Origin of the sequence: Micromonospora sp. MA102 (genome assembly GCF_025460765.1) — a bacterium.
Taxonomy (GTDB): Bacteria; Actinomycetota; Actinomycetes; order Mycobacteriales; family Micromonosporaceae; genus Micromonospora; species Micromonospora halotolerans.
Genome location: NZ_JAMWEG010000002.1, coordinates 508,378 through 564,666, shown reverse-complemented (window position 1 = coordinate 564,666; position 56,289 = coordinate 508,378). Strand labels below are relative to the sequence as shown.

Sequence of the window (56,289 nt, the reverse complement as noted above, 5' to 3'; positions counted from 1 at the left end):
ACCCCGGACGCGGTCCGCGCCGCCACCGGGGTGGACGACCTGGAAGAGGCGTTCCTCCGGTTGATCAAGGCGAGCGAGCAGGAGGCCGACTCGTGAACCCGCACATCCTGGCCGCGACCACCGGGCGGATCCTGCGCCAGCTCCGGCACGACCGGCGGACCGTGGCGCTGCTCGTCGTGGTCCCCATCGTGCTGCTCACGCTCGTCTACTTCATGTACGTCGACCAGCCCACCCCGCCGGGGCAGCCGACGGTCTTCGACCGGGTGGCACTGATCATGCTGGGCTTCTTCCCGTTCATCATCATGTTCCTGGTGACCAGCATCGCCATGCTGCGGGAGCGCACCACCGGCACCCTGGAACGGCTGCTCACCACCCCGCTGGCCAAGCTCGACCTGCTCTTCGGGTACGGCATCGCTTTCGGCCTGGCCGGCGTGGTCCAGGCCACCGTCGCCTCGGCCGTGGCGTACTGGGTGTTCGACCTGACGACCGCCGGCAGCATCGGGTTCGTGATCATGATTGCGGCGATCAACGCCGTGCTGGCGGTCGCGCTCGGCCTGTTCTGCAGCGCCTTCGCCCGCACGGAGTTCCAGGCCGTGCAGTTCATGCCGGTGGTGGTCGCCCCCCAGCTGCTGCTCTGCGGGCTGTTCGTGCCGCGCGGCGAGATGGCCGGCTGGCTCCAGGCGATCAGCGACGTGCTGCCCCTGTCGTACGCCGTCGAGGCGCTCCAGGAGGTCGGCGCGCACGCCGACCCGACCGGGACGATGTGGCGGGACGTGGCGATCGTGGCCGGCGCGGCCGTGGCGGCGCTCGTGCTGGCCGCCGCCACGCTGCGGCGGCGCAGCGGGTGATGGCCCGGCGCACCGGCCGGCGGCCCGGCAACCCGGACACCCGGGAGGCCATCCTCGCGGCGGCCCGGGCGGCGTTCGCCGAGCGCGGCTTCGACGCCGCCTCGATCCGGTCGATCGCGGCCGCCGCGGGGGTCGACCCGGCGCTGGTGCACCACTACTTCGGCACCAAGGAGGAGCTGTTCCGGGCCGCCATGGCCATGCCGATCGACCCGGCGCGGTTGCTGCCGGAGGTCCTGGCCGGCGGACCGGCGGGGGCCGGCGAGCGCCTGGTCCGGACCTTCCTCGGGGTCTGGGACTCGCCCACCGGCACCCCGGCGGTCGCCCTGCTCCGCTCCGCGGTCAGCAACGAGTGGATGGCCCGGCTCATGCGCGAGTTCCTGGTGACACAGGTGCTGCGGCGGGTGCTCGACCACCTCGACATCGACCCGGCCGAGCTGCCGCTGCGCGGCTCGCTGGTGGCGAGCCAACTGATCGGCCTGGCCATGATGCGCTACGTGATCCGTCTCGAACCGGCCGCGTCCGCCGACCCGGAGACCCTGGTCGCCGCGATCGGCCCGACCGTCCAGCGCTATCTCATGGGCGACCTGACCTGACTCAGGCCCGCCCCGCGGCACGCGGGCAGAGCATCGGGTGCAGCAGCGGGCAGGTGGTGGTGGAGTTCCACTCCCGCCGAGCCGCGCGGCTCAGCGGGTCTGCTCCAGCCCAGGTGGACCCGCGAAGATCAGCGGGTCTGCTCCAGCCAGGAGGCGTAGAGCAGGGCGTAGACCGACTCCGGGTCCCGCACCAGCTCGTCGTGCGGGCCGCGCTGCACGATCCTCCCCCGGTCCACGACGATCACCTCGTCGGCGGCCTGGGCGGTGGACAGCCGGTGGGCGATGGCCAGCGTCGTCCGGCCCCGGGTGACCGCGTCGAGGGTGCGCTGCAGGCGTACCTCGGTGGCCGGGTCGACGGCGCTGGTCGCCTCGTCCAGCACGAGCAGGTCGGGATCGGCCACGTACGCCCGGGCCAGCGCGACGAGCTGCCGCTCCCCGACGCTCAGCGCCTCGCCGCGCTCGCCCACCGGGGTGTCCAGCCCGGCCGGCAGCCCGTCCAGCCAGTCGGCCAGGCCCAGCTCGGAGAAGGCGGCGGTGAGCTGCCCGTCGGTCAGCTCCGGGCGGGCGAAGCGGACGTTCTCCCCGACGGTCGCGTCGAAGAGGAAGCCGTCCTGCGGCACCATCACCACCCGCGACCGCAGCGAGTCGAAGCGCACCTCGGCCAGCGAGACGCCGGAGAGCAGCACCTCGCCCTCCGTGGGGTCCATGAGCCGGGTGAGCAGCTTCGCGAAGGTCGTCTTGCCGCTGCCGGTCTCGCCGACCACGGCCACCCGGCTCTTCGCCGGGATCTCCAGCGTCACGTCGTGCAGCACGGGCGGCCCGCCCGGGTAGGCGAAGGTCACCCCGGCGAAACGGATGTCCAGCGGGCCGTCCGGCAGCTCGCGGCCCTGCGCACCCGGGTCGGCCACGTCCGGCGCGACGTCCAGCACGTCGAGCACCCGCCGCCAGCCCGCGATCGCGTTCTGCGCCTCGTTGAGCACCTCGGTGGCGATCTGCACCGGCTGGATGAAGAGCGTCACCAGGAACAGGAACGCGGTGAGCTGGCCGACGGACAGGGTGCGGTCGACGCCGAGGTTGACACCGACCACCACCACGCCCGCGAGGGCCAGGCCGGCGGCCAGCTCACCCACCGAGCTGCCCACGATGCTGATCCGGATGGCCCGCTGCTGGGCCTGGCGCTGCCCCTCGATGGCCGCGTCCAGCCGCCGGGCGGTGCGCCCGGAGATCCCGTACGCCCGGATCACCGGAGCGCCCACCACGCTCTCACCGATGGTGCCGAGCAGGGCGCCCATCCGCTGCCGGACCAGCCCGTAGGCGCCCGCGAGCCGGCGCTGGAGCAGCCGGATCACCAGCACCGCCGGCGCGAACGCGACGAGCACCACCAGGGTCAGCTGCCAGGAGTAGGCCAGCATGACCGCCGTGGTCACCACGAGCTGGCCCAGGTTGACGATCAGGATCACGCCGCCCCACTGGAGGAACTGGGTGATCTGGTCGACGTCGCTGGTGACCCGGGAGACCAGCGAGCCGCGCCGCTCGGACTGCTGGTGCAGCATGGACAGGTCGTGCACGTGCCGGAACGCGCGCGTGCGCACCCCGGCCAGCGCGGTCTCGCTGACCGTGAACAGCCGGCGCATCATCAGGTAGCCGCAGGTGGTGGTGACCACCAGCACGGCCGCGGTGATCACCACGGTCACCGTTACCACGTCCAGGTCGAGGCCGCCGACGATGCCGTGGTCGATGCCGCGCTGCACGGCCACCGGCACGGCGACCCGGCCGACCATGTAGATCAGGGCCAGCGCCACGGTGCCGGCCAGCCCCGTCTTCAGCTCCGGCGAGAGCGCCAACCCGCGCCGCAGCGTCCGCCAGGTCGACTCGGCCGGCCGCTCGGTCTCAACAGTCGCGCTCACCGGGCCGACCTCTCGTTCGCGACTGCGGGGCTCCGCTCCGCTGCACTCCTCGCGCTCACCGGTCAACCTCGACTTCCAGGCCGGAGGTCAGCGGGGTGACCTCGTCGTACGTGCGGGTCTGCTCGCGTTCGTGCTCGGCCTGTTCGTAGGCGGTGACCAGGTCGGCGTAGCCCGGGACGGTGGCGAGCAGGTCGGTGTGCGTGCCCCGGGCCACCACCCGGCCGTGCTCGACGTAGATCACCTCGTCGGCGAGCGCGATGGTGGCCCGCCGGTAGGCGACCACCAGGATCGAGGCGGGCGCGCCGCCCTCCGCCGGGGCGCGCAGCCCGGCCAGGATGGCGGCCTCCACCCGCGGGTCGACGGCGCTCGTGGCGTCGTCGAGCACCAGCAGTCGGGGCCGGCCGGCGATCGCCCGGGCCAGGGTGAGCCGCTGCCGCTGCCCGCCGGAGAGCGAGGTGCCCCGCTCGCCGACCATGGTGTCCAGCCCGTCGGGCAGCCCGGCCACGAAGCCGTCCGCCTCGGCCAGCCGCAGCGCCGCCCAGACCTCGTCGTCGCCGATGCCGGCACGGTCCAGGGTGATGTTGGCCCGCACGGTGTCGTCGAAGACGAACGGCACCTGGGCGACCAGGGCCACCGTCGAGGCCAGCGAGGCGGCGGTCAGGTCCCGCACGTCGACGCCGTCCAGGGTGACACTGCCCGAGCGCGGGTCGACCAGCCGCACGGCCAGCGAGGTGATGGTGGACTTGCCGGCGCCGGTCGGCCCGACCAGCGCCACCGTCTTCCCGGCCGGCACGGTGAAGGTGACCTCGCCCAGCACCTCGGTGCCGGGCAGGTGGGCCTCGGCCGGCTCGTACCCGAAGTGCACGTCGTGGAACGAGAGGGTGGCCGGCGTCGGCGTGGCCGGGTCGAGCGTCACGTCGCCGTACGGCATCTCGCCGGTGGCGTCGAGGACCCGGCTGACCCGGTCCCAGCCGGCGACGCTGCGCGGCAGCTCGGCCAGCACCCAGCCGATGGCGCGGACCGGGAAGGCCAGCACGGTGAAGAGGAAGGCCACGCTGACCAGCTCGGTCACGGTGATCCCGCCCTGGCGGAGCCGGACCGCGCCGACCACCAGCACGGCGAGCGTGCCCAGGCTGGGCAGCGTCTCCAGCATCGGGTCGAAGACACCGCGCAGCTTGCCGACGGAGATCAGCGCGTCCCGCAGCTCCCCGGCCCGGGCGGCGAACCGGGCGGTCTCCTGGGCCTCGCGGCCCATCGTCTTGACCACCAGGGCGCCGTCGAAGCTCTCGTGGGCGATGCCGCTGACCTCGGCGCGCAGTCGCTGCGCGCGGGCCTGGCGGGGCGCCATCCGGCGGGAGTAGACCACGTTGAGCGCGAACAGGGCCGGGAAGACGGCGAGGCCGACCAGCGCGAGGGCCCAGTCGGTGAGGAAGAGCGAGACCACCGCGCCGACGAGCATCACCAGGGTGCCGACGGCGAAGGGCAGCGGCGCGATCGGATACCAGGCGGCCTCGACGTCGGAGTTGGCGTTGGACAGCAGGGTGCCGGTGGCGTTGCGGTGGTGCCAGGCCAGCGGCAGGTCGAGGTAGCGGCGGGTGACCCGGCGGCGGTAGGCGGCCTGGAGCCGGTACTGCATGTAGCCGGCGCCGAGCCGGCGGCCGAAGATGCCGACCACCCGCAGCACGCTGATCCCGAACAGCGCGGTGGCGGCGAGCGCCAGGGCGCCGCCGGTGACCGAGCCGCGGGCCACCGCCGGGACCACCACCTTGCCGACCACCGCGCCGACCACGTACGCGCTGGCGATCACCATGAGGCCGAAGAGCACGCTGCCGGCCACCGCGACCGCGAAGATGCGCGGCTGCTCCCGGATGGCCCGGCCGAGTACCCGTAGCCCTCTGCCGAGGACGTCCCGACTTGTCCCGCTCGCCACGCTCTCCCCCGCCGTAAGCCGCAGTTTTCTCCCTCATCCTTACCGGTCGGGGCCCGCTCCGCCGACCCGGCCCCGATATGTCGGCCGTCACTCGGTCCCGCCGGACCCCGCCCAGCAGGGCGGATGCCCCCCGCGTCGCGCCGCCCGTCGGACGGGGGGACGCCGGCGCCGGGCCGTGCCGGAAGCGCGAACCGGCCCACGGGCCTACGATCGGGCCATGCCGCGGTACGCCCGAACGGAGCGCGAGGCGCTCGCCGACCTGATGCTGGAGCTGGGACCGGACGCGCCGACGGTCAACGAGGGATGGACCACCCGGGACCTGGCGGCGCACCTGCTGGTGCGGGAACGCCGGCCGGACGCGGCGGGCGGCATCCTGCTGCCGCCACTGCGCGGCTACGGCGAGGCGGTCCGCCGGCGGATGGCCGCCGGTCCCTACGCGGAGCTGGTCGAGCGGGTGCGCCGCCCGCCACGGTGGAGCCCGCTGAGCAACCCGCTCACCGACGAGCTGGTCAACGGCATGGAGTTCTTCATTCACCACGAGGACGTCCGCCGGGCCCAGGCGGGCTGGCTCCCCCGCGACCTGCCGGCCCGGCAGCACGCCGCGCTCTGGAAGCGGGCCACCGTGCTGGCCCGGATGGCGTTGCGGCGCTTCCCGGCGGACCTGCTGATCCAGGCGCCCGGCTACGGCGAGCGCGCCGTCGGCCGCGGCGGCGAGCGGCTGCGGGTGGTGGGCGCGCCGGGCGAGCTGGTGCTGTTCATCTCCGGCCGGCAGCGGGTGGCCCGGGTCCAGGTGGACGGCCCGACCGCACCGGCGGAGCGGTTGCGCGCGGCCAACCTGGGTTTCTGACGGGGCGTGCCAGGCCGGTCACCGGACCGCGTGGGAACGGCTCCGGCCCAGCGACGACGGCCGATCCGCGCTGCCGTACGCTCCTGACCCGCCGCCCAACCCCCGGGGTGGCGGGACAAGGTGGAGACGGATGCGAGGCTTCGCGCTCTCGGCACTGCACGAACCCCCCTTCCCGGCGCGCCGACACGCCGCCGTCGAGCTAGTCGCCGGGGAGAGCGCCGGGTGGGTCGTCGACCTGGGCCTGATCGACACCCCGGCCGGGCTGCGCCGGCTGGCCGGCGCCCACCCGGCCGAGCTGGCCGGCCGGGCCTGCCCGGACGCGTCGGTCGCCGACCTGCGGCTGCTCGCCGACCTGATCAGCTGGCTGTTCGTGATGGACGACGCGTGCGACGAGGACGGCCTCGGCGCCAGCCCGACCCGGCTCGCGCCGACCGTGGCGGCCCTGCTGGAGGTGCTCGACCGGCACGGCGACCCGGACGCGTCGGCCCCGACCGTGGCCGGCCCGCTGGCCGTGGCGCTGGACGACCTGTGCCGGCGGGCCCGCGACCGGGGGCGGCCGGCGCTGCTGCTGCGCCTGGTCAGCCAGTTGCGCGAGTATCTGCTGGCCCTGCTCTGGGAGGCGGCCAACCGGGAGCACCACCGGGTGCCCGGGGTGGCCGAGTACGTGCAGATGCGCCGGCACACCGGGGGCGCCCGGCCCAGCTTCACGCTGACCGACCTGGCCCACCCGGACGTGCCCGGCCCGGACCGGCGGGCCGACCCGGCGCTGGCCGCACTGGACGCGCTCGCCGCCGACCTGGTCTGCTGGTGCAACGACCTCTTCTCCTACGACAAGGAGCGGGCCACCGGCCCGGACGCGCACAACCTGGTCACCACGATGGCCTCCGAGGCCGGGCGGGGCGAGGAGGCGGCGCTGCGCGCCGCGGCCACCCGGTTCAACGAGAGCCTGGCGGCGTACGCGGAGCGGGACAGGGCGCTGGCCGCGACGGGGGACGAGGGGGTGTGCGCCTTCCTCACCACCCGGCGCAATTGGATCCGGGCCACCTACGACTGGTCGCGCGCCGCCACCCGGTACGCCTGAGCCGCGCGTTCCACCTCCCGGGACGGGGGTCGTCCCAGGCCACGGGGGCTAGCCGCTGCCTGGGTCCAGGCAATACTCTTCGGTAACCGCAGACTGGCGTGACCCCCGTCACGTCCCTCCACCCCTGAAGGCGGCTACAGCGATGGCTCTCGATGTACCGTACCGTTCCGTACCCGACATGTTCCTCAAGCGTGTGGCGGACTCCCCCGACCGCCATGCGTTCGCCCATCCCGCCCCGGACGACTCGGGCCCGGTCTGGCTGACGTGGGAGCAGGTCGGGCAGCGTGCCAAGGCGATCGCCGCCGGGTTGCACGGGCTCGGCGTCGGCCTGGAGGACCCGGTGGCGATCCTCGCCAACACGCGGTTGGAGTGGGTGCTCGCCGACTTCGGGATCATGTGTGCCGGCGGGGCCACCACCACGGTCTACCCGACCACCGAGCCGGAGGACGCGACGTACATCGTCGCCGACTCCGGGTCGAAGGTGCTCTTCGCCGAGAACCCGACCCAGGCGGCGAAGATCGCCGGCACGGCGGTCCCGGCGCTGACCCACGTGGTGCTCTTCGACGGGACGCCCGACCCGGCCGCCACCGTCCCGCAGCTCACCCTGGCCGAGCTGGAGGAGCGGGGCGCCCGGGCGCTGGCCAACGAGCCCGACCTGATCGACATGCTGGTCGCCGGCATCGGCCCGGACCACCTGGCCACCCTGATCTACACCTCGGGCACGACGGGCCGGCCCAAGGGCGTGGAGCTGCTGCACGGCGGCTGGTGCTGGGAGGGCGTGGCGCAGGCCGAGCTGGGCCTGTTGCACGTCGACGACCTGCAGTACCTGTGGCTGCCGCTGTCCCACTCGTTCGGCAAGACGCTGCTCTGCGGCGCCACCCACGTCGGCCTGCCCACCTACGTGGACGGCCGGGTGGACAAGCTGGTCGAGCTGCTCGGGGTGATCCGGCCGACGCTCATGTGCGGCGCGCCGCGGGTCTTCGAGAAGGTCTACAACAAGGCGGTCACCACGGCCCAGAGCGCCGGCGGCGCGAAGGCGAAGATCTTCGCCTGGGGCGTCGCCGTCGGCAAGGAGAAGGTCGCGCTGGAGCAGGCCGGCAAGCCGGTCCCGGCCGGGCTGAAGCTGAAGTACGCGCTGGCCGAGAAGCTCGTGTTCAGCAAGCTCCAGGCCCGGCTCGGTGGCCGGATGCGGGTGCTGGTCTCCGGCGCGGCGCCGCTCAGCAAGGAGATCGCCACCTTCTTCGCGGCGGCCAACCTGCCGATCTCCGAGGGGTACGGGCTCACCGAGACCAGCGCCGGCGCGTTCGTGAACCCGCCCGACGGGCTGAAGATCGGCAGCGTGGGCCGGGCCATGGGCGACCTGGAGTGCCGGATCGACAGCGACGGCGAGATCCTGGTGCGGGGCAAGCCGGTCATGCGCGGCTACCACAACCTCCCCGAGGAGACCGCGGCCGCGTTCACCGAGGACGGCTTCTTCCGCACCGGCGACATCGGCACTCTCGACGACGACGGCTACCTGCGCATCACCGACCGGAAGAAGGACCTGGTCAAGACCTCCGGCGGCAAGTACGTCGCGCCGTCGCACATCGAGGGCATGTTCAAGGCCGTCTGCCCGTACACCTCGCAGGCCGTGGTGATCGGGCAGGCGCGCAACTACTGCACGATGCTCGTCACGCTCGACCCGGACGCGATCCAGGGCTGGGCGGCCGGCACACCGCTGGAGGGCCGCGACTACACCGCGATCGTCACCTCGCCGGAGGCGCAGGCCATGGTCGAGGGCTACGTGGCCGAGCTGAACGGCAGGCTCAACCGCTGGGAGACGATCAAGAAGGTGACCATCCTCCCCCGGGACCTCACCATCGAGGACGGCGAGGTCACCCCGTCGCTGAAGATCAAGCGCCGGAGCGTGGAGACCAACTTCGCCGACGAGATCGACAAGATGTACGCGGGCAGTCTCGCCGAGCTGTAGCGATTCCGCAGCGGCCGGCGGCCGTGCCCCTCCGTCCCGGGGCACGGCCGCCGGGCCGCTCACAGGTGCTCCTGGCGCCAGTGGCTCTGCTCGGCCTCCGCGGCGAGCTGCTCCTCCAGCGCGAGCTGCCGCACCTGGCGCCGCTGGCCGTCCTCGCTGAACGTCTCCACGGCCACCCCGGCGGTGACGAGCACCGCCAGCACGGTGAGCGACGCCAGCTCCGGGATCGGGGCGACGACGGGGGCGACGACGGCGAGCGCCACGACCGTGACCACCAGCGGCCAGTGCACCTCCCGCAGCGCCACCAGCGCGCAGCCGACGAGGCTCACCAGGTAGAGGCCCACCCCGCCGAACAGGATCGTGACCCAGAAGCCGCCCAGCGGCGGGCCCCAGGTGGGGGTCTCCGGGCTGGCCGCGTCGGCCAGCAGGTCCTTGAGGCCGAGGGCGAAGAGGATGGTCCCGGCGATCAGCGGCAGGTGCAGGAACGTGTAGACGTCCCGGCAGAGCCGGAGCCGGGTGGCCGGGTCGCGGGCGTGGTGCAGCGACTGCTCCAGCGCGTACGCCAGGGTGTCGAAGTACGCCCACCAGAGCACCGCCACGATCAGGACGCCGAGCAGCGCGGCCACCGCCACCGGTCCGGTGAGCGGCAGCCCGGTCTTCGGGCCGAGCCCCAGCGCGATGATGGACTCGCCGAGCGCGATCAGCACCATGAGGGCGTGCCGTTCCGCCCAGTGGCCGGCGGAGAGCACCACCCACCGCCGCGCGGCCAGGGTCACCCCGCCGACGTACTCGACGAGCAGCGCCACGGTCCAGAGGCCCAGTTGCAGCAGCACGGCGGCCGGCCGGTCGCCGAGCCGCGGGGGAACCGTGCCGGCGACCACCAGCAGGACGGTGGCCACCAGTGGCAACATGGCGCGCAGCAGCACCCGGCGGCGCTGGACCGGGGCCGACCGGTCCACCCAGCCGAAGATCGCGATCTGGGCCATCCGGATCGTGAAGTAGCAACCCGCGAAGACCAGCGGACCGTTCAGCCCGCCGGGACGGTCGGCGAACGCGCTCGGCACGCTGAGCACCAGCAGGAAGGTCGCGGCCACCGTGACCACGCCGATCACGGGCAGCACCCCCTGATCGGCGCGGACCGCGTTGCCGAGCCGGGCGAAGCCGGTCCAACACCACCAGAGCAGCGCCAGCACCAGCACGCAGCGGTAGAGGTTGGCCGGGCTGAGCAGGGTGGCGGTCAGCGTGGTGACGTTGATGAACGCGAAGACGAAGACCAGGTCGTAGAAGAGTTCCAGCCGGGTGGTCCGGGAGCCGGGCGCGCCGGGCCACACGAGGCGCGACCACCGGGCACCACCGCCGTTCCCCACCCCGGCAGTCTGCGCAGGTCCCGTCCGGCACCCGTGCCGATCGGAAGATCTTTACCGGAACGGGGCCTACCGGCCGGGTTCGCCGCCGACGCCGTGCTCCTGGAGGAACTCGTCGCGCAGCGCGCGGCGGGCCTCGCCGAACAGCGCCATCTCGGTCACCACCATTCCGGCGCAGACCGTGGCGAGCAGCCCCAGCGCGGCCAGCGCCGGCAGGTGGTCGGCCACCGGCAGGAGCAGCACCAGCAGCACGGTGGTCGCGACCCGGGGCCAGTTGACCGAGCGCATGTTGCGCAGCCGGAAACCCACGTGCCCGAGCAGGTAGATGATCACGCCGCCGTAGAGGGCGAGCAGGCCCAGCCCGTGCAGCGGGTCGGTGAGCCGGTGGTGGGTGCCGTCGCCGACGTACGCCAGGACCTTCTTGAAGCCGAGGGCGAGCAGGATGATCCCGGTGACCATCGGCAGGTGCAGGTAGGTGTAGGAGTCCCGGCCCAGCGCGGCCCGCTCGGCGCCCCGGGCCCGGGCCAGCACCCGCTCGGCGGCGATCGACACCACGTCGAAGTACGCCCACCACAGCGCCGCCGCCACCGTGACGCCGAGGAACGAGGCCACGATGATGGGCCAGGAGATCGGCAGCGCGGTGATGCCGACGCCGATGGCGACAAGGGACTCCCCGAGCGCCACGATGATGATCAGGCCGTGCCGCTCGGTCCAGTGCGCGGCGGAGAAGATCTGCCAGCCCGCCGCCCCGATGGCCATGATGCCGCCGTAGTCGACGGCCAGGGCGAGCACCCACAGCAGGGTGCGCAGCGACAGGACCCGCGCCGGGTCGTCGGTGAGGTACGGCGGCAGCAGCGCGGCGGTGAAGAGCAGCACCGCCCCGCCCAGCATCGGCAGGGCGGCCCGCACCAACTGCCGGCGCAGGCCGGCGTCGCCGCGGGCGGCGTACCAGTAGAGGACCAGGTGCAGGACCCTCACGGCCAGGTAGCAGGCGGCGAACACGACCGGGCCGGAGAGGCCGCCGGGCAGGTCGACGAAGGCCTCCGGGATGGTCGCGGCGACCACGAACATGGTGGCCACCACGGCGAAGAGGACCACCCGGACCACGCCCTCGTCGGCGCGGACGGTGTTGCCGAGCCAGGCGTAGCAGCACCAGCACCACCAGAGCAGCGCCAGCAGCAGCAGGCCCCGGCCCATGCCGGGCCAGGTCAGGTCGGTCGCCATGAGCGCGGTCACCTGGGTGAGCGCGTAGACGAAGACCAGGTCGAAGAAGAGCTCCAACGGGGTGACCGAGGCGCCCTCGGTCATCACCCGCATCCGCGGCCCCCGCCGCGTCCCGTCCGTCACGGCGGACAGTCTCGCAGCCGGCCGGCGGAGGCGCTGCCCCCGGACCACCCCGGCGCGCCGTCCGGATCAGGCGATGACGGAGGGCTCCCGCCATTGCGGACGGCCGGCCCGGTCCAGGTCGTAGCGGACCGCGGCGAGCCGGCCGACGGCCTCCACCAGGTCCGCGGCGGGCAGGGTGAAGGGCAGCCGCAGGAACCGCTCCAGGGTGCCGTCCAGGCCGAACCGGGGTCCGGGCGCCAGGCGTACGCCGACCTCCTCGGCGGCCCGGGCCAGCGCGCTGGAGATCGGGCCGTCCAGCTCGACCCAGAGCGTCACGCCGCCGCGCGGCACGGTGACCCGCCAGTCGGGCAGGCGGTCGGCCATCGCCTTGACCAGGGCGTCCCGCTGGGCGGCGAGCTGGATCCGCCGGTCGGCCACGATGCCCGGCCCCTGGGCCAGCAGGTGCACCGCGACGAGCTGGTCGAGCACGGGGCTGGCCATGTCGACGCCGACGCGGGCGGCGGCCAGCCGCTGCACCTGCGGCGCGGACGCCCGGACCCAGCCGATCCGCAGGCCACCCCAGTACGGCTTGCTCATGCCGCCGATGCTGATCACCCGGGAGTGCCGGTCGAAGGTGGCCACCGGCGGCGGCAGCGGGGTGCCGTCCAGCGGCAGGTCCACGAAGGACTCGTCCACGACCAGGTCGGTCCCGGCGGCGTGCGCCGCGCCGACCAGCCGCTCCCGCAGGTCGGTCGCCATGAGGTGGCCGGTCGGGTTGTGGAACTCGGGGATCACGTACGCCAGCCTGGGCCGGGTCTGCCGGATGCTGCCCAGCAGCAGGTCGGCGTCCCAGCCGTCGCCGTCGGCGGCGAGCCCGTGGGTGGTGATCCGGGCCCGGCGGGCCGACAGCGCGGCGAGGGCGTTCGGGTAGGTCGGCGACTCCACCAGCACGCCGCCGCCGGGCGACAGGGCGAGCCGCAGCACGAGGTCCAGCGCGTGCTGGGTGCCGCTGGTCACCATGATCTGTTCCGGGCTGGTCGGCAGCCCCCGCTCGGTGTACCCGCGGGCCACCGCCTCGCGCAGCTCGATGATGCCGGTCGGGTGGTAGCCGGCCCCGCCGAGGTAGCGCGGCAGGTCCTCGGCGGCGGCCCGGGCCGCCGGCACGAGCTGCGCCGGGGCGGAGAGGGCGGCCACCCCCAGGTCGATCATGTCCCGGTCGTCCAGCGGGGTCCAGAGCCCGGTGCTGGCCACCCGGTGGGTGCCCGGGAGCATGGTCCAGCTCCCGGCGCCCCGCCGGCTGGCCAGGTGGCCGGTCTCCCGCAGCTCCCGGTAGGCGGCGGTGACCGTGGTCCGGCTGATCCGCAGCGCCTCGGCCAGATCCCGCTCGGCCGGCAGGCGTACCCCGAGGGGGAGCCGGCCGTCGGCGAGCAGCCCGCGGACCGCGGCGGCGAGCGCCGCGTAGTCGGGGCTGCGCCGACGGCCCGGCAGGGCATGCCACTGCCCGAGGAGCCGAGCCAATTGGACGCCACGTACCTGACTGGTCATGGCCACCCTCCCGAAATTGGCTCTGTCCTGGCCAAGATTGGCCCCTAGGGTGGCATGCATGGCACAGATTGGCAATCTCCGGTACCGGCCGGCCCGGCGGCTCGTCCAGCTCTACGTCGGGCTCGCCCTCTACGGGATCAGCATGGCGCTGATGATCCGGTCCGGCCTCGGGCTCGACCCCTGGGACGTGTTCCACCAGGGGATCGCCCGGCAGACCCACCTCTCGTTCGGCACGGTCACCATCGCGGTGGGCGCCGTGGTGCTGCTGCTGTGGATCCCGCTGCGGCAGCGCCCCGGCCTCGGCACCGTCAGCAACGTCGTGGTGATCGGGCTGGTCGTCGACGCCACCCTGGCCGTGCTGCCGCCCGGCGAGGGCCTGCCGCTCCGTGCCACCCTGCTGGTCGTCGGGATCGTCGCCAACGGCGCCGCCACCGGCCTCTACCTGGGCGCCGGGCTCGGCCCCGGCCCGCGCGACGGCCTGATGACCGGCTTCACCGCCCGCCGGCCCCGCTACTCCATCCGGCTGGTCCGCACCGTCATCGAGGTGACCGTGCTGAGCCTCGGCTGGCTGCTCGGCGGCACCGTGGGTCTCGGCACCGTGGCGTACGCGCTGGCGATCGGGCCGCTCGCCCAGCTGTTCATCCCGATCTTCGCGGTGCCGGCCCCGCCGGCCGACGAGCCCGCCGCCCAGCCGGCGGTCCCCTGCGCGCCGCGCCCGGCCGGCGAGGCCGCGTGATCGGCCTCACGGTCACGCAGCGTCACCTTCACCGCGCCGACCGCCACCTCCTGGGACACCCCGCACGCCGCTGAGCTGCGACGACGTCCGGCAGCGAAACCGGGTGTTTTCTCCGCCGTCGCGGCCGGGCATCATTCGTCCATGGGGGAGAACGGTTGGCGTTGGAGCGACGCCTGGATCTTCGTCTCACTGGTCATCGCGAGCGGCGCCGGTCGGCACCGCCGGGCCGCCGCCACCCGGCGCCCGGAGGGCGTACGCCTCGCCGACGTGCTCTCCACCGCCGACCACCTCAACCAGGCCATCCCCGAGCGGGACGAGGTCGAGGGGGCGGTCCGCCGGCTGGTGAGCGCGGGCCTGGTGAGCGTCACCGACGGCTGGTTCCGGGTCACCCCGGACGGCGAGCGGCTCTGGCGCACCCGGCCGAGCGCCGGGCTGGGCACCACGGTGGACACGGTGCAGGGCGTGCTGAGCCGCCGCCCCGCCCCGGACGAGTTCGACTGGCAACTGGACGAGGACGACCACGCCGCCGCCGTGCAGGAGTACGTGGTCCGCTCGATCCCCATGCCGCGCCGCTCCCCCGAGGGCCACCCCGGCCGCCCCTGACCTCCGCCGCCGAGCCCCGGGATGGTGCGCGGGGTCAGCGCACCGGGTGGCCGGCGCCGCGCAGGGCGTTCTTGACCTCGCCGACGGTCAGCTCGCCGAAGTGGAAGACGCTGGCCGCGAGCACCGCGTCGGCGCCCGCGCCGATGGCCGGCGGGAAGTCGGCCACCCGGCCGGCCCCGCCGCTGGCGATCACCGGCACCTCGACGACCGCGCGGACCGCCTCGATCAGCGGCAGGTCGAAGCCGGCCTTGGTGCCGTCGGCGTCCATCGAGTTGAGCAGGATCTCCCCGGCGCCCAGTTCCGCGCCGCGCGCCGCCCACTCGGCCGCGTCGAGGCCGGTGCCCCGCCGCCCGCCGTGGGTGGTCACCTCGAACCCGCTGGGCGTGGTCCCGGCCGGCGCCCGGCGGACGTCGAGGGAGAGCACGAGCACCTGACGGCCGAAGCGGTCGGCGATCTCGGCGATCAACTCGGGGCGGGCGATGGCCGCGGTGTTCACCCCGACCTTGTCCGCGCCGGCGCGCAGCAGCGTGTCGACGTCGGCCACCTGGCGGACGCCCCCGCCGACGGTGAGCGGGATGAAGACCGACTCGGCGGTGCGCCGCACCACGTCGAGCATGGTGCCGCGGTCGCTGCTGGAGGCGGTGACGTCAAGGAAGGTCAACTCGTCGGCGCCGGCCCGGTCGTACGCGGCCGCCAGCTCGACCGGGTCGCCGGCGTCACGCAGGTCGAGGAAGTTGACCCCCTTGACCACCCGCCCGGCGTCCACGTCCAGACACGGGATCACCCGCACCGCCACCGTCATGCCGCGAGCCTATCCAACCGGCACGCCACGGCGGCCGGCCCGACCGGGCCGGCCGCCGCGAACGAGTGCCGGGTCACACCCGGACGAGCATCTTGCCTAGGTTCTCGCCGCGCAGCAGGCCGAGGAAGGCCTCCGGGGCCCGCTCGATGCCGTCGACCACCGTCTCGTCGTAGGAGATCCGGCCGTCCCGCAGCCAGCCGGCCATCTCCTGGACGAACTGCTCGCGCAGGTGCCCGTGGTCGCCGACCAGGAAGCCGCGCAGGGTGAGCCGCTTGCCGATGAGCAGCGCCAGGTTGCGCGGGGCGGCGGGCGGCTCGGTGGCGTTGTACTGCGAGATCATGCCGCAGATGGCGGCCCGGCCGTGCAGGTTCATCGCCCCGATGGCGGCCTCCAGGTGCTCGCCGCCGACGTTGTCGAAGTAGACGTCGACGCCGTCCGGCGCGGCGGCCCGGAGCTGGTCGCGGACCGGCCCGTCGTGGTAGTCGAACGCGGCGTCGAAGCCGAGCGCCCGTAACCGCTCGACCTTGGCCGGCGAGCCGGCGCTGCCGACCACCCGGCCCGCGCCGCGCAGCTTGGCGATCTGCCCCACCATGCTGCCGACCGCGCCGGCCGCGCCGGAGACGAAGACCGTCTCGCCCGGCTTCATGGCCGCCACGTCGAGCAGGCCCGCGTACGCGGTCAGCCCGGTCATGCCGAGCACGCCCAGGTAGGCGGTGACCGGGGCCAGCCCGGGGTCGACCTTCCGCGCGCCCTTGGCGTCGACCAGCGCGTACTCCCGCCAGCCCAGCCCGTGGAGCACGACGTCGCCGGGCGCGAAGCCCTCGGCCTCGCTGGCCACCACCTCGCCGACCGCGCCGCCGTCGAGCGGGGCGTCGAGCCGGAACGGCGGCACGTACGACTTGACGTCGTTCATCCGCCCGCGCATGTACGGGTCGACCGACATGAACTGGTTGCGGACCACGAGCTGGCCCGGCCCCGGGGTGGGCACCTCGGTGGTGACCAGCCGGAAGTTGTCGGCGGTCGGCCAGCCCTGCGGACGGGACGCCAGGTGGATCTCCCGGTTGGCCGTCATGCGGCGTCCCGGACGGTCAGGGTGACGTCGATGTTGCCCCGGGTCGCGTTGGAGTACGGGCAGACCTGGTGGGCGGCCTCGACGAGCTGCTGCGCGGCGGACCGCTCGACGCCGGGCAGGTCGACGACCAGGGTGACGGCGAGACCGAAGCCGCCGCTGCCGTTCGGGCCGATGCCCACCTCGGCCTCGACGACCGAGTTCGAGACGTCCGCCCGGGCCTTGCGGGCGACCAGGCGCAGCGCCGAGTGGAAGCAGGCCGCGTAGCCGGCCGCGAAGAGCTGCTCCGGGTTGGCCGCGCCGCCGGCGCCGCCCATCTCCTTCGGGATGGCCAGGTCCAGGTCGAGGCCGCCGTCGGAGGTGCGGACGTGGCCGTCCCGGCCGTCGCCGGTGGCCTGCGCGGACGCGGTGTAGAGCACCTGCATGGTGGTCACTGCTCCTTCTGTCGGTGGATCGTCTCGGTGACCCGGGTGAGGGTGTCGCGCAGGGCGACCAGCTCGGCCTCGGCGAGGCCGGTGGCGCGGGCGACCCGCCGCGGCACCTCGTCCATCCGCTCCCGCAGGGCCCGGCCCTGGGTGGTGAGGCCGACCTCGACCCGGCGCTCGTCGGCCGCCGAACGGGTGCGCACCACCAGACCGGCCGCCTCCAGCCGCTTGAGCAGCGGGGAGAGCGTGCCGGAGTCGAGCCGGAGGCGCGCGCCGAGTTCGGAGACGGTGGGGGCGTCGTCGCCGCGCTCCCAGAGCACCAGCAGCACGAGGTACTGCGGGTAGGTCAGGCCGTGCTCGTCGAGGATGGGCCGGTAGACGTCGGTGAGGGCGCGCGACGCCGCGTAGAGGGCGAAGCACACCTGCCGGCGCAGCACCAGATCATCGGTCACGCCCCGAACAGTAGTCCGCAATTAGGTTGTGCACAATTCAATCGGCCGTGTGAACGCCGCCACAGCGACGGTCGGCCGCGCCCGGATCAGCCCCCGGCGACCCACGCCTCCAGCTCGATCTCCACCAGCAGGTCGGGATTGATCAGGCCGGCCACCACCACCATCGTGGCGACCGGCCGGACCGCACCGAACACGGCGTTGTGCGCGCGCCCCACCTCGTCGGCGTACGTCCGGTCGGTCACGTACATCCGGGTGCGCACCACGTCGGCCGGCCCGGCGCCCACCTCGGCGAGCGCGTCCAGGCCGATCCGGATCGCCTGGGCGGTCTGCGCCGCGGCGTCCCCGACGTGCGCCACCCGGCCGTCCACCGTGGAGGTGCAACCCGCGGTGATCGCCAGCTGCCCGGCCCGGACCACCCGGCAGTAGCCGTAGAGCGCCTCCCACGGGCCGCCCGAGCCGAGCCGGGTCACGGCGCCGCCCACCGGCAGCTCCGGCGCCGGCCGGGAACCCTCGCCCGCGACGGCCGTCACGCGCCGGCCCGCAGGGTGGCGAGCGCCTCGGCGACCGTGAACGCACCGGCGTAGAGCGCCTTGCCGGTGATCACACCCTCCACCCCCACCGGCTCCAGGGTGGCCAGCGCGCGCAGGTCGTCCAGCGTGGACACGCCGCCGGAGGCGACCACCGGCGCGTCGGTGCGGGCGCAGACCTCCCGCAGCAGGTCCAGGTTCGGCCCGCGCATCGTGCCGTCCTTGGTGATGTCGGTGACCACGTAACGGGTCGCGCCGGCCTTGTCCAACCGGGCCAGCACCTCGTAGAGGTCACCGCCGTCGCGGGTCCAGCCCCGCGCCGAGAGGGTACGGCCGCGCACGTCCAGCCCGATGGCCACCCGGTCGCCGTACTCGCCGCAGACCCGGTCGCACCACTCCGGGTCCTCCAGCGCGGCGGTGCCGATGTTGACCCGGGCCGCGCCGGTGCCCAGGGCGGCCTGCAACGACTCGTCGTCCCGGATGCCGCCGGAGAGTTCGACCTTCACGTCGAGCCGGCGGACCACCTCGGCGAGCAGATGGGCGTTGGTGCCCCGCCCGAACGCGGCGTCCAGGTCGACGAGGTGGATCCACTCCGCCCCGTCGGACTGCCAGGCGAGGGCGGCCTCCAGCGGGTCGCCGTACGTGGTCTCGCTGCCGGCGGCGCCCTGGACGAGCCGGACGGCCTGCCCGTCCGCGACGTCCACGGCGGGCAACAGGGTGAGGCTCAACGAAATTCTCCTCGCATCAGGAACGTCGGTCCAGCGCGATCACCACGACCGCGGGCAGGACCAGCAGCAACAACACGACCAACGCCAGCCGCAGCGCCAGGTCGTCGACGAAACTCCAGATGCCGGCCACGGCCGCGCCGGTGAGCAGCAGGATCGCCGCCCGCTCGCCACGACTGTGCCGGCGCAACCGGCCGGTGCGGCCGCGCCGCACGGCGGGCGTCAACCGGCGTACGACGGCACGCCGCCGGTCCCGGCGCGCCACCCTGCGGGCGCGCGCGGCGCGTTCCCGCTCCAGCTCGGCCCGCCGCGCCTCCCGCCGCCGCGCCCGCTCCTTACTCAAGCTGGGCCGCCGGTCGTTCGCGACTGCGGGGCTCGCAGAACCGGCTCACTCCTCGCGCTCACAGGACCGCCGGTCGTTCGCGACTGCGGGGCTCGCAGAACCGGCTCACTCCTGGCGCTCACAGCGTGCCCAGCCAGTTGTGCAGCAGAGCCGCCCCCGTGTCCGCCGACTTCTCCGGGTGGAACTGGGCCGCCGACAGCGAGCCCCGTTCGATCCCGGCGACGAAGTCCGTGCCGTGGTGGGCGGTGGTGACGGTGGCCCCGGCGGCGGCCAGCGCGGCCGGCGCGGTCACCCCGTAGGAGTGGACGAAGTAGAACCGGGCGTCGGCCGGCAGGCCGGCGAAGAGTACCGAGCCGGCCGGGGCCTGCACGGTGTTCCAGCCCATGTGCGGCAGCCGCGGCGCGGGCAGCCTGGTCACCCCGCCGGGCAGCAGCCCGAGCCCCTTGGTGACCACGCCGTGCTCGTCACCGTGCTCGAAGAGCACCTGCATCCCCACGCAGATGCCGAGCACCGGGCGGCCGGCGGCGACCCGCTCGGCGATGACCGGGCCGGCGCCCAGCGCCTCGATCCCCGCCATGCACGCGGCGAACGCGCCCACGCCCGGCACCACCAGGCCCTCGGCCTCGGCGGCCGCGGTCAGGTCGGCGGTGACGGTGACGTCCGCCCCGACCCGCGCGAGGGCCCGCTCGGCCGACCGCAGGTTGCCCGACCCGTAGTCGAGCACCACCACCCGCCTGGTCACGACGGCACTCCGCTGCGCTCGCCCATCAGCTCTCCCCCGGCAGCAGCCAGAGCAGCCCACCGGCGGTGGCCAGCACCGCCAGCAGGCCGGTGACCACCACCGCGGGGCGGGCGGCGCCCTGCTTGTAGAGCGACCAGGTCCCGCCGACCAGCACCCCGGCCAGGATCAGCAGCAACGTCGGCAGCGCCCGACCCATCAGAGCCGCCCTTCATTCGCGACCGCGGTACTCCGCTGCGCTGCGTTCCTCGCGCTCATCAGAGGGCGCCCTTCGTGCTGGGGATCGCGCCCGCGGCGCGCGGGTCGATCGAGGTGGCCTCGCGCAGCGCCCGGGACACCGCCTTGAACTGCGCCTCGACCACGTGGTGGGCGTCCGGGTTGCCGCCCGGCCGGGCCGCGCGCAGCACGTCCACGTGCAGGGTGACCCGGGCGGCCTGACCGAACGACTCCCAGATGTGCCGGGTCATGCTGGTCGGGTAGACCGGACCGATGTACGGCGCGAGCGCCGGCTCGTCGTGCACCACGTACGGCCGGCCGGAGAGGTCGACGGCGGCCCGGACCAGCACCTCGTCCATGGGGACGGTGGCCGAGCCGTACCGCCGGATGCCGGCCTTGTCCCCCAGCGCCTGGTCGAACGCGGCGCCCAGGGCGAGCGCGGTGTCCTCCATCGTGTGGTGGGCGTCGATCTCCAGGTCACCGACGGTGTGCACGGTCAGGTCGAAGCCGCCGTGCCGGGCGATCTGGTGGAGCATGTGGTCGTAGAAGCCGACGCCGGTCTCGATGTCGGCCTTGCCGGTGCCGTCGAGGTCGATCTCGACGAGGACCTTGGTCTCCTTGGTGATCCGCTCCACCCGGGCGGTCCGGCTCATGACAGCTTCTCCATCGCAGACAAAAAGGCGTCGGTCTCGGCGGGGGTGCCGGCGGTGACCCGCAGCCAGCCGGGCAGGCCGACGTCGCGGACCAGCACGCCGGCGGCGAGCAGTGTGCGCCAGGCGGCGGCCTGGTCGACGGCTCCGGGTCGGGGCGCGGCGTCGGACGCGCCGAGCCGGAGTTGTCGGTCGCCGCCGACCTCGAAGAGCACGAAGTTGGCGTCGCTGTCGGCCACCCGGTGCCCGCGGGCGCGCAGCTCGGCGACGATCCGGTCGCGCTGCCGCATGATCGCGGCCACCGCGCCCAGCAGGGCGTCGCGGTGGGCCAGCGCCGCGCGGGCGGCGGCCTGGGTGAGCGCCGAGAGGTGGTACGGCAACCGGACCAGTTGCACCGCCTGCACCACGGCCGGGTCGGCGGCCAGGTAGCCGAGCCGGCCGCCCGCGAAGCCGAACGCCTTGCTCATGGTGCGGGTGACCACCAGCCGGGGGTGCCCCGGCAGCACGGCGAGCGCGCTGACCGTGCCGGGCCGGGCGAACTCGGCGTACGCCTCGTCCACGACCACCATGCCCGGCGCCTCGGCGAGCACGGCGGCGACCACGGCCGGGTCGAGCGCCGTGCCGGTCGGGTTGTTCGGCGAGCAGAGGAAGACCACGTCGGGCCGGTGCGCCCGGACCTGGGCGACCGCGTCGGCCACGGTCAGCCCGAAGTCCGCGTCGCGGGCCCCCGGGATCCAGCCGGTGCCGGTGCCGAGCGCCAGCAGCGGGTGCATCGAGTACGCCGGGGTGAAGCCGAGCGCGGTGCGCCCAGGACCGCCGAACGCCTGGAGCAGCTGCTGCTGGATCTCGTTGGAGCCGTTGGCCGCCCACACCTGGTCGGCGGTGAGCCCGTGGCCCAGGTACTCCGCGAGGTCGGCGCGCAGCGCCACGGCGTCCCGGTCCGGGTAGCGGTTGAGGTCGCGCAGCTCGGCGGAGAGGGCCTTGCCGATCGCCTCCACCACCGGCTCGGGCACCGGGTAGGAGTTCTCGTTGGTGTTCAGCCGCACCGGCACGTCGAGCTGCGGCGCCCCGTACGGCTTGAGGCCCCGCAGGTCGTCGCGGATCGGCAGGTCGTCGAGGGTGGTCACGGGGTCTCCCCCGGGAAGCGCGCGCTGACCGCCTGGCCGTGCGCCGGCAGGTCCTCGACACCGGCCAGGGTGACCACGTGCGGGGCCACGTCGCGCAGCGCGTCCCGGGTGTACTCCACGAGGTGGACGCCGCGCAGGAAGGACTGCACCGACAGCCCGGAGGAGTGCCGGGCGCAGCCGCCGGTGGGCAGCACGTGGTTGGAACCGGCGCAGTAGTCGCCGAGCGACACCGGCGACCAGGCGCCCACGAAGATCGCGCCGGCGTTGCGCACCCGCAACGCCCACTCGCGGGCGTCGACGGTCTGGATCTCCAGGTGCTCGGCCGCGTACGCGTCGACCACCCGCAGCCCCGCCTCCAGGTCGTCGACGAGGACGACCCCGCTCTGCTCGCCGCGCAGCGCCGTGCCGATCCGCTCGGCGTGCTTGGCGGCCGGCACCTGCCGGGCCAGCTCGGCGTCGACCGCGTCGGCGAGCGCCGGCGACGGGGTGACCAGCACGCTGGCCGCGAGGGGGTCGTGCTCGGCCTGGCTGATCAGGTCGGCGGCGACGTGCGCCGGGTCGGCGGTGTCGTCGGCCAGGATGGCGATCTCGGTGGGCCCGGCCTCGGCGTCGATGCCGACCACGCCGCGCAGCAGCCGCTTCGCGGCGGTGACCCAGATGTTGCCCGGGCCGGTGATCATGTCGACGGGGTCGCAGCGCTCGGCGCCCGCCGGGTCGACGGTCGCGCCGTAGGCCAGCATGGCCACGGCCTGGGCGCCGCCGACCGCGTAGACCTCGTCGACGCCGAGCAGCGCGCAGGCGGCGAGGACCCGCTGGTCGGGCAGGCCGCCGTTCTCCTTCTGCGGCGGGCTGACCACCACCAGCGAGCGGACCCCGGCCGCCTGGGCGGGGACCACGTTCATGACCACGGTCGACGGGTACATGGCCAGGCCGCCGGGGACGTAGAGCCCCACCCGGTCGACCGGCACCCAGCGCTCGGTGACCGTGCCGCCCGGCACGACCTGGGTGGTGTGGTCGGTGCGGCGCTGGTCGGCGTGGACCTTGCGGGCCCGGGTGATCGATTCCAGCAGCGCGGCCCGGACCTGCGGGTCGAGGGTGTCCTCGGCGGCGCGGATCACGTCGACGGGCACCCGCAGGTGCTCCGGGGAAACACCGTCGAACCGTTCGCTCGCCTCGCGGATCGCCGGGTACCCATGCTCCCGGACCGCCTCCACGAGGGGGCGGATCCGCTCGACGGCCACGGACACGTCGAGTTGGGCACGGGGCAGCAGGCGGCGCGGGTCACGGGCCCCGCCGCGCAGGTCGATCCGATTCAACACCCTTGCGAGTCTAGGCTGCCGCCCCGCGGGCCGACCGGAGCCGCCCGTACGCCGGGACGGTGAGGCGGGACACGCCGCCGGGACGCGATCGGGATACTCTCGATCACGTGACCGCACGGCTGCCGGTTTTCCCGCTCGGGACGGTCCTCTTCCCGGGGCTGGTCCTCCCGCTGCACATCTTCGAGGAGCGTTACCGGGCACTGGTGCGCCACCTGGTCGGGCTGCCCGAGGGTGCGCCGCGCGAGTTCGGGGTGGTGGCGATCCAGAGCGGCTGGGAGGTCGCGGCGGCCGGGCCGCCGGGCCGGCCGGCCCCCACCGGCGGCGAGGTCACCCTGCACGAGGTGGGCTGCACCGCCGAGCTGCGGCAGGTGACGGAGCTGGCCGACGGCGGGTTCGACATCGTCACCGTGGGTCGGCGGCGGTTCCGCGTCGCCGAGGTCGACGACGCCGCCGCGCCCTACCTGACCGCCGAGGTGGAGTGGCTGCCCGAGCCGGCCGGCACGGACGAGGTCGCCGACCTGCTGGCCGCCCGGGTCATCTCGGTCTTCCGGCAATATCTGGGCCTGGTCCGGCCGGACCCGCAGGAGATCTCCGAGCAGCTGCCCGAGGATCCGACGGTGCTGTCGCACCTGGTCGCCGCGACCGCGGCGCTGACCGTCGACGACCGGCAGCGGCTGCTCGCCATCGACGACACCGCCGGGCGGCTCCGGGCCGAGCTGCGGCTGCTCAACCGGGAGACGACGCTGCTGCGCGAGGTCCGGGCCGTCCCGGTGCCGCTCAGCGAGCTGGCTGGTCCCCCGGCGCCGAACTGATCCCCGGCCCGCCGGGCGCCCAGCCGCCGTCCCACTCCGGCTCCGGCCGCAGCGAGGGCCACCGCGACCAGCCGGCCAGCAGGGTGTACGTCACGACGGCGCCGAACGCCGCCAGCAGCAGGTTGCCGTGCGGGACGGGCAGCGGCCCGTACCAGTCGACGCCGCCGGCACGCAGGTCGGCCGGCTTGGTGAAGTCGGTCCCGGGCGGCGCGGTGTCCAGCAGCCGCTGGTAGGTGCCGAGGCCGATCCGGCGGCCGACCTGCCACGCCACGACCGCCGCGCCGAGCCCGCCGAGCGCCCCGGCGGCGAGGCCGACCGGGCCGCGCCGGCGGCGCAGCACCACCCAGAGGGCGATCGAGGCGAGCACCCCGAAGCCGAGCCCGAGCAGGCTGAACCAGCCGTCCGCGGCGATCGGCTGCTCCGGCTGCGGCGTGGCGTAGACCGCACCGTCGGCGGTCATCTGCACCGGCGTGCCCGGGGCCACCAGCGCCCAGAGCAGGCCCAGGGGCGCGCCGAGCACGGTGAGCAGCAGCGCCGCGCCGAGGGCGACCGCGACGGCGCGGCCCCCGGCCCGGCGGGTGGCGGACGGCGCACCGGGCACGGCCCCGACGACGCCGGGGTAGCCGGCGAGCGGGTCCGCGCCGGGCGCGGTGACCGGGGTGCCCGCGGGCACCGGCAGGCCGCCGGGCCAGCCGGGGGCCTCCGCCCCCTCGGCCGGGGCCTGGTCAGGTGCCTCACGCCAGGCCGGGGACGGGCCGGGCGACGCACCCTCGCCGGGGGGCCCGTCGGGCGGGGCGGAGTCGGTCGGCCGGTCGGGGCGCGGGGAGCTGCCCGCGCCGGCGGGCGGGCGGGCGGCGTCGCCGGGCGCGCCGGGACCCTCGGCGGCCCGCTCGGAATCAGGGGTGTCCGGACTCACCCGGTGATCCTCTCAGGCGGCGGGGCGGCGCGGGGCGGCGGTGGCGGTCAGCGGGCGAACGGTTCCAGCATCACCGAGGCCGCCTTGAGCCAGCCCTGCCGCGTCTCCGCCTGGAGCTGGTGATACTCGATCGAGGAGCCGGTCTCCAGCGCCGGGTCGTACGGCACCACGGCCACCGCCCGCGTCCGGGTGGCGAAGTGGCGTTCCAGGTCGTCCTGGAGCGCGGTGCGGCCCGGGGTGGGGCAGGAGATGAGGGTGACCGCGTTGTCGGCCAGCTCGCCCATGCCCTCCTCGTGCAGCAGGTCGAGCATCCAGTCCGCGCTGAAGGCGGCGTCCTCCCGAGGCACGGTGGTCACCACGAGCTGGTCGGCCGCCTGCATGACGGTGCGCCAGTTGGGGCTCTCCACGTTGTTGCCGGTGTCCACGCAGACCACCTCGTGGGTGCGGCGCAGCAGCTCCAGCACCCGCTTGACGGTGAACTGGTCCAGCCGCTGGGCGAAGCGCGGGCTCTCCTCGCCGGCCAGCACGTCGTACGAGCCGTCGGAGGCGTGCCGCAGATAGTCGTCGAGGTGCTCCAGGAGGGTGGCGCCCTCCAGGATCTCGATCTGCGCGAGGTCGTGGATCAGGTGCCGGATGGTGCGGGCGTGCCGGGCGCTGCCGGCGCGCAGGCCGAGGGTGCCCCGCAGCTCGTTGTCGTCCCAGGCCAGCACCCCGCGCCCGCGCACGCTGCCCACGGTGGCCGCGGCGAGCACGGTGGCGGTGGTCTTGTGCACCCCGCCCTTGGGATTGGCGAAGGCGAGCACGCGGGGCCCGCCCAGCTCGCGGCGGAGCACGGCGGCGGCCCGCTCCAGCTCGGCGTCCGGTGCCGGTGCGCGCCACTCCACGCGCGCCGGCTCGATCCGGGCCGGCTCGATCCGGGCGGGATAACTCTCGGCCTGCGCCGGGTAGGCCTCGGGCTGGGCCGGATAGGCGGGGGCCGGTGGGGGCGGCTCGGGGGCGGGGTGGATCTCCGGCCGGTCGCGGCCGCGGTCGAGCAGCGCGTAGCGGGACTCCGCCGGGGGCGGGTCGGGCTGGTAGCCGCTGTCGAGCAGGGAGTACCGGGACTCGACCGAGGCGGTGCCCCGGCCGCGCGCCTCGGGCTCGGGATAGTTCGGCTCCGGCGGGCGGACCGGCTCGGCGCGCCAGGACGGCTCCGCGCGCGGCTCCGGCTCGGCCCGGTACGCGGGCTCCGCCCGGTAGGCCGGCTCGCCGCCGTGGTGCGGGTCGGCCCGGTAGGCCGGCTCCACCCGGTAGGTCGCCTCGACGCGGTAGGCCGGCTCGGCGCCGTACGACCCGTCGGCGGGGCGGGCGACGGCCTGCGCGCGGCCCGTCCAGCCGGTGCCGCCGGCGCGCCGGGGCAGCGGGTCCGGCGCCGGCGGCGGTGGGTCGTCGGGGCGGTGGTCCGGGTCGGGGTGCTCCGCGCCGCGTCCACCGAGCCGGGCCCGGTCGAGCAGCGCCCGCCACCGTGGTGCCGGCTCAGCCTGCCGACCCCAACCGGTTTCGCTGCCGTCCAAGGCCTCGCCCCTCCCCCAGCCCATCGATCTCCGCCTGACAGGCTACGAACGAAACCCTATTCGGACCACACCCCGGTGCGCACATCCCCCGGCGCCTCTCCTCAGCGCCCCGCCGGGTACGGGGCCCCCACCTGCACGTCTCAGGAGGTGGGAGCGGGATTCGGTGGTCCCGCCCCGGCGGCGGGCCGGCCGGCGGCCGGTGAGGATTCGGTCACCGTCGGTGCGGATTCCGACGAATCGGCCATACCGGCGCTCGGCACGAGCCCGGTGTCGGCCGGCGGCCGCGCCACGTCCCGCTGCTCCGGCAACGGCGGTGTGAACACCGTGCGGTCCAACCGGGTCACCTCCGGGGCGGGGTCGACCGCGCGGACGCCGGACCGGGCGGCCAGCGCCCGCAGGGCGTCCGGGGCGTCCCGGACCACGGCGGCGTAGACGCAGGCGCAGGCCGCCCGGTAGCCGGCCGCCTCCCGCGCCGCCACGACGGCCCCGGTGTCGTACACCCGGCGCAGCTCGGGATCGGCGGTGGCCGCCGGGGCGGCGGCGCGGGCCCGGTAGTCGGCGGCCTCCCGGTCCTTGCGCCCGGCCACCTCGGCCATCCCGGCGACCACGTCGTTTGGGACGCGCATCGCGGCGATCCGCACGATCTCGGTCTGCCGCCCGGGCACCGGCACCCGCGCCAGCACGGCGGAGACCGGGGCGCCGCCCAGCGCGGTGGCCACCTGCGCCGGCGTCAGGTACGCGGCGAACGACACGAGGGCGTAGCCGCCGGGCGCCGGGGCGTCGAGCCGGGCGAGTTCGTCGCCGGCGGCCCGCAGGTAGGCCGGGACGGAGTCCCCGTCGGCCACCCCAACCCGGGTCACCTCGCCCACCGTGCGGTCCCCCACGGGCTCGTCCCGCCGCTGCGCGACGGCGACCACCAGCACCACCAGCGCGCAGGCCAGGGCGAGCCAGGTGAGCGCGGCGGAGCGCGACCGCCGCGGCGGCCCGGTGTCGGTGCTCATCGGCGGGTCAGTCGCGGAGGATCTCCAGCGCCCGGGCCAGGTCGTCCGGGTATTCGCTGACGAAGGTGACCTCGTCGCCGGTGCGCGGGTGCGCGAAGCTCAGCGAGCGGGCGTGCAGCCACTGCCGGCTCAGCCCGAGGCGGGCGGACAGCGTCGGGTCGGCGCCGTAGGTGAGGTCGCCTACGCAGGGGTGCCGCAGCGTGGAGAAGTGCACCCGGATCTGGTGGGTACGCCCGGTCTCCAGCCGCACGTCGAGCAGGCTGGCCGAGGGGAACGCCTCGAGGGTGTCGTAGTGGGTGATGCTGGGCTTGCCGCCGGAGACCACCGCCCAGCGGTAGTCGTGGTGCGGGTGCCGGTCGATCGGCGCGTCGATGGTGCCGCGCAGCGGGTCCGGGTGGCCCTGCACCACGGCGTGGTAGCGCTTCTCCACCTCGCGGTACTTGAACGCCCGCTTCAACACCGTGTACGCCTGCTCGCTCTTGGCCACCACCATGACGCCGGTGGTGCCCACGTCGAGCCGGTGCACCACGCCCTGCCGCTCGGCGGCGCCGCTCGTGGAGATCCGGTGGCCGATCCCGGCCAGCCCGCCGATCACGGTCGGGCCGGTCCAGCCCGGGCTGGGGTGGGCGGCCACCCCGACCGGCTTGTCCACCACCACGATGTCGTCGTCGGCGTAGACCACGGTGAGGCCGGGCACGGCCTGGGGCACCACGGTCGGCGGTGCGGCCGGCGCGGGCAGCGTGACCTCCAGCCAGGAGCCCGCCTTGACCTTGTGCGAGTTGGGCCGGGCGACGCCGTCGACCAGCGCGTCCCCCGCGTCGACCAGCGCGGCCGCGGCCGTCCGGGACAGCCCGAAGAGCCGGGAGACGGCCTGGTCCAGGCGCATGCCGTCGAGCCCGTCCGGGACGGGCAGGGAACGGTGGTCGCCGCCGGCGGCGAAGGCGGAGGTCACGCGCGCTCCCGCTGCTCGGCGGGGGTCTCGTCGCCGGACCGCGCGGGGGTGGCCCGGGAGCCGTCCCGCTGCCGGCCGGTCAGCTCCAGGAACACGGCCAGCAGCACGCCGCAGACCAGTGAGCTGTCGGCCAGGTTGAACACCGGCCAGACCTGCCCGTACGGGTCGAAGAGGCTGATCATGTCGACCACGTGGCCGACGAAGTGCCCGGGGGCGCGGAAGACGCGGTCGGTGAGGTTGCCCAGCGCCCCGCCCAGCACCAGCCCGAGCGACACGGCCCAGGGCAGCGACCGCAGCCGCAGCGCCATCCACCCGATCCAGGCGATCACGCCGATGGTGATCAGCGGGAAGACCCAGGTGTGGTCGGAGCCGATGCTCCACGCGGCGCCGCTGTTGCGGGTCAGGCTGAGGTAGACCGCCCCGCCGAGCAGCGACACCGGGCCGCGCCCGGTGAGCTCCGAGAGTGCGAGCTGCTTGGTGACCAGGTCGGCGACGAGGGAGGCCAGGGCCACGCCGAGCAGCAGGCCGGTCGCCTTGCGGCGGGGCGTGCCGGCGCCCGACTCGGTGGTGCCGGACCCGGCGGGCGGTGCTGCGGTCATCTGCTCCCCATCGACGCTTGCGACGGTGGCGGTCACCGTCTGCCGTTCGGCCGCCGGGGAGCAGACGTCAGCGCCGCTCCTCCAGCTGCTTGCAGCTCACGCAGAGGGTGGCCGACGGGAAGGCGGCGAGCCGCTCCACCGGGATCGGGTTGCCGCACCGCTCACACCAGCCGTAGCCACCCTCGTCGAGACGCTCCAGCGCGCGCTCGACCTGCGTGATCCGTTCCTTGATGCTGTTGGCGAGTGAGATCTCCTGCTCGCGCTCGAACGTCTTGGTGCCCGTGTCGGCCTGGTCGTCCCCGGCCGAGTCGGTCAGCCGGTCGCGCTGCAGCTCGGTGATCTCGCTCAGCGTCTGATCGTACTCGGCGTTGAGCTCGTCCCGCCGTGCCGCCAGGGCGGCCCGGATCTTCTCGGTCTCCGCGGCGCTGCGGGTGGCCTTCGCCACCGGCTTGCGACCGGCGGTCCTGGTGTCGGCTGGCTTCGCCATCGTCAGCTCCCTCAGCCGCGTGCCGCGGCGGTCAGCGTGCGTGGGCGGGGGTCGCCGGCAACGGGCGTCCCCCATGTACAGAACGGGCGCACGGCGACAGAGGCCGCGCACTCCGGAGGGTGGCAAGAATACGGAACGTACAGGCGTCCGACAACGTGCCGCACCGTCGCACCGCAATTCAGCCCCGAACTGCCACCAATCGGGGCAAAGGGAACGCTAGCAGATCAGCCGGTCCGGTCCTCGCCGTACTCGCCAAACCACCGGGCCAGCCGACCTCGCCGGCTCACCGCCCGCAGCCGCCGCTCCGCCTCGTCCCGCACCTCCGCGGTGGCCACGATGAGCAGGCTGTCGCCGACCTTCAACCGGGTGTCCGGGCCGGGCACGAAGCCCACCCCGTCGCGCAGCACCAGCGTCACCGAGGCGCCCACCGGCAGCCGCAGCTCGTCCACGTGCACCCCGCCCAGCCGGGAGCCCGGCGGCACCTCCAGCTGGAGCAGGTCGGCCCGCATCCGCTCCAGCGGGGCCGTCTCCAGCAGGATCTCCGTGGCCTCGGCCGGCGCCGTCACCCCGAGCCGGCGGGCCGCCGGCGCCAGGGTCCCGGCCTGGAGCAGCGTGAAGATCACCACCAGCACGAAGACCGCGTCGAAGAGCCGGTCGGCGCCCGGCACCCGCAGCGAGAGCGGGATGGTGGCCAGCACGATCGGCACCGCGCCGCGCAGCCCGGCCCAGGAGAGGAAGAGCTGCTCGCGCAGCGCGAACCGGAACGGCAGCGCGGAGACCGCCACCGACAGCGGGCGGGCCAGCAGCAGCAGGGCCAGCCCGGTGACCACCGCCGGCACCACCGCCGCGTCCAGCCGGCTCGGCGACACCAGCAGGCCGAGCAGCACGAACAGCCCGATCTGGGCCAGCCAGGCCAGCCCGTCGGCGAAGCCCAGGATGGCCTGCCGGTGCGGCAACCGCGCGTTGCCCAGCAGCACACCGGCCACGTAGACGGCCAGGAAGCCGGAGGCGTGCAGCACCGAGCCGGCCGCGTACGCCAGCACCGTGAAGCCGACCACCGCGATCGGGTAGAGGCCGGCGGACGGCAGTGCGGCCCGGCGCAGCGCGTACCGGCCGGCGATCCCCGCGGCCACCCCGACCGCCGCGCCGACGCCCAGCTCGTAGCCGACCAGGAGCACCTCGTACCACCACGGGTGGGCGGCCTCCACCCCGGCCCGGGACAGCAGCAGCACCAGGATGACCACCGGCGCGTCGTTGATCCCGGACTCGGCCTCCAGGGTGGCCACCAGGCGGGGCGGCAGGCGCAGCCGGCGCAGGGTGGCGAAGACGGCCGCCGCGTCGGTGGAGGAGAGCACCGCGCCGTAGAGCAGCGCCAGCCGCCAGTCCAGGCCGAGCAGCAGGTGCACCACCACGCCGACGACCAGGATGCTGACCACCACGCCGACCGTGGAGAGCGCGGCGGCCAGGCCGAGCACCGGCCGCAGGGTGCTCCACCGGGCACTCAACCCGCCCTCCGCGATGATCACGATGAGCGCGCAGAAGCCGAGCACCCGGGTCAGCTCGACGTCGTCGAAGCGGATGCCCAGGCCGGCCTCGCCGATGGCCACCCCGAGCGCCAGGTAGGCCAGGAGGCTCGGCACGCCGAGCCGGGTCGAGAAACGCACCGCGCCCACCGCGACCAGTAGGACGGCGGCGCCGACCAGCAGCGCGACGTCGAGCCCCGGCGTCATCCGCGGCCGGTCCGCAGCCGCGTCACCCGGCCGATCCGTCGCGGAGCCGCCGGAGCACGTCGGGCAGCCCGGGGGCCGGGTGCTCGACCACGAAGAGCTTGTCCCGGCTGGCCGCGCCGGAGCGCAGGGAGACCGCCGCCGGCCGGACGCCGAGCGCCTCGGCCAGGGCGCGGCGGGCCGCCTCGGTGGCCCGGCCGTCCACCGCGGGCGCGTTCACCGCGACGACGAGGGCGGGGCCGTGCGGCCCGTCGTACCGGCCGCCGACCCGGGCCCGCGAGACGCCGGGCTTCACGCGTACGGCGACGGTGAGCGTGTCGTCCATGGTCACCATGATCAGCGCGGCCGGGCCTCGGCCAGCAGCGTGGTGGCCGGCGCGCAGCGGCCGCACGGGGTGAAGCCCAGCTCGACCGCCTCGGCGACCGGCAGCGGCTCGTCGGCCCGGCCCACCAACTGGGGGCAACCGGGCAGGTGGAAGCGGGGGTGCCCGTCGACCACCCGGACCTCGCCGTCGAGCCGGACCAGCCGGGCGACCTCACCGTCGGTGAGGAACTCCGCCGGCGGGTCGCCCTCGAACGGGCCGTCCGGCGCCGGCGAGGTGGGCGTCGGCGCGTCGGCGGCCGCCTCGGCGCGGGACGGGCCGCGCGGCGCGGGCGGCGAGTAGGGCCGGGCCGGTGGATCGACCGGATCGGGCTCGAACGGATCGGGCCCGAACGGATCGGGCTCGAACGGATCGGCCGGCGGGCCGTACGCGGCGGCCGGCGGGTCGATCACGTCGGCCGCCGGCGGCCCGGGTGGTTGCCGCCACCCGGGTCCACCGGCGCCGACCGGCGAGGTGAGGTGCGGGACCGGGACCTCCGGCTCGTCCAGGGACGGGCCGGCAGGTGCGGTCCGGCGACGCGGCCCGGTCTCCCGGCCCGCCGTGGCCCGGGCGGCGACCGCCTGGCGGGCGAACGCGACGAGGGCCACGGCGGCCAGCAGGCTGACCGCGATCGAGGTGATCAGCAGCGGGCTGGACCCAACGGCCAGCCCGGCCACCAGGAGCACGACCGCGACGAGGATGAGAAGGATGCTGGCTGCTATCACGGCTCACCCCCGGCCGCGTCGTGTCGGTCTGTGTCGCCGGTGGCCGCCGCGGGGACGGCCACCGACGCCGGGATCAGCGGCCGGACTCGAGCGAGCCCGTGCGGCCGCCGCCGTAGGAGCCGGCGAGGCCGGCGGCGGCGAGGCCGTTGCTGCCGCCGGCGGCACGTGCGCCCTCGGAGCGGTTCATCTCGACCTCGAGGCCCTGGCCGCGACCGTCGAGGTCACGCAGCTGGCTCTCCAGGTACGCCTTGAGGCGGGTGCGGTACTCGCGCTCGAACTGCTTGAGCTCCTCGATGTGCTTCTGCAGCGCGGTGCGCTTCGCGTCCAGGCCGCCCATGGCCTCCTGGTGCCGCTGGCGGGCGTCCCGCTCCAGCGCGTCGGCCTTGGCGCGGGCCTCGCGGGTGACCTCCTCGGCCTTGGAACGGGCCTCGGAGAGCAGCTGGTCGGCCTCGCGCCGGGCGTCGGACACGTGGTCGTCGGCGGTGCGCTGGGCCATCATGAGCACCCGCAGCGCCTGCTGCTCGCCGTCGGCGGCGGAGGTCGCCGGGCCACCCTGGGTGCGGACCTGCTCGAGCTCGGCCTGCATCGCGCGGGCCGCCTGCTCGGCGGCCGCCTTGTCGCGCTGCACCCGGTCGAGCTGGGCCTTGACGTCGTTGAGCTCCGCCGCGAGCCGGGCGTCGCCGCCGGGGCCGGCGGGAGCCCCGCCCCGACCGCCGCGCTCCACCTGGGCGCGCAGCTCGTTGTTCTCCTCGATCAGACGGGCGAGCTCGCGCTCGACCTCGTCCAGGAAGGCGTCGACCTCCTCCTCGTCATAGCCCCGCTTGCCGATCGGCGGCTTTTTGAAGGCGACGTTGTGGACGTCGGCCGGGGTCAGCGGCATCGAAACTCCTCGGGTCAGTTGCGGCCGCGAAAGCGCTCTGGTCAGGCAAAGGCCAGGATCAGGCGCCTAAACACGAACTCCATCAGCACGAACAGGATAACCAGGAGCACAAGGGAGGCCAGGTCGATGCTCACGGTACCAATTCGCAGTGGTGGGATCACACGCCTCAACGCGCGCAGGGGCGGATCAGTGACGCTCCACACGACTTCCAGTCCCGCGGATGCTCCACGGCCCGGTTGCCAGCGGCGTCCATAGGCCAGAACTGCGCTGAGGACAAATCGGGCCAACAACACAAGTAGGAAGAAATACAGGAGCAGATAGAGCACCTGGAACAGGATCGACAACACGGCAGGCGACGTCCCTCGGTCGTGCGGGCTAGCTCAGGCTGAAAAAGCCGCCCTCAGCGATCTTGGCCTTGTCCTCCGCGGTGACCTGGACGTTGGCCGGTGAGAGCAGGAACACCCGGTTGGTCACGCGCTCGATCGTACCGCGCAGGCCGAACGCGAGCCCGGCAGCGAAGTCGACCAACCGGCGGGCATCCGCCTCGTCCATCTCGGTGAGGTTGATGATCACCGGCACGCCGTCGCGGAAGTGCTCACCGATGGTGCGCGCCTCCCGGTAGGTGGTCGGGTGCAGCGTGGTGATCTGGTAGCGCTGCTCGTCCTCGGGCGCCACGGCCCGCTCGCGCGGCTGGGCCTGCGGCGCCAGGGCGAGGTTGTCCCGGGTGTGGTAGGTCAGCGCGCCGGACGTCTCGCCCGCGCCGGAGCGGGTGATCGACCGGACGCTGGACCGCTCGGTCCGCTCCGGCCGCTCCACCTCGGCACGGTCGGTGTCGACGCCGCGGCTCGACGCGCGCTCGCTCAGCCGGCCGCGGTCGCCGGACCGGCCCCGGCTCGCCGGCGGCTCCTCGGACTCGTCGTCCTCGTCGTCGGCGAACTCGTCCGCGTAGCGGCTCGACCGGTAGCGCGACTCGCGGTAGCCACCCTTGTCGTAGCTACCGTCCTCGTACGCCCGCTCCTCGTCCTCCTCGACGAGACCGAGCCAGACCCCCGCCTTGCGCAGTGCACCCATCCCCGCGCCCTTCCGTCCGCCGTGCGGCACGCGCCCCCGTGCCGTGTCGCTTGATCACGAGTGGACAACGATGCCCACCGGACCGGATCGGCAATCCCCTGGCGAGCGATTCGCGGTCCGCTCGCCACGGCCCCCGGCTACGGGAACGCCGTTCCTGAACAACACTGCTGTAATTTGCTTCTTTCGCGGTCAGGCTACCGCAGCGTGGGGCGCATTCCGAGCAACGCGCTGCCAACGCGGACATGTGTCGCGCCGTACCCGATCGCAATTTCCAGATCGCCGCTCATGCCCGCCGATAGCACCGTCGCACCGGGATGATCGGCGCGGAATCGCGCCGCCACCTCGGCGAGCCGGGCGAACGCCCGGTCCGGCTCCCAGCCCAGCGGAGCGACCGCCATCAGACCGGCGAGCCGCAACGCGCCGGCCCCGGCCACCGCGTCGGCCACCGGACCGAGCCCCCGGTCCGGGTCGGCCGCGTCCGGCAGCGCCCCACCACGGGCGGGGTCGCCGTCGACGCTCACCTGCACCAGCACGTCCAGCGGCCGGTCCCGGGCGGCGGCCGCGGCGCCGTCCAGGGCGGCGGCCAGCCGCACGCTGTCGACCGACTGGACCACGTCGGCGTAGCGGACCACCGAGCGGGCCTTGTTGCGCTGGAGCTGGCCGATGAAGTGCCAGCGCGGCGCCGCCCCGGCGGCGGCCGCCTCCGCGGCCTTCGGTGCGGCCTCCTGGTCGCGGTTCTCCCCCACGTCGGTCACCCCGAGCCCGGCCAGCGCGACCACGTCGGCGGCCGGGTAGGTCTTGGTCACCGCGACCAGCGTGACCTCGCCCCGGTCCCGGCCGGCCGCCGCGCAGGCGTCGGCGATGCGGGACCGGACCCGGGCGAGGCCGGCCGCGAGCTCGGCGCGACGGTCGGGTCGCACCGTGGTCGGTGAGTCGGTCATCGGTGCGGCTCAGGACCCGTTCTTGAGGAAGTCCGGAACGTCCACGTCGTCGAACAGCACCCGGCGCGGCGACTGCTGCGGGGCCGGCATGGTGGCCGGCGGGCTCACCGGCGCGTTCGCCTGGGTCGGCGGGTTCTGGTTGGTCTTGCGGGACGGCTCGACCGCCTTGTAGGCCGGCGCACCCCCGTCGAAGCCCGCCGCGATCACGGTCACCCGCACCTCGTCGCCGAGCGCGTCGTCGATGACCGCGCCGAAGATGATGTTGGCGTCCGGGTGGGCCGCGTCGGTGACCAGCTGGGCCGCGTCATTGATCTCGAACAGGCCCAGGTCGGAGCCACCGGCGATGGAGAGCAGCACGCCCCGCGCGCCGTCCATGCTCTGCTCCAGCAGCGGGCTGGAGATGGCCGCCTCGGCCGCCTCCACGGCGCGGTTCTCGCCGCGGGCGCTGCCGATGCCCATGAGCGCGCTGCCCGCGCCGCTCATGACGCTCTTCACGTCGGCGAAGTCCAGGTTGATCAGACCCGGCGTGGTGATCAGGTCGGTGATGCCCTGGACACCGGAGAGGAGCACCTGGTCCGCCGTGCGGAAGGCGTCCATCATGGAGATGTTGCGGTCACCGAGCGCGAGCAGCCGGTCGTTCGGGATCACGATGAGCGTGTCGCACTGGTTGCGCAGCTCCTCGATGCCGGACTCGGCCTGCACCTGGCGGCGCTTGCCCTCGAACGAGAACGGCCGGGTGACCACGCCGATGGTGAGCGCGCCGAGCTTGCGGGCGATGTTGGCCACCACCGGCGCGCCGCCGGTGCCGGTGCCGCCGCCCTCACCGCAGGTCACGAAGACCATGTCGGCGCCCTTGAGCACCTCCTCGATCTCGTCGCGGTGGTCCTCGGCGGCGTTCTTGCCGACGTCCGGATTGGCGCCGGCGCCCAGGCCGCGGGTCAACTCCCGGCCGACGTCGAGCTTGACGTCGGCGTCGCTCATGAGCAACGCCTGCGCGTCGGTGTTGATCGCGATGAACTCGACGCCCTTGAGCCCAACCTCGATCATCCGGTTGACGGCGTTCACGCCACCGCCCCCGATGCCGACGACCTTGATGACCGCCAGGTAGTTGTGCGGAGGTGTCATCTCCGGTCCTTTCCCTTCGAGATTGGCATGGGCCGACCCCACACGGCTTGGCCAAGACCAGCGGCAGAGCATTCCCCAGCGATTCCGACGGCTGAAACCCTCACCCTCTACTAGAGGCTTAGAGCTATGTCAACCACTGATCTCTTCGGGGCAACGTATGCGCCGCCGCGCGCTGAACCAAGGACCCTTCCGGCGTGTCGCCCGGGGAGCGGGCCGGCTCACGTCGACCGACCGGCGGATCACTGGAAGGTGACCACGTCCGGAGCGCTGACGTCGATCGTGTCGGCCTTCCGACCCAGCAGGGCGGTGGCCACTTTGGACTTGTCCGCGCTGCGGGTGGCGTCGCCCCAGACCACCTTCCGGTCCTCGCGCAGCAGCAGGGTGATCCGGGCCAGCCCGGCCACGTCCACCGCGACCAGCTCGGCGCGCAGCTTCGGGCTGAGCGCGGCGAGCACGGCCAGCCCGGCCCGGGTGCCGGGATCGTCGGGAGCCGGCCTGCCGACCCGGACGACCGGCAGCCCGGCGGGTGCCTGGTCCAGGTTCTGGAAGACCACGCCGGCCCGGTCCACGACCGCCCAGCGCTCGCCCTGCGGCACCGCGGCCACCGGGGTCCGCTCCACCACCCGGACCACCAGGGCGCCCGGCCAGTCCCGCTCCACCGTGGCCCGCTCCACCGCGGCGAGCGTGCCGACCCGGCGGGCCGTCGCGGCCAGGTCCACCCGGGCCAGCGGAGCGTCGTCCGGCACGGCCGCGGCGTCGCGCACCTCGACCGGGGTGACCAGCGTGGCGCCGACCACCCGCACCTCCCGGACACCGAACAGGCCGGTGCCCAGCACGGTCCAGGCGACCAGCCCGGCGATCGCCAGCACGGCGGCGGCGACCGCCCAGGGCAGCGCCGCGCGCATCCGCCGCTGCCGGGCCCGGGCCATGAAACGCCGGGTGGACGGGGGTACGGCGTCCGCGCTCGCCCGGACCAGCTGCCACCGGCGGGCCGGGCTGCGGCGGCCGGCCCCGCCGTCCTGGCCGGGGGTGCGGCCACGGGCCGGGCCGGGGCTCATCCGGCCGTGGCCGCCGCGCCGTCCGGGTCGACGCCGGTGCCGATCGCCGCGGCGTCACCGCTCCGGGCCAGCAGGGCGTCGAGCAGCTGGTCGCCCATCAGCGAGATCGGCGGCGCACCCATGGTCACCACCACGTCGCCGGGCCGGGCCCGGCGGGCCACCTCGGCCGGCACGTCGTCCCACGCCTCGACGAAGACCTTCCGGTCCGCCGGCAGCGGCACCACCTGCAGCAGCGCGGCCGAGCCCTCGCCGGGCTGGCGCAGCTCGCCCGGGCCGAAGACCTCCAGCAGCACCAGCTCGTCGGCGATGCCGAGAGCGGCGGCGATCTCCGCCTGGAGGTCGCGGGTGCGGTACAGCCGGTAGGGCTGGAACACCACGATGAGCCGGCCCTCGCCGGCCACCTCCCGCAGCGTCTGCAGGGCCAGCGTCATCGAGGTCGGGTGGTAGGCGTACTCGTCGTAGACCAGCACGCCGTCCGCGACACCCTTGCGCTCGAAGCGCCGCCGCACACCGGGGAACGCGCCGAGCGCGGCCTCCGCCGCCGTGAGCGGCAGCTCCAGCAGGTACGCGGCGAGCACCGCGGAGGCGCTGTTGAGCCCCATGTGCCGGCCCGGCACCGGGAGCCGGATCTCGCCCAGCGACCGGCCCTCGATCTCGGCCAGGTAGCGCACCCCCTGCGCCGACGAGGCCATCTCGCTGAGCTTCAGGTCGGCGTCGGCGGACTCGCCGTACGTCCACACCCTGCGCCCCTCGGCCCGCAGCGTCTCGGCCAGCCGCCGCCCGCCCGGGTCGTCGGCGCAGGTGACGATGAAGCCCTCCGGGTCGGTGAGCCGGGCGAACTCGGCGAAGGTCGCCTCCAGGTTGGCCAGGTCGCCGTAGGTGTTGAGGTGGTCCGCCTCGATGTTCGTGATGATCGACACGTACGGGCGGTAGATGAGGAACGACCGGTCGCTCTCGTCCGCCTCGACCACGAAGTACTCGCCGGTGCCGTGGTGCGCGCCGGAGCCGACCTCGGAGATCTCGCCGCCGATCACGAAGGACGGGTCGGCGCCGGCCTGCTGGAGCACCATGGTGACCATCGAGGTCGTGGTGGTCTTGCCGTGGGTGCCGGCGACCGCCACGGTCCGGCGGCCGGTCATCGCGGCGGCCAGGGCCTCGGAGCGGTGCAGCACCCGGAGCCCGCGCCGGCGGGCCTCGGCCATCTCCAGGTGGTCCTGCGGGATGGCCGAGGAGTAGACGACCGTGTCCACGCCGTCGAGGTTCGTCGCCTCGTGGCTCATGTGGATGGTGCCGCCCAGCGCCCGCAGGCCGGCCAGGGAGGGCCACTCCCGCAGCTCGCTGCCGGAGACCGGCAGGCCCCGGGTGAGGAAGAGCCGGGCCAGGCCGCTCATGCCGACGCCGCCCACCCCGATGAGGTGGATCCGGCCCAGGTCCTCCGCGGTCATCGTGCCGGCGGGGGTGAACTGCGCGGTGTTCATGCGACGTACCTTCCGGTCGCGGCGGCCCGCATCAGCGGGACACCGCCTCGTAGACGAAGTTCAGCAGTGCCACGTCGCCGTCGCGCCGCCCGTACGCGGCCGCGGCGGTGCCCATCGCGGCGAGCCGCTGCGGGTCCCGGATCAGCGGGATCACCGTGCGCTCCACCCAGGCGGGGGTCACCTCGGCGTCGTCGACGAGCAGCCCGCCGCCGGCCTCCACCACGGGCAGGGCGTTGCGCTTCTGCTCCTGGTTGCTGTGCGGGTAGGGCACGTAGATCGTGGGCAGGCCGATGGCGGCCACCTCGGCGCAGGTCATGGCGCCGCCACGGCCCAGCATCAGGTCGGCGGCCGCGTAGCCCAGCTCCATCTCGGACAGGTAGGGCAGGGTCACGTACGGCACCGGCAGGTCGGTGGGGACGGAGACCGGCTCGTTGCGGGCGCCGATCACGTGCAGCACCTGCACGCCGTTGCGGGCCAGCTCCTTGGCCGCCCCGGAGACCGCCAGGTTGATCGAGCGGGCGCCCTGCGAGCCGCCGGCCACGAAGAGCACCGGCAGGTCGGGACGGAGCCCGAAGTGGGCACGGGCGGCGTTGCGCACGGCGGCCCGGTCCAGCCCGGCGATGCCCCGGCGCAGCGGCACCCCGACCACCCGGGCGTCGCGCAGCGACTCGGCCTGCGCCGGCTGGTGCGGGAAGCCGACCGCGACGTTCTTGGTGAACTTCATCCCGAGCCGGTTGGCGACGCCCGGCGGCACGTTCACCTCGTGGATGACGATGGGCAGCTCGCGCCGCCACGCGGCCAGGTAGCCGGGGACCGAGACGTACCCGCCGAACCCGATCACGACGTCGGCCTGCACCTCGTCGAGCACCTTGCCCGCCGCGCGGGCCGCCTTCCACATCCGGTCCGGCGTGCGCACCAGGCTCATGTTGACCGAGCGGGGCAGCTGGTAGGCCGGGATCTGGCGCAGGTCGTAGCCGGCCGGCGGGATCAGCTCGTTCTCCAGCCCCTTGGGTGTGCCGAGGCAGGTGATCCGGACGCTCGGGTCGTGTCGGCGCAGGCAGTCGGCGAAGGCGAGCAGCGGGTAGATGTGCCCACCCGTACCGCCCCCGCAGAGCACCACCGAACGCAGCGGACCCATCAGCGTCTCCTCTCGCTCGCCGTGCCGGCGCGCGCCCGGTCGGACCGGGCGCCGCGGGCCGCGGCCTGGTCGTCCTGCCGTCGCGGGCGGGACCGGGGCACGAACCCTCGGTCCGCCGGTGGCGACGCCGGGCGGCGGCGCCGGCCGGGAAGCGGCGGCAACGGGGCCCACACTAGTCGGACCCACCGGGCCGGCGGACGGGCATGCAGGGCCCGGGCCGCGTCCGGTTCGGCCCGGGCGAAGGAGGCGAGCATCCCGACCGCGGCCAGGGTCACCACGAGGGCGCTGCCGCCGTCGGAGATGAAGGGCAGGGGTACGCCGGTGAGCGGCAGCAGCCCGGTGACCCCGCCGATGTTGATGACGGCCTGGCCGACCAGCCAGGCGGTGACCCCGGCGGCGGCGAGCCGGCGGAACGGATCCTCCACGCGGCGGGCGATCCGCAGCCCGGAGTACGCCAGCACGGCGAAGAGCACCAGCACCACCGTGCAGCCGACCACCCCCAGCTCCTCGGCGATCACCGCGAAGATGAAGTCGTTGTGGGCCTCGGGCAGCCAGCCGAACTTGGCGCTGCTCTTGCCGAGTCCGACGCCGAACCAGCCGCCGTTCTCCAGCGCGAAGCGGGCCTGGACGAGCTGGTAGCAGTTCGGCAGCTGCTCGTCGAAGCAGGTCTTCGGGTCGGGCGGGTCGAGGAACGAGGTGAGCCGCCCCAGCCGGTAGTTGTCGGCGTCCCGGGACCCGGAGCCGGCGCCGAGCGACGCGGCGGCGACCAGCAGGCCCACGCCGGCCAGGCCGACCGCGGAGAGGGCGGCGAACACCCGCATCCGCACCCCGGCCGCCCAGAGCATCCCGACCACCAGGGCGAGCAGGCACAGCATGCTGCCCAGGTCGTTGTAGCCGACCAGCACGAAGAGCAGGCCGACCACCGGGAACAGCGGGGTGGCCAGCTCCTTCCACCAGCCGAGCGCGGCGCCCTTGCGGGCCAGCACGTGCGCGCCCCAGAGCACCAGCGCGAACTTCGCCACCTCGACGGGCTGCACCGAGATCGGGCCGACGTAGAGCCAGAGCAGCTCGGCCTTGAGCGGGCCGAGCGACGTGACGCGGAACAGCGCCTCCAGCGCGACCAGCAGGTTGAGGACCAGCAGGAGCACCACGGCCACGCCGAGGAAGGGCCGGGCCACCGCCCGGAACGTCCGGCCGGGCAGCCGTTGGCAGGCCCAGAAGGCGACGATCCCGATCACCGCGAAGATCGTCTGCTTGACCAGGGACGCCGTGGCGTTCCCCTCCTCGGCGTAGTCCTTCACGCTGGTGGCGGAGAAGACCATGGTCAGGCCGATCAGCAGCAACAGCCCGGCGCTGGAGAGCAGCAGGTAGTAGGAGGCCAGCGGCCGGGCCAGCAGGCCGCGCAGCGCGGCCAGCCCGCCGGCCGCGTCCAGCCCGAGCAGCGGCCCGGGCGGGTCGGCCGGACGGGTCGCCGCGGGCGGCCGCCGGGCCTGCGTCTCGGTCGCGCCCTCGGTGTTTCTCGCCTCCCCCACCCGCCCATCATGGCGGCTCGACCCGCCCGCCCGTGGCGCAACCGCCCGGTCGGCGTGTCGGAACGCGAAACGGCGGGACCCCTGGTAACGCCCAGGGATCCCGCCGTGACGCAGGGGCAGCGGTCAGCTCATCGCGGCGAGGAACTCGCTGTAGAACAGGCCCAGCGCGATGGCCACGCCGATGCCGGCGATGATCCAGAACCGGACCACGATGTTGACCTCGCTCCAGCCGGCCAGCTCGAAATGGTGCTGGAGCGGTGACATACGGAACACCCGTTTGCCGGTGGTGCGGAACGAGATGATCTGGATCACCACGGACATCGTGATGATCACGAAGAGGCCGCCGATGATCGGCAGCAGCAGGATGGTCCGGGTGGACATCGCCATGCCGGCGATCAGCCCGCCCAGGCCCAGCGCGCCGGTGTCGCCCATGAAGATCCGGGCCGGCGAGGTGTTCCACCACAGGAAGCCCACGCAGGCGCCGGCCGCCGCGCCCGCGATCAGGGCGATCTCCAGCGGGTCCCGGACCGTGTAGCAGTACGCCCCGGCGGGGTAGTTCGGGTCGGCGCACCAGTGCCGGTACTGCCAGAACGCGATGAGCGCGTACGCGGCGAGGACCATCACCGAGGCGCCGGTGGCCAGGCCGTCGAGGCCGTCGGTGAGGTTCACCCCGTTGGTCGCCGCCATCACCACCAGGATGATCACGATGACCGCGCCGATCTTGCCGATCTCCAGGGCCGGGATGTCCCGGATGAAGCTCAGCATGGTGCTGCCGACGGTCTCCGTGTTGGTCGCGTTGCCGCGGACGTCGGTCATGCTGCTCGGGAAGTAGAGCGCCACCACGCCGAAGATCGCGCCGACCAGGATCTGGCCGGCGAGCTTCCCGCGCTTGTTGAGGCCGCCGCTGTGCCGCTTGCGGACCTTCAGGAAGTCGTCGATGAAGCCGACGGCGCCGGAGAACACCATGAGCCCCAGCAGCACCAGCGCCGTGATGGTCGGCTCGACCTGGGCGATCTGCGCGTCCGGCAGGGTGGTCAGGGCCAGGTGGCCGGCGACGTACGCGATCACCGTGGCCAGGATGAAGACCACGCCGCCCATGGTGGGCGTGCCCTTCTTGCCCTGGTGCATGGCCGGGCCCTCGGCCCGGATCGGCTGGCCGGCCTTGAGCCGGGTGAACACCTTGATCGCGATCGGGGTGCAGAAGAGCGAGATGAGGAAGGCGACCCCGATGGCGACGATCACCGCCCTCATGCGGCCGGGCCCTTCTCGGCGTCCGCGCGCAGCGCGTCGGCCACCTCCCAGGTGCGGTACCGGGAGCCCTTCACCAGCACCACGTCACCCGGACGTAGCTCGCTCCGCAGCACCTCGACGACCGCCGCCTGATCGGTGAGCAGCACCGACTCTCCTCCCCAGTTGCTTACCGCTGTCGCGCCTTCGTGGATCGGCGCCGCCGACTCGCCCACCACGAGCAGCCGGTCGACCCCCAGTTCGGCCGCCAGGCGGCCGACCTGCTGGTGCCCCTCCCGTTCGAAGTCGCCCAACTCGGCCATGTAGCCGAGCACCGCGACGGTACGCCCCGTACCGCGCATGCTCGCCAGTGCCCGCAGCGCCACGCCGGTCGAAGCCGGGTTGGCGTTGTACGAGTCGTCGATCACAGTCACCTCGTCGGGGCGCTCGAACACGTCCATCCGGCGGGTGGAGACCAGGCCCAGCTCGCCCAGGGCCACCGCCAGGTCGGCCGGCGGCAGGCCCAGCTCGCGGGCGACCGCCGCGGCGGCCAGCGAGTTGGACACCTGGTGCCGGCCGGTCAGCCCGAGCCGCACCGGGGCGCTCCCCTCCGGCGTGACGAGGGTGTACGACGGACGGCCCCGCCCGTCCAGCGTCACGTCGACCGCGCGCACGTCGGCCCGCTCGGACTCGCCGTAGCGGACCACCCGCGCCGAGGTGCGCGCCGCCATGGCGTCGACCCGGGGGTCGTCGGCGTTGAGCACGGCCAGCCCGTCGGCGGGCAGCGCCTCGACCAGCTCGCCCTTGGCCAGCGCGATGGTCTCCACCGAGCCGAACTCGCCGATGTGCGCGACACCGACGTTGAGCACCACCGAGATCCGGGGCGGCACCACCTCGCACAGGTAGCGGACGTGCCCCACCCCGCGGGCGCCCTTCTCCATCACGAGGTAGCGCGTCTCCGGGCCGGCCTGCAACGCCGTGTACGGGTGCCCCAGCTCGTTGTTGAACGAGCCGGGCGGCGCCACGGTCGGGCCGAGCCGGACGGCCAGCTGGGCGATCAGGTCCTTGGTGGTGGTCTTGCCGGAGGAACCGGTCAGCCCGATGACGGTCAGGCCGGGCAGCCGGTCGACCACCGTGCGGGCCAGCCGCCCCATGGCGTCGAGCGCGTCGCCGACCAGCACCATCGGCACGCCGGGCACCTCGCGGGTGCCGAGCACGGCCACCGCGCCGGAGGAGACCGCGCCGGCCGCGTAGTCGTGCCCGTCCACCTTCTCGCCCGGGAAGGCGACGAAGAGGCCGCCGGGGGTGACCTTGCGGGAATCGAACTCCACCGAGCCGGTCACCCGGGCGTCCGGATCGGCCGCGATGAGCCGGCCGTCGACCGCGGCCGCCACCTCGGCCAGGGTCAGCGGGATCATCGCTGCCCCACCAGGTCGCCGAAGCGGGCGCGCAGCGCCTCTGCCAGCTCCACCCGGTCGTCGAACGGCAGCACCTCGCCGTTGATCTCCTGGCCGCGTTCCTGGCCCTTGCCCAGCAGCGCCACGATGTCCCCCGGTTCCGCCACCCGGACCGCCTCCTCGATCGCGGCCCGCCGGCCGGGCGCCTCGATGATCCGCGCGCCGGTGCCCGCCGCGTACGCGCCGGCCAGCACCTCGGCCCGGATCGTGGCCGGGTCCTCGGTGCGCGGGTTGTCGTCGGTCACCAGCACCACGTCGGCGCCCCGCGCGGCGGTGGCGCCCATCACCGGCCGCTTGCCCCGGTCCCGGTCACCGCCGGCGCCCAGCACGCAGATCAGCCGGCCGCCGGTCAGGCCGCGCAGCGCCACGAGGACCGCCTCGATGGCGTTCGCCTTGTGCGCGTAGTCCACGACCCCGCGTACCGGGGCGTCCCCGCTGACCAGTTCCAGCCGGCCGGGCACCCCGCCGCAGGCCGCCACCCCGCTGGCCGCGGTGGCCGGGTCGACCCCGGCGGCCACCAGGATGGCGACGGCCAGCAGCGCGTTGGCCACGTTGTGCCGGCCGGGCAGGGCCACGCCGGTGGGCAGGGTGATGCCGTCCGGGCCGTGCACGGTGAAGTGCTGTGCGTAGCCCTCGCCGCCGACGCCGTCGGCCCACCAGGTGGCGGTCGGGTCGCCGGCCGCCGAGTAGGTGACGGTCGCCGGCTTGCGCAGCGGCCGCAGCGCCGGGTCGTCGTGGTTGAGCACCTCGACCCGGCAGCGCCCGTCGAAGAGCTTCGCCTTGGCGGCGAAGTAGTCCGCCTCGTCGGCGTGGAAGTCCAGGTGGTCGGAGCCGAAGTTGGTGTAGCCGCCGACGTCGAACCGGACCCCGCCGACCCGGCCCATGGCCAGGGCGTGGCTGGAGACCTCCATGACCACGGTGTCGACCCCCTGCTCGCGGGCCACCGCCAGCATGGCGTGCAGGTCGGTCGCCTCGGGCGTGGTCCGGACGCTGTCGATCACCAGGTCGCCGAGGCGGGTCTCCACCGTGCCGATCAGGCCGGTGGTGTGCCCGGCCGCGCGCAGCCCGGACTCGATGAGGTAGCTCGTGGAGGTCTTGCCGGCGGTGCCGGTCACGCCGATCATGGTCAGCCCGGCGGTCGGGTCGCCGTAGGCGGTGGCGGCGACCTCGCCGAGCACCGCCCGGGGGTCCTCGACGACCAGCACGGGCAGGCCCGCTCCGGCGGCCAGCGCGACGCCGGCCGGGTCGGTCAGCAGGGCCACCGCGCCGGCTCCGGCCGCGGCGGCGGCGAACTCCGCGCCGTGCCGGCGGGCACCGGGCAGGGCCGCGTACAGGTCGCCGGGGCGGACCTCCTGGCTGGCGTGGGTCACCCCGGTGACGGCCACCTCGGCGGCCCCCTCCGGCGGCGCGACGGCCAGCCGGGCGGCGAGGTCGCCGAGCCGGACGGGATTCACGGTGGCGGGTCGTGGATTGCCGGGCACGGCGTCAGACCCTACCCGGTCGTCCGGTTCCGACCGCACAGCCGCCCCGGTGGTTCGTCGCCACTCACCGATCATGTCCCGCCCCGCCGGTTCAGTGCGGAAAGACCTCGAACTTCGGGGACTTGTTGGTCGCCGAGGGCGGCACCCGGTAGTGCCGGAGAGTGAAGGACATCATCTCCCGGAAGGCCGGCGCGGCCACCGCCCCGCCCTCGCCGCCCGGGCTCCAGGCGAAGACCGCCACCACATACCGGGGCTTCTCCGCCGGGGCCATCCCGATGAACGAGGCCACATCGCCGGGCTGGCGCTTGCCGTTCTCGTAGCGCAGGCCGGTGCCGGTCTTGCCGGCCACCCGGTAGCCGGGCACAGCGGCGGCCAGGCCGGTGGCCCGCCCGTCCGGACCGTCGACGGTGGTGACCGCCTCCAGCATCCGGCGCAGCGCGGCCGCGTTGGCCGGGCTGAGCACCGAGCGGGTGACCGGGGCGGCGGCCGGCTTCTTCTTCCCGTCCGGGCCGATCACCTGCTTGATCAGGTGCGGCTGCACGTACCTGCCGTCGTTGGCGATGGCGGCGTACGCCGCGGCCATCTGCAACGGGGTGGCGTCCACGCTGTGCCCGATCGGCACCGACCCGTACGACGAGTCGCTCCACTGGTCGGCCGGGAGCAGCCGTCCGCTGGCCTCCCCCGGCATGCCCTCACCGGTGGGCTGGCCCAGCCCGAACCGCTTCTGGTAGTCGATCAGGCGATCCGGGCCCAGCTTGTCGGCGATCTTGATGGTGCCGACGTTGGAGGAGAAGGCGAGCATCCCCGGGATGCTCATCGTCCGCCCGTTGGCCGGGTGGGTGTCGCTGAAGGGCGTGTCGCCCTTCTGGATGCTGTTCGCCACCGGGAAGGTGGTGTCCGGGGTGATGACGCCCTCCTGGAGGGCCGCGCCGTAGGTGATCGCCTTGTGGATCGAGCCCGGGTCGACGATGAAGCTGGTGGCGGCGTCCTCGCGGTCGGCCGGAGAGTTGACCCTGGTGGGGTCGGCCGCGTTGTAGGTGGGGTAGCTGGCCTGGGCCAGCACGTCGCCGGTGCCGACCTCGATGACCACGGCGGCGCCCACGCTGTTCCGGGTCCCGGCCATCCCGTCGGACAGGATCCGCTGCGTCTGGAACTGGAGGTCGCGGTCGATCGTGAGCTCCAGCGAACTGCCCGGTTGCGCCGGGGTGGTCTGGCTGTAGCCGCCCGGGATGGGCGCGGCCAGGTCGCCCTGCCCCACCTCGTACCGCTTCCGGCCGGGCTTGCCCTCGAGGACGTCGTCGTACTTCGCCTCCAGCCCCTCGAGCCCGGTCATGTCCTGGCTGACGAAGCCGATGAGGTTGGCGGCCAGGTCGCCGCCGGGCACCTCGCGCCGCTCGTCGCGGTGCACGCCGATGCCGGCCAGGTCCAACGCCATGATCTGCTTGGCCCGGTCGATGTCGACGCCGCGCGCCAGGTACTCGAACTGCGACCAGCCGCCGCCGGGCAGCTTGCGGGCCTTCATTTTCCCGGCCAGCTCGGAGGCGGGCACGCCGAGCAGCGGGGACAGCAGCTTGGCGGTGGCGACCGGGTTCTTGACCTGGGTCGGGTCGGCGAAGACGTACCGCGCCTCGACGCTGTGCGCCAGCGGGGCGCCGGTGCGGTCGTAGATCGCCCCGCGCGGGGCCGGCAGCTCGACCACGGCGAGCCGGCTGTCCAGCCCGCCGTCGGCGTACGCCGGGGTGCTGGCGGCCTGCAGGTAGACCAGCCGGATGCCGATGGTGGTGAAGAGCGCCAGCACGAGCAGCGTGCCGAGCCGCAGCCGGCGGCGCGGGTCGGCGAGCTTCGGCGGGCGGCGCGGCTTGCGGACCGGCCGCCGGGCGGCGGCCGGCCGCGCGGGGCGGCGCGGTCCGGGGCGGCGCCGCGGCGGCGCCGGCTCGTCGTCGTCGAACGGCTCGCGCACCGGCCGGGCGGAGACGGTCCGCACCACCCCGGCCCGGCCGCCGGACGCGGTCTCCCGGCGGCCGGCGCGGGTCGCCCCGGTGCGGCCGCCGTCGAGCACCTGCAACGCCGGGCGGAACGGATCGCCGGAGCGGCTGCTGCGCGGGGTACGCCGTTGCTCGGCGCCCCCACCGGCACGGGCCGCGCCGCCGCCCTCCCGGATGGTCCGGCCCCGCGGTGTGTACGCCCGGGCGTCGGAGATCCCGCCGACGCCCGGCTCCCGGTGCTCGTCGCCCCGGGACGAGCCGCGCCGGGAGCCCTTGGCGTCCCGGCGCGGTTCATCCGATCTCGGCGGCACTGCTCAGCCTCCGTTGCCCTGCTGGCTGGTGATCGCCGGCGCCCCCTCCACCGGGTGCGGGACGCCGATCACCTTCCCGTCCGGCAGCCGGATGTAGGCCAGCTCGTCGGAGTCGACCAGGCCCAGCTTGCGGGCGTTGGCGGTCAAATTGCCGGGCGCCTTCTGGTCGGCGATCTCCTTCTCCAACTGCTGCTGGTCGACGTCGAGCTTCGCCTGCTGCTGCTGGAGCTTCTCCAGCTTGAAGGCGTTCTCGTTGATCTTGGTGTTGACCGCCAGGATGCCGAGCACCCCGCCGACCACGAGCACCAGGATCAGCCCGACGAACGGCGCCCGCGGCACGCGGACCGGCGGCGGCGGGGCGACCCGCAGCCGCGGCGAGGTGTCGCCGGTGCTCCGGGCCCGCTCGGCCGGCCGCAGCGCGGCACTGCCCTGGGTCGGGAACTCGCGCGCCCCCCGGGCGCGAGCCTCCCCCCGGCGGTCCGGCCGGTCGGCCGCCGCCGTCGACGTGGTGCCGCGCGGGGCACGCTGCGCCGCGGTCCGGCCCCCCGACCGCGGTGCGCGCTGCCCGATGCCGGTGTCCCGGCCGTCGCGCTGGTTGACGTTCATGTCCCCTCCCCCTCTTCGTCCGTCCCGTTCCCGTCCCCCGGCGCCGACCGCGGGTCCGTTCCGGACCCCGGTGACCCCGTCCCCGGTTGGTGCATCGCCTTCACCCGGCGGCGGTACCGTTCGCGGTCGGTACGCCCCTGCCGGGTCGCCTCCGGGTCGAGCCGTTCCGCGGCCCGCAGCCGCACCGAGGCGGCACGCGGGTTCGCCGCGACCTCGGCCTCCCCGGGCAGCTCCGCGCCCCGGCTGAGCAGCCGGAACGTCGGACCCGACCCGGGCAGTTCGACCGGGAGGTCGACCGGGCCCTTACTGCGGACCCGGTCGGCGAGCGCCTGCTTGGTGAGCCGGTCCTCCAGCGAGTGGTAGGACAGGACCACCATGCGGCCGCCCACGGTGAGCTTGTCCAGAGCGGCCGGCAGCGCCGTCTCCAGCGCTGCCAGTTCTCTGTTTACCTCGATCCGTAAAGCCTGAAACGTTCTCTTTGCCGGGTGTCCCCCGGTTCGTCGGGCTGGTGCCGGAATGCTCTCCCGGACCAGCTCGGCCAGTCGCGCCGACGAGGTGATCGGCGTGCGCTCGCGCTCGCGGATGATCGCCGAGGCGATCCGCCCGGCGAACTTCTCCTCGCCGTACACCCGCAGCACCCGGGCCAGGTCCGGGTGGGCGTAGGTGTTGACCACCTCCTCGGCGGTCACCCCCCGGGTCTGGTCCATCCGCATGTCCAGCGGCGCGTCCTGCGCGTACGCGAACCCGCGGTCGGGCGCGTCCAGTTGCAGGGACGAGACGCCGAGATCGAACAGGATCCCGTCGATCGCCGGGTAGCCCAGCCGGTCGAGCACCTCGGGCAGCTCGTCGTAGACGGCGTGCTCCAGGTGGATCCGGTCGGCGAACCGGGCCAGCCGGACCCGCGCGTGGGCGAGGGCCTCGGTGTCCCGGTCCAGGCCGATGAGCACCGTGTCCGGGTGCGCCTCGAGCACCGCCTCGGCGTGCCCGGCCAGGCCGAGCGTGGCGTCGACATGAACGGTGCGGCCGGGCCGGCCCAGCGCGGGGGCCAGCAACTCGAGACACCGCTCGAGCAGCACCGGCACGTGCGTGCCGCGTAGCTCCCCCATCTCGACCCCCACTGGTTGAAACCCGATTCCGTCCTTGTGTCCGTCGTCGTCACGGCGCCTCGTCATACCGCCAGATCCCCATCCGCTCCCGCCCGCCGGAGGCCGCGGCCCTCCGTATCGGATCGTGCGCCTGGCACCGGGGAAGGGGTGCCAGGAACTCGAAAGCGGCTGGAGATCTCGCAGTACGTCGGGCGCCGTCACGCCCTACAGACCGCCGGGCAGCACCCCCTCCTCGATGTCGGCGAAGTCGTCTTCGCTCTCCGCGAGGTAGGCCTCCCAGGCCGCCCTGTCCCAGATCTCCACCCGGGTGCTCGCCCCGATCACGACCAGCTCGCGGTCGAGCGCGGCGTACGACCGGAGGTGCCCGGGGATGGTCACCCGTCCCTGCTTGTCCGGCACCTCGTCGTGCGCGCTCGCGAAGAAGACCCGGCTGTAGGCCCGGGCCGCCTTGCTCGTCATCGGCTGCGCGCGCAACTGGTCGGCGATCCGCTGGAACTCGGGCATCGGGAAGACGTAGAGGCAGCGCTCCTGCCCTTTGGTGATCACGACACCCCCCGCCAGCTCATCCCGGAACTTCGCCGGAAGGATCAACCGGCCTTTGTCGTCCAGGCGCGGAGTGTGAGTGCCGAGGAACATCGGCCCAACCCCCTCGCCCTGAGCGGCGTTCGCGGCGCCGCTGACCCCCCGGGCCGGTGTGGCCCTCCCGGCCTCACCATCGCGCCCCACTCTACTCCACTTCCCTCCACCCGCAACCGGAAACGCCCGCGTGGCGCGTCGTTTGCGCGCGCAAAACAGCACGTCAACGGGGGTGGGGCCGAGTGGAGGGCCCCGGCGCGCCCCGTGGGCGGTCCGCTTCCCGACATTGATCGACTCCGTCCGGCGGACCGCGCGGTGGCCGTCCGCCGGAGCTCCCCGGCCGAACGGATCGCCGTCGGCGGCGATCTGGGGGGCCCGGTGGTCCGGTAACCTCGCTCGGGTGACGGACGCGAAGATGCCCCTGCGGGCAAAGGTGGCCAGCTCCGTGTCGCGGACCGCCGCGGCGCTGTCGCGGGCCGCGGGTCGTGGCGACGGCTCGGTCATCGGCGGGTGGATCGGCCTCAAGATCGACCCGGACCTGCTCGCCCACCTCTCGGCCGGGCGGGCCATCGCCCTGGTGTCCGGCACCAACGGCAAGACCACCACCACCCGGCTCACCACCGCCGCCGTCGGCGTGCTCGGCCGGGTCGCCACCAACTCCTTCGGCGCCAACATGCCCACCGGGCACACCTCGGCGCTGGCCAAGGCCGGCAGCACCCCCTACGCGGTGCTGGAGGTGGACGAGCACTACCTCGCCCAGGTGCTGGAGGCCACCGAGCCGCACGTCGTGGCGCTGCTGAACCTCTCCCGCGACCAGCTGGACCGGGCCAAGGAGGTCGCCATGATGGCGCAGCTCTGGCGCGCCGCGCTGGTCCGGCACACCGACGTGCGGGTGGTCGCCAACGCCGACGACCCCATGGTGGTGTGGGCCGCCACCCCGCCGGCCGACCCGGCCCAGGGCCACGTCCCGCCGCACGTCACCTGGTTCAGCGCCGGTCAGCGCTGGCACGACGACTCCTGGGTCTGCCCCGAGTGCGGCTCCACCATCCAGCGCTCCGGCGAGCAGTGGTGGTGCACCGGTTGCCCGCTGCGCCGCCCCCAACCGCAGTGGACCGTCGAGGACGACGGGGTGCTCGACCCCAGCGGCGCCTGGCACAAGGTGCAGCTCCAGCTCCCCGGAAAGGTCAACCTCGGCAACGCGGCCACCGCCCTGGCCGTCGCCGCCGAGTTCGGGGTACGCCCCGTGGACGCGGTCTCCCGGCTCGGCTCGGTCACCTCGGTGGCCGGCCGCTACGCCCAGGTCGACCGGGACGGGCGCAACATCCGGCTGCTGCTGGCCAAGAACCCGGCCAGCTGGCTGGAGGCGTTCGACATGGCCGACGTCGCGCCGACACTGCTCTCCATCAACGCGCGCGACCCCGACGGGATGGACACCTCCTGGCTCTTCGACGTCGACTTCTCCCCGCTGGCCGGCCGGCAGGTGCTGATCACCGGCGACCGGGCGTACGACCTGGCGGTCCGGCTCGACGTCAACGGCGTGCCGTTCCAGCACGTCCGGACCTTCGACGACGCGGTCCGGGCCGTCCCGCCGGGCCGGCTGGAGGTCATCGCCAACTACACCGCCTTCCAGGACATCCGAGCGGAGCTGGACCGTGTCAACTGAGAGCCTGCGCATCGTCTGGATCTATCCCGACCTGCTGTCCACCTACGGCGACCGGGGCAACGCGCTGATCCTGGCCCGCCGGGCCCAGCAGCGCGGCATGCCGGTCGAGGTGCTGGAGGTCCGCTCCGACCAGCGGCTGCCCGCCACTGCCGACATCTACCTGATCGGCGGCGGCGAGGACGGCCCGCAGGCGCTGGGGGCGCAGCGGCTGATCGCCGACGGCGGCCTGCACCGGGCGGTGGCCCAGGGCTCGGTCGTGTTGGGCGTCTGCGCCGGCTACCAGCTGCTGGGCACCTCCTTCTTCGCCAAGGGCACCCGGTGCACCGGGCTGGAGCTGCTCGACATCTCGTCCGACCGGGGTCCCACCCGGGCGGTCGGCGAGCTGGCCGGCGAGGTCGACCCGCGGCTGGGCATCCCCTACCTGACCGGGTTCGAGAACCACGGCGGCCGCACCCACCTCGGGCCCGGCGTGTCGCCGCTGGCGCGGGTTACCGCCGGGGTCGGCAACGACGGCACCACCGAGGGGGCCTGGCGCGGCAAGCTGCTCGGCACCTACTCGCACGGCCCGGCGCTGGCCCGCAACCCCGCCCTGGCCGACCTGCTGCTGCGCTGGGCGACCGGCGTCCACCAGCTCCCCCCGCTCGACGACACCTGGGCCGACCGGCTCCGGTCCGAGCGCCGCGCCGCGGTGGCCGCCGCCGCGAGGGCATGACCGGCACCGCCCGACCGTGGCGGCGACGATCCCGCCGGCTCGCCCGGTTGCTCCGGCAGCCGTCGGCGCGCCGGTTCGCGCTGCTGCTTCTGCTGCTCGCCGGGTGTGGGATCACGCTGCTGCTGGTCCCCCACCCGGACCCGGGTGACCTGCCCCGGGTCGCCCACTCGCTCGGCGCGTTCGCGCCGGTCGCCGCCGTGGTCGGCGGCGCGCTGCTGCTCGTGGCGCTGGTCCCGCGTACCTTCGTCACGCTGGCCGCCGGCGCGATCTTCGGTCCGGTGCAGGGCGCCGCGTACGCCCTCGGCGCGGCGCTGCTCGCGGCGGCCCTCGGCTTCGCGGTCGGCCGCCTGCTGGGCCGGCAGTTCGTCGCCGAGCGGGTCCGCGGCCGGCTGGCCCGGCTCGACGGTTGGTTCGCCCGGCAGAGCGTATTCGGCGTGATGACCGTCCGGCTGCTGCCGATCGCCGGGTTCGGGCTGGTCAGCTACGGCTACGGCACCACCGGGGCGCGGCTGCTGCCGTTCCTGGCCGGCAGCGTGATCGCCGCCGCCCCCACCGCCATCGGCTACGCGGCCATCGGCGCGGCGGTCAGCTCCCCCGACTCGATCAACTGGTACGCCGCCGCCCCGGCCAGCCTCGGCCTGATCGCCAGCGTGCTCATCATCCACCGCTGGTGGCGCGCGGAGCGGCACCGCCGGCTGGGCCCGAGCTGAGGTGGCCGCCGCGGAGGAGCGGCTGCCCGGCGGCTTCGTCACCGAGGTGGTCCGGATCGGCGACACCGTACGCCGCTCTCCCCCGGCGCGGGCCGGGTTCGTGACCGCCCTGCTGCGGCACCTGGCCACGACCGCGCCCGGCCTGGCGCCGCGCCACCTCGGGGTGGACGAGCAGGGCCGGCAGGTGCTGACCCACCTCCCGGGGCGGGTGCCCTGGCGGGACCGGGAGGATCCGGCCTTCTTCGCCGACCCGGCCCTCGCCCGGCTGGCCGGGCTGATCCGGGCGCTGCACGACGCCTGCGCCGGAACCCCGCTGGCCGGCGACGCCGAGACGGTCTGCCACCGGGACCTGTCGCCGAAGAACACCGTCTACCGGGACGCGCCGGCCGGCCCGCTGCCGGTGGCGTTCCTGGACTGGGACCTGGCGGGGCCGGGCCGGCGGATCGAGGACGTGGCCTTCGCCGGCTGGCACTGGGCCGCGCTGGGCGGCGACGCCGACCCGGCCGAGCTGGCCCGGCGCGGCCGGGTGCTGTGCGACGCCTACGAGGCGGTCGCCCCCGGGGTGGCGCTGCCCCGCGGCGAGCTGGTCGCCGTCATGCTCGACCAGCTCGACGGGACCTGGCGGGGCATCGACGCCGGCGCCGACCGGGACGAGCCGGGCATGCGCCGGCTCCGGGCGGCGGGCGCCGTCGACGCGGTACGCGGCTGGCACGAGTGGCTGCTCCACCACCGCCCGGCGGTCGAGGCGGCGCTCGCCGCCGCGTGACGCCCCCACCGTCGATCCGCCGGCGCACACCGGGCGAGGCGACCGGGTGTCCGCGAGCGGCTGTGGAGCTGACGTCGGTAACGACTCATGAGGCGGCCACCGGCCTCGACCGCGATGCCGCACACGGTCGCCGCTCGGTGTCCTGCGCGACGGACCGCCACCGCATCGGCGATGGATCGCCTCAGCGGGGCGGAGCGACCAGGCCGGCCTCGTAGGCGGCGATCACCAGGTGCACCCGGTCCCGGGCGGTCAGCTTGCCGAAGAGGCGGGCCACGTGCGCCTTGGCGGTGGCTGGACTGATCACCAGTTCCGCCGCGATCTCCGTGTTGGACAGTCCGCGGGCGACGAGCGTGAGCACCTCCCGCTCCCGGTCGGTGACCCCCGGCAGGGCACGCGGTCGGGGCGCCGGGGCGGGACGGCGGGCGAACTCGGCGATGAGCCGCCGGGTGACGCCCGGTGCGATCAGCGCGTCGCCGGCCGCCACCACCCGCACCGCGCCCAGTATCTCCTCCAAGGCCATGTCCTTGACCAGGAATCCGCTCGCGCCGGCGCGCAGCGCCGCGTGCACGTGCTCGTCGTCGTCGAAGGTGGTGAGCACGAGGACCCGGCTCGGCCCGCCGGCCGCGACGATGTCCCGGGTCGCCGCGATCCCGTCGGTACCGGGCATCCGCAGGTCCATCAGGACCACGTCGGGGAGCAGTTTCCGGGCCGACCGGACGGCTTCGGCGCCCGTCCCGGCCTCACCGACGACCACCAGGTCCGGCGCGTCGGCCATGAGGACCCGCAACCCGGCCCGCACCAGCGGCTGGTCGTCGACGAGGAGGACGCGGATCGTCACCGCGGGCTCACCGGCAACACGGCGGCCACCCGGAAGCCGCCCTCCGGTCGCGGCCCGGCGGTGAACCGGCCGCCGAGCAGCGTGGCCCGTTCCCGCATGCCGACGATCCCGTGCCCGTCACCGCCGAGCGGGCCACCGCGACCGTCGTCCAGCACCTCCACGTGGACGCCGCCCGACGCGTGCCGAACGGTCACCCGGCACTGCCGCACCCGCGCGTGCCTCACCACGTTGGTCAGCGCCTCCTGCACAATCCGGTACGCGGCCAGCTCCACCTCGGTGGGCAGCGGGCCCGGCTCGCCGCCGACGGTGAGCGTCACCCGCACCCCGGCGTCGGCCGCGGCCCCGACCAGCCGGTCCAGGTCGGACAGTCCGGGCGTGGGGTCCAGCGCCGCCGCCGCGCCGTCGGGGCGACGCAGCGCGCCGAGGGTACGGCGTAGCCCGGCCAGCGTCTCCCGGCTGGTGGTCTCGATGGTGGCGAGCGCGGCGCGCGCCTGCGCGGGCTGGCTGTCGATGACCCGGGCGCCGACGCCGGCCTGGATGGCGATCACGCCGATGCTGTGCGCCACCACATCGTGCAGCTCCCGCGCGATCCGCAGCCGTTCGACGGTGACCGCATCGGTGGCGGCGTGCGCCCGCAACTGCTCGGCGTGCCGCCGGCGGGCGAGCACCGAGTTGCCGACCACCCAGGCGGCGAGGACCGCCGGGACGGACAGGGTGGCCCGGTCCAGCGCGTTGCTGGCGGAGTTCACGAAGGCCGCGGCCACCTGCACCAGGAGCACCATGCCCGCCGCGGGCACCGACACCCGGCGCGGGCCCCGGGCCGCGACCACCCCGAGCATCGCGTCGACGACGAGGAACTGCAGGTACCAGACAGCGGCCAGGTAGCCCTCGTCCCACGCGTTCGTGGTGGCGGTGACCAGCGACGCCCCGGCGAGCATCAGGCCGAGGGCGAGCAGCGGCCGGCGGCGCAGCATGCCGACGGGCAGCAGCACCGCCAGGAGCGGCGCGAGGTACCGCACGGGGAGCACGGGCAGGCTGCCGTCAGGGGTGGGGACGGGCAGCACCGGCCCACCCATGCCGGAGGTCGACGCGAGCAGCACCACGGCGGGCAGCAGCGCGACCGCGGACCAGATCAGGACCGTCCGCACCCGTCGAGCCACGACGCGCGGACGCGGGACGACCGCCTCCATGGGCCCACCGTAGTCAGCGACGACTCTCTGGTCATCGGCCGACGGGCGTACGCCCGGGGGCGGGGTGTCGCCGGCCGGGTGTGGTCGCCGGCACGACGACCCGGCGGCCGGGACGCGGGATCGTCGAGGCCATGATCGAGCTCAGGGACCTCACCAAGCGGT

General features: G+C 74.6%; 58 protein-coding genes (2 of these 58 cut by a window edge). 14 read left to right on the top strand and 44 right to left on the bottom strand.

What is annotated here, in order from left to right; genetic code table 11:
- The 3 genes in view from NFX44_RS06040 to NFX44_RS06030 are tightly spaced (each overlapping or abutting the next) and all read left to right on the top strand, a layout consistent with a single transcriptional unit that may run on beyond the window.
- A protein-coding gene (locus NFX44_RS06040) for an ABC transporter ATP-binding protein (protein WP_262282486.1) crosses the window boundary here: on the top strand, positions 1–96 show its 3' end. It extends 630 nt beyond the left edge of the window; only the last 96 of its 726 coding nucleotides appear in the window; its start codon lies off the left edge, out of view; the stop codon is at positions 94–96.
- Positions 93–848: an ABC transporter permease gene (locus NFX44_RS06035; RefSeq protein ID WP_262282485.1), complete on the top strand. Its 756-nt coding sequence runs from the start codon at positions 93–95 to the stop codon at positions 846–848. Before NFX44_RS06040 ends, NFX44_RS06035 begins: the two co-directional genes overlap by 4 nt.
- Positions 848–1,441, top strand: coding sequence for a TetR family transcriptional regulator (locus tag NFX44_RS06030; RefSeq protein ID WP_262282484.1), 594 nt, complete (start codon positions 848–850; stop codon positions 1,439–1,441). Before NFX44_RS06035 ends, NFX44_RS06030 begins: the two co-directional genes overlap by 1 nt.
- Before the next feature lie 128 nt (positions 1,442–1,569).
- Here the strand turns inward: NFX44_RS06030 and NFX44_RS06025 are convergent, their stop codons facing one another.
- Entirely contained in the window at positions 1,570–3,348 is a 1,779-nt protein-coding gene (locus NFX44_RS06025; protein WP_262282483.1) for an ABC transporter ATP-binding protein, read from the bottom strand.
- A gap of 55 nt (positions 3,349–3,403) precedes the next feature.
- Complete coding sequence (locus NFX44_RS06020; protein WP_262282482.1) at positions 3,404–5,278, bottom strand: ABC transporter ATP-binding protein; 1,875 nt, start codon at positions 5,276–5,278, stop codon at positions 3,404–3,406.
- A 217-nt stretch (positions 5,279–5,495) separates the two neighbouring features.
- On the opposite strand from NFX44_RS06020, the gene NFX44_RS06015 reads away from it, so the two are divergent.
- The 3 genes from NFX44_RS06015 (at position 5,496) to NFX44_RS06005 (ending at position 9,175) form a co-directional block, all read left to right on the top strand.
- A complete protein-coding gene (locus NFX44_RS06015) occupies positions 5,496–6,125 on the top strand; it encodes a TIGR03085 family metal-binding protein (protein ID WP_262282481.1) in 630 nt (209 codons plus the stop codon).
- A gap of 130 nt (positions 6,126–6,255) precedes the next feature.
- Entirely contained in the window at positions 6,256–7,206 is a 951-nt protein-coding gene (locus NFX44_RS06010) for a terpene synthase (protein ID WP_262282480.1), read from the top strand.
- 142 nt (positions 7,207–7,348) lie between these two features.
- Positions 7,349–9,175: a long-chain fatty acid--CoA ligase gene (locus NFX44_RS06005; RefSeq protein WP_262282479.1), complete on the top strand. Its 1,827-nt coding sequence runs from the start codon at positions 7,349–7,351 to the stop codon at positions 9,173–9,175.
- A gap of 59 nt (positions 9,176–9,234) precedes the next feature.
- On the opposite strand, the gene NFX44_RS06000 is transcribed toward NFX44_RS06005, so the two are convergent.
- The 3 genes from NFX44_RS06000 to NFX44_RS05990 form a co-directional block, all read right to left on the bottom strand.
- A complete protein-coding gene (locus tag NFX44_RS06000) occupies positions 9,235–10,542 on the bottom strand; it encodes a low temperature requirement protein A (protein WP_262282478.1) in 1,308 nt (435 codons plus the stop codon).
- 66 nt (positions 10,543–10,608) lie between these two features.
- Entirely contained in the window at positions 10,609–11,886 is a 1,278-nt protein-coding gene (locus tag NFX44_RS05995; protein ID WP_262282477.1) for a low temperature requirement protein A, read from the bottom strand.
- Between the two features lie 66 nt (positions 11,887–11,952).
- Positions 11,953–13,410, bottom strand: a complete 1,458-nt coding sequence (locus NFX44_RS05990) for a PLP-dependent aminotransferase family protein (RefSeq protein WP_262282476.1) — start codon at positions 13,408–13,410, stop codon at positions 11,953–11,955.
- Positions 13,411–13,468: 58 nt separating this feature from the next.
- Between NFX44_RS05990 and NFX44_RS05985 the strand changes: the two genes are divergently transcribed.
- Together NFX44_RS05985 and NFX44_RS05980 are read left to right on the top strand one after the other, a co-directional pair.
- Entirely contained in the window at positions 13,469–14,146 is a 678-nt protein-coding gene (locus tag NFX44_RS05985) for a YitT family protein (protein ID WP_262282475.1), read from the top strand.
- Positions 14,147–14,287: 141 nt separating this feature from the next.
- Positions 14,288–14,749, top strand: a complete 462-nt coding sequence (locus tag NFX44_RS05980) for a hypothetical protein (RefSeq protein WP_262282474.1) — start codon at positions 14,288–14,290, stop codon at positions 14,747–14,749.
- A 34-nt stretch (positions 14,750–14,783) separates the two neighbouring features.
- Here NFX44_RS05980 and hisF read toward each other — a convergent pair whose 3' ends face one another.
- The 12 genes from hisF to hisD form a co-directional block, all read right to left on the bottom strand.
- On the bottom strand, positions 14,784–15,551 hold the full coding sequence (hisF, locus tag NFX44_RS05975; protein ID WP_262282473.1) for an imidazole glycerol phosphate synthase subunit HisF: 768 nt from the start codon (positions 15,549–15,551) through the stop codon (positions 14,784–14,786).
- 73 nt (positions 15,552–15,624) lie between these two features.
- Entirely contained in the window at positions 15,625–16,623 is a 999-nt protein-coding gene (locus NFX44_RS05970) for an NADP-dependent oxidoreductase (RefSeq protein ID WP_262282472.1), read from the bottom strand.
- Entirely contained in the window at positions 16,620–17,045 is a 426-nt protein-coding gene (locus NFX44_RS05965; RefSeq protein ID WP_315974578.1) for an organic hydroperoxide resistance protein, read from the bottom strand. Before NFX44_RS05965 ends, NFX44_RS05970 begins: the two co-directional genes overlap by 4 nt.
- Positions 17,046–17,050: 5 nt before the next feature.
- Positions 17,051–17,497 (bottom strand): MarR family winged helix-turn-helix transcriptional regulator, encoded by a 447-nt coding sequence (locus NFX44_RS05960; RefSeq protein ID WP_262282470.1) that lies wholly within the window; start codon positions 17,495–17,497, stop codon positions 17,051–17,053.
- A gap of 86 nt (positions 17,498–17,583) precedes the next feature.
- Positions 17,584–18,027, bottom strand: a complete 444-nt coding sequence (locus NFX44_RS05955) for a RidA family protein (protein ID WP_262282469.1) — start codon at positions 18,025–18,027, stop codon at positions 17,584–17,586.
- Positions 18,024–18,752: a bifunctional 1-(5-phosphoribosyl)-5-((5-phosphoribosylamino)methylideneamino)imidazole-4-carboxamide isomerase/phosphoribosylanthranilate isomerase PriA gene (gene priA, locus NFX44_RS05950; protein WP_262282468.1), complete on the bottom strand. Its 729-nt coding sequence runs from the start codon at positions 18,750–18,752 to the stop codon at positions 18,024–18,026. The genes NFX44_RS05955 and priA overlap by 4 nt, the downstream gene beginning before the upstream one ends.
- A 16-nt stretch (positions 18,753–18,768) precedes the next feature.
- Positions 18,769–19,092, bottom strand: coding sequence for a hypothetical protein (locus tag NFX44_RS05945; RefSeq protein ID WP_262282467.1), 324 nt, complete (start codon positions 19,090–19,092; stop codon positions 18,769–18,771).
- A 118-nt stretch (positions 19,093–19,210) separates the two neighbouring features.
- Positions 19,211–19,834, bottom strand: a complete 624-nt coding sequence (gene hisH / locus NFX44_RS05940; RefSeq protein ID WP_262282466.1) for an imidazole glycerol phosphate synthase subunit HisH — start codon at positions 19,832–19,834, stop codon at positions 19,211–19,213.
- 25 nt (positions 19,835–19,859) lie between these two features.
- Entirely contained in the window at positions 19,860–20,030 is a 171-nt protein-coding gene (locus tag NFX44_RS05935; RefSeq protein ID WP_262282465.1) for a hypothetical protein, read from the bottom strand.
- 58 nt (positions 20,031–20,088) lie between these two features.
- Positions 20,089–20,700: an imidazoleglycerol-phosphate dehydratase HisB gene (hisB, locus tag NFX44_RS05930; RefSeq protein ID WP_262282464.1), complete on the bottom strand. Its 612-nt coding sequence runs from the start codon at positions 20,698–20,700 to the stop codon at positions 20,089–20,091.
- Positions 20,697–21,824 carry a histidinol-phosphate transaminase gene (locus NFX44_RS05925; RefSeq protein ID WP_262282463.1) on the bottom strand — a complete coding sequence of 376 codons (1,128 nt, stop codon included), beginning with the start codon at positions 21,822–21,824 and terminating at the stop codon, positions 20,697–20,699. Before NFX44_RS05925 ends, hisB begins: the two co-directional genes overlap by 4 nt.
- Positions 21,821–23,143, bottom strand: coding sequence for a histidinol dehydrogenase (gene hisD, locus NFX44_RS05920; protein WP_262282462.1), 1,323 nt, complete (start codon positions 23,141–23,143; stop codon positions 21,821–21,823). Before hisD ends, NFX44_RS05925 begins: the two co-directional genes overlap by 4 nt.
- A gap of 107 nt (positions 23,144–23,250) precedes the next feature.
- Between hisD and NFX44_RS05915 the strand changes: the two genes are divergently transcribed.
- The gene (locus tag NFX44_RS05915; protein WP_262282461.1) at positions 23,251–23,955 is read left to right on the top strand and encodes an LON peptidase substrate-binding domain-containing protein; all 705 of its coding nucleotides are present in this window, start codon (positions 23,251–23,253) and stop codon (positions 23,953–23,955) included.
- On the opposite strand, the gene NFX44_RS05910 is transcribed toward NFX44_RS05915, so the two are convergent.
- From NFX44_RS05910 to mraZ, 25 genes are all read right to left on the bottom strand, one after another.
- Positions 23,921–24,871 (bottom strand): DUF2567 domain-containing protein, encoded by a 951-nt coding sequence (locus NFX44_RS05910; RefSeq protein ID WP_262282460.1) that lies wholly within the window; start codon positions 24,869–24,871, stop codon positions 23,921–23,923. The genes NFX44_RS05915 and NFX44_RS05910 overlap by 35 nt on opposite strands.
- Positions 24,872–24,918: 47 nt before the next feature.
- Positions 24,919–26,448, bottom strand: a complete 1,530-nt coding sequence (locus NFX44_RS05905; protein ID WP_262282459.1) for an ATPase — start codon at positions 26,446–26,448, stop codon at positions 24,919–24,921.
- A gap of 116 nt (positions 26,449–26,564) precedes the next feature.
- Positions 26,565–27,425, bottom strand: coding sequence for a hypothetical protein (locus NFX44_RS05900; RefSeq protein WP_262282458.1), 861 nt, complete (start codon positions 27,423–27,425; stop codon positions 26,565–26,567).
- Positions 27,426–27,432: 7 nt separating this feature from the next.
- Entirely contained in the window at positions 27,433–28,377 is a 945-nt protein-coding gene (locus NFX44_RS05895; protein ID WP_262282457.1) for an RluA family pseudouridine synthase, read from the bottom strand.
- Complete coding sequence (gene lspA / locus NFX44_RS05890; protein WP_262282456.1) at positions 28,374–28,976, bottom strand: signal peptidase II; 603 nt, start codon at positions 28,974–28,976, stop codon at positions 28,374–28,376. Before lspA ends, NFX44_RS05895 begins: the two co-directional genes overlap by 4 nt.
- Positions 28,977–29,043: 67 nt before the next feature.
- The gene (locus tag NFX44_RS05885; protein WP_091268039.1) at positions 29,044–29,463 is read right to left on the bottom strand and encodes a TraR/DksA C4-type zinc finger protein; all 420 of its coding nucleotides are present in this window, start codon (positions 29,461–29,463) and stop codon (positions 29,044–29,046) included.
- Positions 29,464–29,687: 224 nt separating this feature from the next.
- The gene (locus tag NFX44_RS05880) at positions 29,688–31,193 is read right to left on the bottom strand and encodes a potassium/proton antiporter (protein WP_262282455.1); all 1,506 of its coding nucleotides are present in this window, start codon (positions 31,191–31,193) and stop codon (positions 29,688–29,690) included.
- Positions 31,194–31,215: 22 nt separating this feature from the next.
- On the bottom strand, positions 31,216–31,524 hold the full coding sequence (locus tag NFX44_RS05875) for a DUF167 domain-containing protein (protein WP_262282454.1): 309 nt from the start codon (positions 31,522–31,524) through the stop codon (positions 31,216–31,218).
- Positions 31,525–31,526: 2 nt separating this feature from the next.
- On the bottom strand, positions 31,527–32,276 hold the full coding sequence (locus NFX44_RS05870; protein WP_262282453.1) for a hypothetical protein: 750 nt from the start codon (positions 32,274–32,276) through the stop codon (positions 31,527–31,529).
- 73 nt (positions 32,277–32,349) lie between these two features.
- Positions 32,350–33,156 carry a DivIVA domain-containing protein gene (locus tag NFX44_RS05865; protein WP_262282452.1) on the bottom strand — a complete coding sequence of 269 codons (807 nt, stop codon included), beginning with the start codon at positions 33,154–33,156 and terminating at the stop codon, positions 32,350–32,352.
- A gap of 41 nt (positions 33,157–33,197) precedes the next feature.
- On the bottom strand, positions 33,198–33,503 hold the full coding sequence (locus NFX44_RS05860) for a YggT family protein (protein ID WP_262282451.1): 306 nt from the start codon (positions 33,501–33,503) through the stop codon (positions 33,198–33,200).
- A 28-nt stretch (positions 33,504–33,531) separates the two neighbouring features.
- The gene (locus tag NFX44_RS05855; RefSeq protein WP_262282450.1) at positions 33,532–34,227 is read right to left on the bottom strand and encodes a cell division protein SepF; all 696 of its coding nucleotides are present in this window, start codon (positions 34,225–34,227) and stop codon (positions 33,532–33,534) included.
- A gap of 194 nt (positions 34,228–34,421) precedes the next feature.
- Positions 34,422–35,168, bottom strand: a complete 747-nt coding sequence (locus tag NFX44_RS05850; protein ID WP_262282449.1) for a YggS family pyridoxal phosphate-dependent enzyme — start codon at positions 35,166–35,168, stop codon at positions 34,422–34,424.
- 9 nt (positions 35,169–35,177) lie between these two features.
- Positions 35,178–36,293: a cell division protein FtsZ gene (gene ftsZ, locus NFX44_RS05845; protein WP_151464449.1), complete on the bottom strand. Its 1,116-nt coding sequence runs from the start codon at positions 36,291–36,293 to the stop codon at positions 35,178–35,180.
- Positions 36,294–36,532: 239 nt separating this feature from the next.
- On the bottom strand, positions 36,533–37,351 hold the full coding sequence (locus tag NFX44_RS05840) for a cell division protein FtsQ/DivIB (RefSeq protein ID WP_262282448.1): 819 nt from the start codon (positions 37,349–37,351) through the stop codon (positions 36,533–36,535).
- Positions 37,348–38,829: a UDP-N-acetylmuramate--L-alanine ligase gene (gene murC / locus NFX44_RS05835; protein WP_262282447.1), complete on the bottom strand. Its 1,482-nt coding sequence runs from the start codon at positions 38,827–38,829 to the stop codon at positions 37,348–37,350. The genes NFX44_RS05840 and murC overlap by 4 nt, the downstream gene beginning before the upstream one ends.
- 31 nt (positions 38,830–38,860) lie before the next feature.
- Positions 38,861–39,967, bottom strand: coding sequence for an undecaprenyldiphospho-muramoylpentapeptide beta-N-acetylglucosaminyltransferase (gene murG / locus NFX44_RS05830; protein WP_262282446.1), 1,107 nt, complete (start codon positions 39,965–39,967; stop codon positions 38,861–38,863).
- Positions 39,967–41,409 carry an FtsW/RodA/SpoVE family cell cycle protein gene (locus NFX44_RS05825; RefSeq protein WP_262282594.1) on the bottom strand — a complete coding sequence of 481 codons (1,443 nt, stop codon included), beginning with the start codon at positions 41,407–41,409 and terminating at the stop codon, positions 39,967–39,969. Before NFX44_RS05825 ends, murG begins: the two co-directional genes overlap by 1 nt.
- A 213-nt stretch (positions 41,410–41,622) precedes the next feature.
- Entirely contained in the window at positions 41,623–42,750 is a 1,128-nt protein-coding gene (gene mraY, locus NFX44_RS05820) for a phospho-N-acetylmuramoyl-pentapeptide-transferase (RefSeq protein ID WP_262282445.1), read from the bottom strand.
- Entirely contained in the window at positions 42,747–44,144 is a 1,398-nt protein-coding gene (murF, locus tag NFX44_RS05815; protein ID WP_262282444.1) for a UDP-N-acetylmuramoyl-tripeptide--D-alanyl-D-alanine ligase, read from the bottom strand. Before murF ends, mraY begins: the two co-directional genes overlap by 4 nt.
- Positions 44,141–45,703: a UDP-N-acetylmuramoyl-L-alanyl-D-glutamate--2,6-diaminopimelate ligase gene (locus NFX44_RS05810; protein WP_262282443.1), complete on the bottom strand. Its 1,563-nt coding sequence runs from the start codon at positions 45,701–45,703 to the stop codon at positions 44,141–44,143. The genes murF and NFX44_RS05810 overlap by 4 nt, the downstream gene beginning before the upstream one ends.
- Before the next feature lie 52 nt (positions 45,704–45,755).
- Positions 45,756–47,960: a penicillin-binding protein 2 gene (locus NFX44_RS05805; RefSeq protein WP_262282442.1), complete on the bottom strand. Its 2,205-nt coding sequence runs from the start codon at positions 47,958–47,960 to the stop codon at positions 45,756–45,758.
- 3 nt (positions 47,961–47,963) lie between these two features.
- Positions 47,964–48,566 (bottom strand): hypothetical protein, encoded by a 603-nt coding sequence (locus NFX44_RS05800; RefSeq protein ID WP_262282441.1) that lies wholly within the window; start codon positions 48,564–48,566, stop codon positions 47,964–47,966.
- Positions 48,563–49,672 carry a 16S rRNA (cytosine(1402)-N(4))-methyltransferase RsmH gene (gene rsmH / locus NFX44_RS05795; RefSeq protein WP_262282440.1) on the bottom strand — a complete coding sequence of 370 codons (1,110 nt, stop codon included), beginning with the start codon at positions 49,670–49,672 and terminating at the stop codon, positions 48,563–48,565. Before rsmH ends, NFX44_RS05800 begins: the two co-directional genes overlap by 4 nt.
- Positions 49,673–49,876: 204 nt before the next feature.
- On the bottom strand, positions 49,877–50,308 hold the full coding sequence (mraZ, locus tag NFX44_RS05790; RefSeq protein WP_091060154.1) for a division/cell wall cluster transcriptional repressor MraZ: 432 nt from the start codon (positions 50,306–50,308) through the stop codon (positions 49,877–49,879).
- 355 nt (positions 50,309–50,663) lie between these two features.
- On the opposite strand from mraZ, the gene NFX44_RS05785 reads away from it, so the two are divergent.
- Genes NFX44_RS05785 through NFX44_RS05770 form a run of 4 tightly spaced genes read left to right on the top strand, consistent with a single transcriptional unit; the run spans position 50,664 to position 54,099 of the window.
- The gene (locus NFX44_RS05785) at positions 50,664–51,911 is read left to right on the top strand and encodes a MurT ligase domain-containing protein (protein WP_262282593.1); all 1,248 of its coding nucleotides are present in this window, start codon (positions 50,664–50,666) and stop codon (positions 51,909–51,911) included.
- Positions 51,901–52,623, top strand: a complete 723-nt coding sequence (locus NFX44_RS05780; RefSeq protein WP_262282439.1) for a type 1 glutamine amidotransferase — start codon at positions 51,901–51,903, stop codon at positions 52,621–52,623. Before NFX44_RS05785 ends, NFX44_RS05780 begins: the two co-directional genes overlap by 11 nt.
- On the top strand, positions 52,620–53,333 hold the full coding sequence (locus NFX44_RS05775) for a TVP38/TMEM64 family protein (RefSeq protein ID WP_262282438.1): 714 nt from the start codon (positions 52,620–52,622) through the stop codon (positions 53,331–53,333). Before NFX44_RS05780 ends, NFX44_RS05775 begins: the two co-directional genes overlap by 4 nt.
- 1 nt (position 53,334) lies before the next feature.
- On the top strand, positions 53,335–54,099 hold the full coding sequence (locus tag NFX44_RS05770) for an aminoglycoside phosphotransferase family protein (protein ID WP_262282437.1): 765 nt from the start codon (positions 53,335–53,337) through the stop codon (positions 54,097–54,099).
- Between the two features lie 181 nt (positions 54,100–54,280).
- Here the strand turns inward: NFX44_RS05770 and NFX44_RS05765 are convergent, their stop codons facing one another.
- The gene (locus NFX44_RS05765) at positions 54,281–54,937 is read right to left on the bottom strand and encodes a response regulator transcription factor (protein WP_262282436.1); all 657 of its coding nucleotides are present in this window, start codon (positions 54,935–54,937) and stop codon (positions 54,281–54,283) included.
- Positions 54,934–56,127: a sensor histidine kinase gene (locus tag NFX44_RS05760; RefSeq protein WP_262282435.1), complete on the bottom strand. Its 1,194-nt coding sequence runs from the start codon at positions 56,125–56,127 to the stop codon at positions 54,934–54,936. The genes NFX44_RS05765 and NFX44_RS05760 overlap by 4 nt, the downstream gene beginning before the upstream one ends.
- A gap of 131 nt (positions 56,128–56,258) precedes the next feature.
- Between NFX44_RS05760 and NFX44_RS05755 the strand changes: the two genes are divergently transcribed.
- A protein-coding gene (locus tag NFX44_RS05755; RefSeq protein WP_262282434.1) for an ABC transporter ATP-binding protein crosses the window boundary here: on the top strand, positions 56,259–56,289 show its start. Its footprint extends 878 nt past the window's final position; only the first 31 of its 909 coding nucleotides appear in the window; it begins with the start codon at positions 56,259–56,261; the stop codon falls past the right edge of the window.

Coding starts and splice junctions, on each gene's coding strand:
- NFX44_RS06030 (WP_262282484.1), top strand. CDS start 848: ATGGCCCGGCGCACCGGCCGGCGGCCCGGCAACCCGGACACCCGGGAG.
- NFX44_RS06015 (WP_262282481.1), top strand. CDS start 5,496: ATGCCGCGGTACGCCCGAACGGAGCGCGAGGCGCTCGCCGACCTGATG.
- NFX44_RS06010 (WP_262282480.1), top strand. CDS start 6,256: ATGCGAGGCTTCGCGCTCTCGGCACTGCACGAACCCCCCTTCCCGGCG.
- NFX44_RS06005 (WP_262282479.1), top strand. CDS start 7,349: ATGGCTCTCGATGTACCGTACCGTTCCGTACCCGACATGTTCCTCAAG.
- NFX44_RS05990 (WP_262282476.1), bottom strand. CDS start 13,410: ATGACCAGTCAGGTACGTGGCGTCCAATTGGCTCGGCTCCTCGGGCAG.
- NFX44_RS05985 (WP_262282475.1), top strand. CDS start 13,469: ATGGCACAGATTGGCAATCTCCGGTACCGGCCGGCCCGGCGGCTCGTC.
- NFX44_RS05980 (WP_262282474.1), top strand. CDS start 14,288: ATGGGGGAGAACGGTTGGCGTTGGAGCGACGCCTGGATCTTCGTCTCA.
- hisF (WP_262282473.1), bottom strand. CDS start 15,551: ATGACGGTGGCGGTGCGGGTGATCCCGTGTCTGGACGTGGACGCCGGG.
- NFX44_RS05970 (WP_262282472.1), bottom strand. CDS start 16,623: ATGACGGCCAACCGGGAGATCCACCTGGCGTCCCGTCCGCAGGGCTGG.
- NFX44_RS05965 (WP_315974578.1), bottom strand. CDS start 17,045: ATGCAGGTGCTCTACACCGCGTCCGCGCAGGCCACCGGCGACGGCCGG.
- NFX44_RS05935 (WP_262282465.1), bottom strand. CDS start 20,030: ATGGGTCGGGCGCTGCCGACGTTGCTGCTGATCCTGGCCGGGGTGCTG.
- hisB (WP_262282464.1), bottom strand. CDS start 20,700: ATGAGCCGGACCGCCCGGGTGGAGCGGATCACCAAGGAGACCAAGGTC.
- NFX44_RS05905 (WP_262282459.1), bottom strand. CDS start 26,448: ATGGGCTGGGGGAGGGGCGAGGCCTTGGACGGCAGCGAAACCGGTTGG.
- NFX44_RS05900 (WP_262282458.1), bottom strand. CDS start 27,425: ATGAGCACCGACACCGGGCCGCCGCGGCGGTCGCGCTCCGCCGCGCTC.
- lspA (WP_262282456.1), bottom strand. CDS start 28,976: ATGACCGCAGCACCGCCCGCCGGGTCCGGCACCACCGAGTCGGGCGCC.
- NFX44_RS05885 (WP_091268039.1), bottom strand. CDS start 29,463: ATGGCGAAGCCAGCCGACACCAGGACCGCCGGTCGCAAGCCGGTGGCG.
- NFX44_RS05880 (WP_262282455.1), bottom strand. CDS start 31,193: ATGACGCCGGGGCTCGACGTCGCGCTGCTGGTCGGCGCCGCCGTCCTA.
- NFX44_RS05875 (WP_262282454.1), bottom strand. CDS start 31,524: ATGGTGACCATGGACGACACGCTCACCGTCGCCGTACGCGTGAAGCCC.
- NFX44_RS05865 (WP_262282452.1), bottom strand. CDS start 33,156: ATGCCGCTGACCCCGGCCGACGTCCACAACGTCGCCTTCAAAAAGCCG.
- NFX44_RS05855 (WP_262282450.1), bottom strand. CDS start 34,227: ATGGGTGCACTGCGCAAGGCGGGGGTCTGGCTCGGTCTCGTCGAGGAG.
- NFX44_RS05850 (WP_262282449.1), bottom strand. CDS start 35,168: ATGACCGACTCACCGACCACGGTGCGACCCGACCGTCGCGCCGAGCTC.
- ftsZ (WP_151464449.1), bottom strand. CDS start 36,293: ATGACACCTCCGCACAACTACCTGGCGGTCATCAAGGTCGTCGGCATC.
- NFX44_RS05840 (WP_262282448.1), bottom strand. CDS start 37,351: ATGAGCCCCGGCCCGGCCCGTGGCCGCACCCCCGGCCAGGACGGCGGG.
- murC (WP_262282447.1), bottom strand. CDS start 38,829: ATGAACACCGCGCAGTTCACCCCCGCCGGCACGATGACCGCGGAGGAC.
- murG (WP_262282446.1), bottom strand. CDS start 39,967: ATGGGTCCGCTGCGTTCGGTGGTGCTCTGCGGGGGCGGTACGGGTGGG.
- mraY (WP_262282445.1), bottom strand. CDS start 42,750: ATGAGGGCGGTGATCGTCGCCATCGGGGTCGCCTTCCTCATCTCGCTC.
- murF (WP_262282444.1), bottom strand. CDS start 44,144: ATGATCCCGCTGACCCTGGCCGAGGTGGCGGCCGCGGTCGACGGCCGG.
- NFX44_RS05800 (WP_262282441.1), bottom strand. CDS start 48,566: ATGAACGTCAACCAGCGCGACGGCCGGGACACCGGCATCGGGCAGCGC.
- rsmH (WP_262282440.1), bottom strand. CDS start 49,672: ATGGGGGAGCTACGCGGCACGCACGTGCCGGTGCTGCTCGAGCGGTGT.
- mraZ (WP_091060154.1), bottom strand. CDS start 50,308: ATGTTCCTCGGCACTCACACTCCGCGCCTGGACGACAAAGGCCGGTTG.
- NFX44_RS05785 (WP_262282593.1), top strand. CDS start 50,664: ATGCCCCTGCGGGCAAAGGTGGCCAGCTCCGTGTCGCGGACCGCCGCG.
- NFX44_RS05775 (WP_262282438.1), top strand. CDS start 52,620: ATGACCGGCACCGCCCGACCGTGGCGGCGACGATCCCGCCGGCTCGCC.
- NFX44_RS05760 (WP_262282435.1), bottom strand. CDS start 56,127: ATGGAGGCGGTCGTCCCGCGTCCGCGCGTCGTGGCTCGACGGGTGCGG.